General features: G+C 51.4%; 35 protein-coding genes and 1 tRNA gene. 7 read left to right on the top strand and 29 right to left on the bottom strand.

What is annotated here, in order from left to right:
• Nucleotides 1-477: 477 nt before the first annotated feature.
• The 6 genes from BMW41_RS15125 to BMW41_RS07885 all read right to left on the bottom strand — a co-directional run bounded on the left by BMW41_RS15125 (nucleotide 478) and on the right by BMW41_RS07885 (nucleotide 5,590).
• Entirely contained in the window at nucleotides 478-603 is a 126-nt protein-coding gene (locus tag BMW41_RS15125; protein ID WP_278280331.1) for a hypothetical protein, read from the bottom strand.
• Between the two features lie 109 nt (nucleotides 604-712).
• Complete coding sequence (locus BMW41_RS07865) at nucleotides 713-1,477, bottom strand: nucleoside phosphorylase (RefSeq protein ID WP_074649617.1); 765 nt, start codon at nucleotides 1,475-1,477, stop codon at nucleotides 713-715.
• A 212-nt stretch (nucleotides 1,478-1,689) separates the two neighbouring features.
• The gene (locus BMW41_RS15310; RefSeq protein ID WP_074649618.1) at nucleotides 1,690-1,878 is read right to left on the bottom strand and encodes a DUF3791 domain-containing protein; all 189 of its coding nucleotides are present in this window, start codon (nucleotides 1,876-1,878) and stop codon (nucleotides 1,690-1,692) included.
• 14 nt (nucleotides 1,879-1,892) lie between these two features.
• Complete coding sequence (locus BMW41_RS07875; protein WP_074649619.1) at nucleotides 1,893-3,026, bottom strand: restriction endonuclease subunit S; 1,134 nt, start codon at nucleotides 3,024-3,026, stop codon at nucleotides 1,893-1,895.
• Between the two features lie 533 nt (nucleotides 3,027-3,559).
• A complete protein-coding gene (locus BMW41_RS07880) occupies nucleotides 3,560-4,006 on the bottom strand; it encodes a GNAT family N-acetyltransferase (RefSeq protein ID WP_074649620.1) in 447 nt (148 codons plus the stop codon).
• 81 nt (nucleotides 4,007-4,087) lie between these two features.
• The gene (locus BMW41_RS07885; RefSeq protein ID WP_074649621.1) at nucleotides 4,088-5,590 is read right to left on the bottom strand and encodes a type I restriction-modification system subunit M; all 1,503 of its coding nucleotides are present in this window, start codon (nucleotides 5,588-5,590) and stop codon (nucleotides 4,088-4,090) included.
• A gap of 459 nt (nucleotides 5,591-6,049) precedes the next feature.
• Here BMW41_RS07885 and BMW41_RS07890 point away from each other — a divergent pair, with 459 nt between their 5' ends.
• Entirely contained in the window at nucleotides 6,050-7,873 is a 1,824-nt protein-coding gene (locus BMW41_RS07890) for a CE1 family esterase (protein ID WP_074649622.1), read from the top strand.
• A 66-nt stretch (nucleotides 7,874-7,939) separates the two neighbouring features.
• On the opposite strand, the gene BMW41_RS07895 is transcribed toward BMW41_RS07890, so the two are convergent.
• Nucleotides 7,940-8,311: a VOC family protein gene (locus BMW41_RS07895; protein WP_074649623.1), complete on the bottom strand. Its 372-nt coding sequence runs from the start codon at nucleotides 8,309-8,311 to the stop codon at nucleotides 7,940-7,942.
• Nucleotides 8,312-8,510: 199 nt separating this feature from the next.
• Between BMW41_RS07895 and BMW41_RS07900 the strand changes: the two genes are divergently transcribed.
• Nucleotides 8,511-10,886 (top strand): STT3 domain-containing protein, encoded by a 2,376-nt coding sequence (locus BMW41_RS07900; RefSeq protein WP_074649624.1) that lies wholly within the window; start codon nucleotides 8,511-8,513, stop codon nucleotides 10,884-10,886.
• A 125-nt stretch (nucleotides 10,887-11,011) separates the two neighbouring features.
• Here the strand turns inward: BMW41_RS07900 and BMW41_RS07905 are convergent, their stop codons facing one another.
• Entirely contained in the window at nucleotides 11,012-11,983 is a 972-nt protein-coding gene (locus BMW41_RS07905) for a LysR family transcriptional regulator (protein WP_074649625.1), read from the bottom strand.
• A gap of 310 nt (nucleotides 11,984-12,293) precedes the next feature.
• Between BMW41_RS07905 and BMW41_RS07910 the strand changes: the two genes are divergently transcribed.
• Both BMW41_RS07910 and BMW41_RS07915 read left to right on the top strand, forming a co-directional pair.
• Nucleotides 12,294-13,556: an SLC13 family permease gene (locus BMW41_RS07910; protein WP_242870313.1), complete on the top strand. Its 1,263-nt coding sequence runs from the start codon at nucleotides 12,294-12,296 to the stop codon at nucleotides 13,554-13,556.
• A gap of 126 nt (nucleotides 13,557-13,682) precedes the next feature.
• The gene (locus BMW41_RS07915; RefSeq protein WP_074649627.1) at nucleotides 13,683-14,873 is read left to right on the top strand and encodes an amidohydrolase family protein; all 1,191 of its coding nucleotides are present in this window, start codon (nucleotides 13,683-13,685) and stop codon (nucleotides 14,871-14,873) included.
• 220 nt (nucleotides 14,874-15,093) lie between these two features.
• Here the strand turns inward: BMW41_RS07915 and BMW41_RS07920 are convergent, their stop codons facing one another.
• Entirely contained in the window at nucleotides 15,094-15,729 is a 636-nt protein-coding gene (locus tag BMW41_RS07920; RefSeq protein WP_074649628.1) for a GntR family transcriptional regulator, read from the bottom strand.
• 204 nt (nucleotides 15,730-15,933) lie between these two features.
• On the opposite strand from BMW41_RS07920, the gene BMW41_RS07925 reads away from it, so the two are divergent.
• Nucleotides 15,934-16,497 (top strand): manganese efflux pump MntP, encoded by a 564-nt coding sequence (locus BMW41_RS07925; protein WP_074649629.1) that lies wholly within the window; start codon nucleotides 15,934-15,936, stop codon nucleotides 16,495-16,497.
• Here the strand turns inward: BMW41_RS07925 and BMW41_RS07930 are convergent.
• The 7 genes from BMW41_RS07930 to pth all read right to left on the bottom strand — a co-directional run bounded on the left by BMW41_RS07930 (nucleotide 16,459) and on the right by pth (nucleotide 26,829).
• Nucleotides 16,459-17,826 carry an MATE family efflux transporter gene (locus BMW41_RS07930; RefSeq protein ID WP_074649630.1) on the bottom strand — a complete coding sequence of 456 codons (1,368 nt, stop codon included), beginning with the start codon at nucleotides 17,824-17,826 and terminating at the stop codon, nucleotides 16,459-16,461. The two genes, BMW41_RS07925 and BMW41_RS07930, sit on opposite strands and share 39 nt — an antisense overlap.
• 198 nt (nucleotides 17,827-18,024) lie before the next feature.
• Nucleotides 18,025-19,245, bottom strand: coding sequence for a tyrosine--tRNA ligase (gene tyrS / locus BMW41_RS07935; protein ID WP_031473238.1), 1,221 nt, complete (start codon nucleotides 19,243-19,245; stop codon nucleotides 18,025-18,027).
• 706 nt (nucleotides 19,246-19,951) lie between these two features.
• Nucleotides 19,952-20,617 carry a phosphoribosylanthranilate isomerase gene (locus BMW41_RS07940; protein WP_074649631.1) on the bottom strand — a complete coding sequence of 222 codons (666 nt, stop codon included), beginning with the start codon at nucleotides 20,615-20,617 and terminating at the stop codon, nucleotides 19,952-19,954.
• 151 nt (nucleotides 20,618-20,768) lie between these two features.
• Complete coding sequence (locus tag BMW41_RS07945; RefSeq protein WP_074649632.1) at nucleotides 20,769-21,365, bottom strand: histidine phosphatase family protein; 597 nt, start codon at nucleotides 21,363-21,365, stop codon at nucleotides 20,769-20,771.
• Between the two features lie 164 nt (nucleotides 21,366-21,529).
• Complete coding sequence (locus BMW41_RS07950; RefSeq protein ID WP_074649633.1) at nucleotides 21,530-22,429, bottom strand: tRNA modification radical SAM protein MnmL/YtqA; 900 nt, start codon at nucleotides 22,427-22,429, stop codon at nucleotides 21,530-21,532.
• Nucleotides 22,430-22,637: 208 nt separating this feature from the next.
• Entirely contained in the window at nucleotides 22,638-26,216 is a 3,579-nt protein-coding gene (gene mfd / locus BMW41_RS07955) for a transcription-repair coupling factor (RefSeq protein WP_074649634.1), read from the bottom strand.
• A 1-nt stretch (nucleotide 26,217) separates the two neighbouring features.
• Nucleotides 26,218-26,829: an aminoacyl-tRNA hydrolase gene (gene pth, locus BMW41_RS07960; RefSeq protein WP_074649635.1), complete on the bottom strand. Its 612-nt coding sequence runs from the start codon at nucleotides 26,827-26,829 to the stop codon at nucleotides 26,218-26,220.
• A gap of 576 nt (nucleotides 26,830-27,405) precedes the next feature.
• Between pth and BMW41_RS07965 the strand changes: the two genes are divergently transcribed.
• On the top strand, nucleotides 27,406-28,827 hold the full coding sequence (locus tag BMW41_RS07965) for an NAD(P)/FAD-dependent oxidoreductase (RefSeq protein ID WP_074649636.1): 1,422 nt from the start codon (nucleotides 27,406-27,408) through the stop codon (nucleotides 28,825-28,827).
• A gap of 87 nt (nucleotides 28,828-28,914) precedes the next feature.
• Here the strand turns inward: BMW41_RS07965 and BMW41_RS07970 are convergent, their stop codons facing one another.
• The 7 genes from BMW41_RS07970 to BMW41_RS08005 form a co-directional block, all read right to left on the bottom strand.
• Entirely contained in the window at nucleotides 28,915-30,573 is a 1,659-nt protein-coding gene (locus BMW41_RS07970; protein WP_177171196.1) for a S41 family peptidase, read from the bottom strand.
• A 202-nt stretch (nucleotides 30,574-30,775) separates the two neighbouring features.
• Nucleotides 30,776-32,179: a murein hydrolase activator EnvC family protein gene (locus BMW41_RS07980; protein WP_143050834.1), complete on the bottom strand. Its 1,404-nt coding sequence runs from the start codon at nucleotides 32,177-32,179 to the stop codon at nucleotides 30,776-30,778.
• Between the two features lie 12 nt (nucleotides 32,180-32,191).
• Nucleotides 32,192-33,100, bottom strand: a complete 909-nt coding sequence (ftsX, locus tag BMW41_RS07985; RefSeq protein WP_074649639.1) for a permease-like cell division protein FtsX — start codon at nucleotides 33,098-33,100, stop codon at nucleotides 32,192-32,194.
• Entirely contained in the window at nucleotides 33,097-33,777 is a 681-nt protein-coding gene (gene ftsE, locus BMW41_RS07990) for a cell division ATP-binding protein FtsE (RefSeq protein ID WP_074649640.1), read from the bottom strand. The genes ftsX and ftsE overlap by 4 nt, the downstream gene beginning before the upstream one ends.
• Nucleotides 33,777-34,865 (bottom strand): PucR family transcriptional regulator, encoded by a 1,089-nt coding sequence (locus BMW41_RS07995; RefSeq protein WP_031473218.1) that lies wholly within the window; start codon nucleotides 34,863-34,865, stop codon nucleotides 33,777-33,779. Before BMW41_RS07995 ends, ftsE begins: the two co-directional genes overlap by 1 nt.
• Entirely contained in the window at nucleotides 34,862-35,722 is an 861-nt protein-coding gene (locus BMW41_RS08000; RefSeq protein ID WP_074649641.1) for a CvfB family protein, read from the bottom strand. Before BMW41_RS08000 ends, BMW41_RS07995 begins: the two co-directional genes overlap by 4 nt.
• A 167-nt stretch (nucleotides 35,723-35,889) precedes the next feature.
• Nucleotides 35,890-36,606: an acyl-[acyl-carrier-protein] thioesterase gene (locus tag BMW41_RS08005; protein ID WP_074649642.1), complete on the bottom strand. Its 717-nt coding sequence runs from the start codon at nucleotides 36,604-36,606 to the stop codon at nucleotides 35,890-35,892.
• Nucleotides 36,607-36,770: 164 nt separating this feature from the next.
• Between BMW41_RS08005 and BMW41_RS08010 the strand changes: the two genes are divergently transcribed.
• Nucleotides 36,771-36,843 (top strand) — tRNA-Gln (locus BMW41_RS08010).
• 423 nt (nucleotides 36,844-37,266) lie between these two features.
• On the opposite strand, the gene BMW41_RS08015 is transcribed toward BMW41_RS08010, so the two are convergent.
• The 6 genes from BMW41_RS08015 to leuB all read right to left on the bottom strand — a co-directional run bounded on the left by BMW41_RS08015 (nucleotide 37,267) and on the right by leuB (nucleotide 45,014).
• Complete coding sequence (locus BMW41_RS08015; RefSeq protein WP_074649643.1) at nucleotides 37,267-37,812, bottom strand: HAAS signaling domain-containing protein; 546 nt, start codon at nucleotides 37,810-37,812, stop codon at nucleotides 37,267-37,269.
• A 100-nt stretch (nucleotides 37,813-37,912) separates the two neighbouring features.
• Nucleotides 37,913-39,190 (bottom strand): DUF1015 domain-containing protein, encoded by a 1,278-nt coding sequence (locus BMW41_RS08020; protein ID WP_074649644.1) that lies wholly within the window; start codon nucleotides 39,188-39,190, stop codon nucleotides 37,913-37,915.
• Nucleotides 39,191-39,390: 200 nt separating this feature from the next.
• A complete protein-coding gene (locus BMW41_RS08025) occupies nucleotides 39,391-40,563 on the bottom strand; it encodes a phosphoglycerate dehydrogenase (RefSeq protein ID WP_074649645.1) in 1,173 nt (390 codons plus the stop codon).
• A gap of 76 nt (nucleotides 40,564-40,639) precedes the next feature.
• Nucleotides 40,640-41,722 (bottom strand): 3-phosphoserine/phosphohydroxythreonine transaminase, encoded by a 1,083-nt coding sequence (serC, locus tag BMW41_RS08030; protein WP_074649646.1) that lies wholly within the window; start codon nucleotides 41,720-41,722, stop codon nucleotides 40,640-40,642.
• A gap of 413 nt (nucleotides 41,723-42,135) precedes the next feature.
• Entirely contained in the window at nucleotides 42,136-43,803 is a 1,668-nt protein-coding gene (gene ilvD, locus BMW41_RS08035) for a dihydroxy-acid dehydratase (protein ID WP_074649647.1), read from the bottom strand.
• A gap of 122 nt (nucleotides 43,804-43,925) precedes the next feature.
• A complete protein-coding gene (leuB, locus tag BMW41_RS08040) occupies nucleotides 43,926-45,014 on the bottom strand; it encodes a 3-isopropylmalate dehydrogenase (protein WP_074649648.1) in 1,089 nt (362 codons plus the stop codon).
• Nucleotides 45,015-45,796: the final 782 nt, after the last annotated feature.

A 45,796-nucleotide genomic window follows, 5' to 3' on the forward strand; every position in this document is an offset into this window, starting at 1 on the left:
TCCCCGGGTACCGACACGTTTCTTTCCCTCCATCTACCTGCCTCATCTATCCCGCATGATTCCGTGTAGTTATTGGGCTTTGGCTTGTACGGCAGTCTTACCCTCATGCGTGACCTCATATGTGGTTTCTGTTCGTCAGGCCAGAGGTTTGCCCGTGGTTAGTCTGTTCCCACATCCGGCTTCCTTCAGATCCCGCCTCGCGGCGGACACCCTTGCCTTCGGCTGTATCCTTCCCACTACCGGGCGGATTCGGGACTTTCACCCGTTAGAAACGTGCGCCGCCGGGCGCACCACTATGAAAAGCCCCAAGAGCGGCAACTCTTGGGGCTTTTTGCTAGTTTGAAAGAAATACTTGCAACATTTCTTTGCCTAACCCAATTATAACAATAATTGTAAAATAGTCAAACCTCATTTTCGTAGAAGAACTCTCGGAATTTCTTCCACAACGTTTGCACATATCTTACAGCCATAATCGGCTTATTTCAAACGTTCAGTGTTTTCCTGTTGCAGATATTCCGCCAAAACCTTGTAGTCAAGATACTGGATGTCATTGGCACCGTCGTAGATCAGATTGGACAGTCTTCTGGTATAATAGATTTCCATCGTCTTTTCGAGTGAAATACTATTTTTCTCTGCGAAGTATGAAATCAATCTGTCAAATAGTGTTTGTGTTTCTTCCAAGGACTTCTGGACGGCAACTTTGAAGTTGCTGCTATAGATCAACCACATATTCGGCGAGCGCAAGTGCTATGTCAAAATGTCCCGGATCATGTTGCGTGTGTTCGATTTGCCCTTTCTTTTTTCTGTCAGTCCATTCTGGTGCATCCAGCAGATCTCCGCTTGTAAAGAACATGTACACTTCCAGCCCGCGGAAATCACAGACTGCCTGAACAGCAGAACCTTCCATTTCAACCGAAATGCAGCCGTCCGCCTTGTGCTTTTCAAAGTTATTGACGGTTTCCCGATAGAAAGCGTCTGTAGTCCAGGTTTTACCCAAAACATATGGGATCCGGTTTTCTTCCATAAAAGCTTTTACGATATCATGGTTTTTGATCCGGATATAGTCAGATGCAAGCGCATAATGATAGGAGGTTCCTTCATCTCTGTAGGCTTCTGTCGGAATCATGACCTTGCCTCTGGCAATTTCCTTGTCAAGGCATCCTGCTCCGCCATAGTGGATGATCTTTTTCGTATTCAGGACAGTTGACAATTCTTCAATCGGGCAGATACAGGCAGGCGCTCCTACCCAGGTTCTGAAAAACCCGATTTTCTTCCCGTGGTGCCTGAGCAGATATACCGAAGTTGCTCCGCACGCCAATGCGTATTCTCCGACTTTCTCGCAGTCATAGTGAGCGATCACATATTTTTCAATTTCCTCAGAAAATGTGTAAATGACCGCATCAACCTGAACGGCGTTCTCGTTTTTCTTTATATTGATCTTGGCAGGGGATTTATCATCAAACGAATCTGTAATCATCGGCTTCTCCTTTCTCCGTTATCTGCTGTATTTCAGGAAAATGTCACTTGCCATATACTGCTATACCATCTCGCCAAATCCCGAGTTGCTTAGCTATTTAACTTCCAATATAAGATGTATTCTAACATAATTCTTTACAAAAGCAACGGGATTACGTAGAGTCAAAACAAGCTGAACAATGGATTTTGCCATTATCCAGCTTGTTAATTATCTTAGGATATCTCATCCTGGACAATAAAGTCCGTCCCCTGTGTATGGAGAATATCATAATGTTTCACCAAAAGGCTGTTTATACAATCCACACTGCTCAAAAGACTATATACTTCCGACGGTTTCTTTCCCCATTTATTTGCACAGGCATGAAGCATGTATACCACAAAAGAAAAGGATTCCTTGTTCATACGAAGCCTCCCTCTTATCCGAAATACTCCTGCATCAAGCTGTCAAATAGTGTTTGTGTTTCTTCCAGCGACTTCTGGACGGCAACTTTTGATTTGTCGACTTGTTTTACAAACTCTGCAAACTGTAACTGCACGCCCGAATCAGGAAGCATAATATCCAATTTCTTTAACATTGTTATAGATAAATATGCGACCGTAGATCCTGCCTGCATTCCATTTATTTGCCTGATAAGCCCGGACGTCATAAATAGATGCTTTATGTATAGTGGTGTTATTCCATGCTTATATTTGCTAAGCCAGCTGATCATACCATCTTGGAAATAGAATTTATCCGTTTCGGAAATAATATAGCATCTACCAAGTGTTCCGCGTGATGTTACTAATATGTCTCCCGCAACCGGGACTTGCTCTTTTTCTTTTAACTCATCATATTTCTCTTGGGAAATAAATAATCCGCTATTTGCGTATCCAACATCCATCTTATTTACAAGATCTGATATTCTCCAAAAAGGGATCCCCTCCGAAGTCTGCTCCTCTTGGTAAATCCTCTTACTTGATCCTACATCACACAGCTCATCCAATTTGTACACTGGCCAATGTTTACTATTATTCTCAGAATCACCAAAGAGCTCGACAAATCGGGCTTTGATGAGCTCATCTAATGATGCAAGTTCATTCTGACGAATATCAATAACCTTTTCTAATCTATGAAGTATTTCAGATATCTTTTTCTGTTCTTCGTAAGGCGGAACTGGTATTTCAAGCTTATTAAGTTCCTTTGCTGAAAGGTGTTTTACTGTAGCAAATGATGTTCTATCCTCTATTGCCTTTAATGCCTTTGACAATGCAAATCTTAGAAACTCTTCATCAGCATTATCCTTTGCAATAATCTTACAAACTCGCTGATTCAGTAACGCTCCATCCACTTTCCATCTGGCAATATTGAATTCGCCGTCCATGCCAATAAGTAAATCTCCTGCGGACAACACATATTCCTCAGGATACTCACCGTTATAATACGTCTCTGAATATCCTCGTTTTACATCTCTGATTCTAACAAGTTGTGGATATGATTCATCATCTGAAAATGCTCCAGAATCAAATGCATATCCATACTGGATGTCACATAAATCTGTTAATTTCGTCATTTTATCATCCCTACAAATCTTTCTTTTGATTCAAGAACATTTGTTTGGTATAATATTTTCAGTGCTACCAGTAATCACGGTAGGCGGTTAGTCCTTTTCCAGAGGACTGTGGCCTCTGTTCATCATAGAAATCTCAATTGAGAAATCTTTGTCGGAGGTATTTGCTTATGCTCACCATCAGTGACCTTATTGCAGTGCTTGCACTGTGTGGAACTTTCTTTAGTCTTGGTTACATGTTTGGCAAGCATGATTCCAAGACACAAAAATAACCGCCCATTGTCCTGCCAGACTGAGCGGTTATTTTATAATTGCTTAATATGATCCAGGGCTAACCGTCTACCGGTAGCACCTTTAATTAATACAATTTTATCATCACCGCTTATTATCGTCAAACAAATATTCAGTTGTAATATAGAATTACTTTGAGTGCCCCATGCGCACTCCTCGTTTCCTCTACAAATCTCAATTTAACTGTTCCAAAATCTCTTGTTTATTATACTATCTCCACTTCTACCGGTCATCACCGCAAGCAGTTAATCCTTGAGTTCAAGCCCCATCAGAATAACCTCGTTTTCTTTTTTGAAACCGTATCTTTCATAAAACGCAGGCAGAATTCCTTCACCTGCCGTGATAAGATGCACCCCAACCATGCCCTGCTCTTTCACATCCGCAAGACAGCGATCCATGAGCATCTTCGCAATACCACGCCGCTGATAAACCGGATCGACTGCAAGATCATTGATTTCAAATGTCCGTCCATAATGGAAAAGCATTGAGGTTCCAAGAATAAATCCAACAACTTTACGGTCCAGCAGACACTCAAGCCCATATGACTGCCCTGATTCGAGCAGTTCCCTTACATGAACCACAGCATCTTCCACCTTCCACGGATCGTTCCACGGTTCTCCGGAAAATGCTCTCGCATAAATATCTCCATATTCTGTAATATGTGCCTTGTTTATAGCTTTAATCTCAAACATGCTTTCTCTCCGCAAAGGCCGATTGATTCGAATCGCCATTCATATCATTTTCCTGCTGTATTCCCATTCTCCAGCTCAAAGTCACAGCTTCAGCAGCTTCTCCAGCTCATCCATCTCTTTCCCGATCTGATTTTCCAGTTCACGGATATTTGCCATGATCTCGGATGTCGGCGGATACTCAACTTTCTGATATTCAACTTCTTTATACTTGTTGATGGACAGGTCGTAATCATTTCCCTGAATCTCTTCTTTCGAAACCATGAAAGACTTTTCTGTGCGTTTCCGGTCTTTTTCCTGATCCAGATGTTTAAACCGTTCGATGATATCCGGAATATCCGTTTCATCCACCGGCGTGCGCTTATCATCCAGACTGAAACCGTCTGCTGTCATATCATAGAACCATACCTGATCCGTTCCGCCGTGTCCGGTCTTGGTAAAGATCAGAATGGCAGTGGAAACGCCGGCATAGGGTTTGAACACGCCGGACGGCATGGAAATGACCGCTTCCAGGCGGTTATCCTCCACAATCTTTTTCCGGATGTCCTTGTGCGCTTTCGAAGAGCCGAAGAGAACGCCGTCCGGAACGATGCAGGCGCAGCGTCCGCCAACTTTCAGCATACGGAGGAACAGTGCAAGGAACAAAAGCTCCGTCTTCTTGGTCTTGCAGACCCGAAGAAGATCTGTCGATACCGCATCGGCGTCCAGACTCCCCTTAAACGGCGGATTCGCCAGAATCATGGAATACATCTCCCGATCCGGATTCTGGTCAGAAAGGCTGTCGCGGTACTCAATAACCGGGTTCTCGATGCCATGAGTCATCATGTTCATGGCGCCGATGCGAAGCATTGTTCTATCCATATCAAACCCGGTGAACATAGAATTCATAAAATGTGCTTTTTTGTTTTTATCAAAGAAGATCTCCTCTTTTCTCACTTCTTTCAGATACTCTGCCGCCGTCACAAGGAATCCCGATGTACCGCAGGCCGGATCACAGATCGTATCCTCTGCAGTCGGATTGAGCAATTCAACCATCATCCGGATGATGTGTCTCGGTGTACGGAACTGTCCGATTCGACCTGAAGAAGAAATTTTATTCAAAAGATACTCATATACATCACCGCGAACATCAGCAGACTGTGCTTCATTCATATATGTATACACATCATCCAACGCATCTACAATCTTGGACAGAATCAGCGGTGTAGGAAGCTTAAAGATTGCATCCCCCATATACTTGGAATAGGCGCTGTTCTTATCGTCATGAAGATTCTTAATGAACGGAAAAACCCATTCCTGCATGACTGTGAACATTCTTCCTGCGGGAAAGTCACGGAAGACGGACCATTTGAGCTGTTTTCCGGCGATGGTCTGCGCTCCGATGGTCACTTCATCGGAAAAGATGCTCTGATACGGAAGACCAAGCATTGCGCACTCTTTCTCCCGCTTGTTGTCGGAATCGTCCAGATCCCGGATAAACATGAGATAGGTAATCTGCTCAATGACTTCCAGCGGATTTGTCAGACCGCCTGCTGCAAAGATATCCCATATTCCGTCAATTTTATTTTTTAATTCACCGGTGATCATTTGTTACTCCCCCGTATTCCAAGTATATTTCGTATCCCGGCCACCGCCGATCTTCCGAATTTCACCCTGTTTCAGCAAATTGTGATCATACTCTCGCCTGCCATTACCTCATCACAGAATCAATCAAACCCGATTGGATTGACAAAATGAGATAAAACCTCTTTGATTCTACTCTATTTAATTTTTCTCGTCAAAAGAATCCATTTTTTCAAACCGGATCAACTGACATGCGGCATCCAAAAGCGAATACCGCAGTGCTATGACAGGATCATAGTAAGAAAACAATGGAATATCCCAACCATCCAATACGGAAAGGAGAGATGAACAATTCTTTCACTCGTTTAACATTTTTTCGATTTTTTCAAAAAAAACGCTAAGTGCAAAAAATCTTTGTCTGTAAGATACCTCCGGGATTGATTACGATAATGTTATACGACTGACACGAAAAGGAGGCAAAACATGAAAAAGTCAATCACTCTGGCTGCCGTCACGCTGTTAACGGCATCTGCCCTCGCCTGCAGCTCACCGGCCGGCACATCGGGAACCGTACCTGTCACCGGTGCTGCGGAAACCAATGCTCCGTCCAATGAAACGGAACCCGGGACGCCGAAAGAAGATTCAAAAGCCATAGCACTTACGGAGGAAAATATCCCTCAGGTGGATAAGACCCGCGGAATGATCCTTCCGCTGAACGGCTATCTGTCCCAGGAGATCAAGGTCGGGAATACCACGCGAACCGTGAAGCTCTACATTGGAAAGGACGCACCGGTTCGCTGCTACATGACATGGGTCAACGTTCCGGACAATACCGATCCCTATGAATTCCTGAAAGAGACCGGTTGGGCGGATTATGCGGATGAAAAGAAAGAAGGCATCTTCCTGTTAGAGCCAGGAGAAGGCGGCTGGGGATCCCCTGATGAGGAAGCAGAATATCTGAACGCCGCGTTTGAAGCCTACAACACTCGCAAGTGGTACTCCAACTACTCCGAATCGTATATCGTCGGATACGGCAAGGGCGGCGCTGCCCTGCAGCAATTCGCGATGCTTCATCCGACGGCATTTATCGCCGGTGGCTTTGTCGACGCTGCGGACGGCATTTCGTCCGAGTTTATGTCTGCAAACGCAAAAGAGGTCAATGATGAACAGACGGAAATCCGACGCGGTTCGATCCCGATGCCCGTATGGGAGGTCGGCGGAAATGATGACGTCGTGAATTACTGGCTGGCGGCAAACCACTGCGCCGGCAAAAGTGAAGAAAAGAACGGGGACAGCGTTTACACGCAGACCGAGGAATGCCAGCAGACTTCTTATACCAGGGGAGTAACGTCAAAAGTGATTGTTTCTGACAAAAAAGAGGGCGCTGTACCGGCTGACTATACCGATTCGTTCATTGATTTTATGACTCAATACACCAAGTATGAGAATAAGTGGGCGGAAGGAAATGCCCTGATGCTTCGCCCCGATTACGAGAAAATGGGAGTAAAGTTCGTTCCCTTCGATCAGGACGGATATGCCCGCGAATATCTGGTGTATGTTCCGAAATCGGCTCCGGCCAAGGACATCCCGGTTGTGTACGTCATGGCCGGAAACACTCAGACTCCGCGCGTATTCTTTGACTGCACCGATTGGTGGCAGGTTGCGGATGATTATGGATTCATGGTTGTCATGCCGTCCGAGCAGTTCAACACAGCAGTTGACCTGACGTGGAACATCACCGGTTATCAGCAGGGTTCTGACACCGCCACCGCAGACGATGTAGCCTTCCTGAAATCCATCATGAAAGAAGTTTCGGAAAATTATCCGATCGACGCAAGCCGTCAGTACATGACCGGACAGTCCTTCGGTTCCATGTGGACCAACTGGTGCGCTCTTTACAATGACGAACCGTTTGCCGCATTTGGCTCCACTTCCGGTCTGATCAGTTTTGAGATTGATGACTCCGCAGGAAAGACCCCGGTTCCGGTATGGCAGTACTGCGGTGAACATGACATCTACAAATCCGATTATACGGTGGATGCGACGGAAGGATTTAACCTGAAAGCGACTGTGGAATACTTCCTCAAGCGCAACGGTCTTGGCGGGATCGGTGAGGAGACGATCACAAAAGAAGGCCGTTACACCACCAGCACCTGGAAGGACGCAAACGGCGTTCCGATGTATGTATTTACCGTTACCGGCGGCCGCAACCATAACTGCATTCCGTCAGAACCGCGTATGATCTGGGAAAAATGGTTCAGCAAGTGGTCCAAGGATGCGAACGGAAAACGGGTCTTCCGCGAATAGAAGCTTTTGCTTTTTGAAAAATATTGAAAAAAAACCGCCCAGCCACACAATGCTGAGCGGTTTCATTCAATCCTTGATATGATGAACCAGACTAAACGAAAAACCGGACGGAGAATACATACCGATAGACTTTGAAGAAGAATCCGTGACAATTCCGGCCGGCGAAGGTTTGAAGCCACGGCTCTCCAGCATTTCCCTTGCCTCATCAAAATCATCAACATTCATGCGGATTGTCATCATATCCTGTTTTGTTTTTCCGCTTTTAACGATGTCCACACAAAAGCCGTTTGCGTCCTTCATACGCACTCCGACGACGTCTTCACGTCCATCAAGCTCATCTTTTTTATGACGCTTCTCAAAGCCAAGTTCTTCAAACAATTTTATGGTATTCTCAGGATCAGTTGTTACAATTAGCGGACTGAATGATGTGATTTTCATAAGTGTTCCTCCTAATCTGCACAAATTCGAAAATTTCATAAAAATAATGTTCTTTATATTAAAGATACACCAACTCCCGTGACAGATTCAAGTCAGAAACAAAAAGGACAGCAAATGCCGCCGTGTTATAATAGGATCATAGTAAGAAAACACCGGAATACCCCGGTCCGTAAACACAGAAAGGTGGGATTGACCCGTCATGAAAAGCAGCATCGGACGCGCCTTAATGATATCAGCCGTGATCCTTTGTCTCATGCTTCTTTCCGTTTTGCCCCGTCTGGCTTTCTACCGCGAGATCGCGTCCCAGAGTGATGTTCTCCTGGACAGAGAGACCGGCCTGCCGTATCTCGAAGACATGGACTGCTATTACCACCTGCGGATGACAAGAGATCTTGCGTTATACGGGCATCCGGGAGATACGGTAAAAGACGGCGTGCCATGGGACAGTTTCAGCTATGCTCCCGAAGGAAGAGACGCTTCCGACTACAAGCCCCTGATGGGATACCTTGCGATTGCCGCCAACCGCCTGATCTCCGTTTTTGCTTCCCAGAGTCTGGAGCAGACGGCTTACTGGCTGAGTCCCTTCCTTTCTGTACTGGTGGTGATCCCGGTCTTCCTCCTCACCTTTGAGATGAGCGGGATGTTCGGAGCCATCGCGGCGTCCGTATTGTCCGCCCTGAATTTGAGTTATCTGTATAATACAGTACCCGGATTCTATGATACGGACTGCGTAATCATCTGGTTGTCCTGTTTCTTCTTTTATTTCGGGGTGAAGCTTGTAAACGGCTGGCAGACAGAGAACCGTAAGACCGTGATCGTATACGGTCTCGCATTCTTTGCGAGCTTTATCGCTCTTTCGCAAAGCTGGTATGTCTATTATATGTTCCCGGTGATCTTTGCCGGAGCACTTCTCCTTTTCACGCTTCTCACATGGAAAAGTGACTGCGGAAAGCGGCCGTTCTCTTTTGCCCCGCTCCTGCTCTCCGCAGGAATTTTGGGCATACTCCTGATACAGGAAAGAGATCTTTTCACAAATGTCCGATCGATCGTTGGCCGGATCTTTTCCGGAGAAGAAAGCAGCGGCCTGTTCCCGAACGTCTTTTCCTCCATCAACGAGCTACAGCCCCCACTCCTCTGGGACGGAACGGTTTCCGATCTGTTCTGCCTGAACACGTTCTCGGAAACCGCCGGCATCATCAGCCTCTCGGGCGGAATCCTCTCCTTTTGTTCCGCTTTCGCTTGTAGCACAATCCTCATCCGGCGGATCATCCGGAAAGACGTCCGGTTCGAGTACCTTCTGCTTCTCCTCTGGTATGGAATCACGCTGGTACTCTCTTTTAAGGGAAAACGTTTTATCATGCTCTATTCCGTTCCCGCGGCGATTCTGGCAGGAAACCTGACCGTAACCGTCTGCGGCCGGACAGACCGACAGAAGCGGAAGTTCCGGTCATTTTGTCCGGGGGTGATCCCGGTGCTTCTGCTGATTCCGGCACTTGGCGGCGTGTGCGGCGTATACCGGTATATCTGCTCTGTCCCCGCCGAAGATGTCTGGTCACACAGGACGGTGGAGGACTGCCTTCTGAAAATCAGAGAGAATACGCCGGAGGATACCGTTCTGGCAACCTGGTGGGATTACGGATACTTTCTGGAAGACAAGGGCAAAAGAAGAACCCTTTTTGACGGAGGAAGCCAGACCGGCCAGCGCACCTTCTTCATTTCCAGAGCTTTTTCCACGGAAAAAGAGGTCCTGTCGTCAAACATCTTCCGCATGCTTTCCGGCAGCGGAGACGCGGGCTGCAGCCGGATGTTCTCCGCCTTCGGCGAAACGGAGGAAACGCTTCTCTTCATGGATGATCTGCTCTCCGGCAGCAAGCCGGATGCCCGGAAAAAACTCCTGAGCCGAGACGTTTCTGAGGCTCAGGCCGACGAGATCACAGCTCTTCTTTTTCCGGAGAATCCGCCGCTTACGGAATGCGTCATCACCGGCGATATGCCGTGGATCTCCCGCTGGTTCCCCATTTTCGGAAGGACCATGTCGGAAAAGGCCAAAGAATCCGTAAGTTTTGCCTGGGAAGTAAATCGGATGCCGATTCACCTTTCAGAAAGCGGGCGCACCGTCATTGACAGCGGGAACGGATATTATGTGATCCTTGAAAAGAGCGAACGCGGCTGGTCTGCCCGCACTTCTCTTTCGGAAGAACCTTCCGGGGAACAGCCGAAGCGTGTGGAACGGGTGATCTGCGCGGGAAGTGACGGATGCAGAGAATATGCGCAGGAGCAGGATCTTTTGGAGAAACCTCCTGTTCCGGCAGAAACTCCCGCTCTGGCCCAAACTCCTGATCAGGCCGAAAAATCCGCGCTGACAGAAACTCCCAATCGGGATAAAGAAGCGGAACCTCGCTGGACGGTCATCCTTTCTGACAACGGGAAGGATACCCTGTTTTCCATGGTGGCCTCCGACCTTGCCGACTCGGTCTTCGGAAAGCTGGTTTATCTCGGCGGAGAAGGCCTCTCCCGCTATAAGGCCGAGCCGGATCTCTCAAATGAGGTTCTGGTATACCGGATACTCGGATAGAGTCTTCACCGACCAGAGTTTGCCGCCGGTCACCGTCCGGTGACATCTTCCTGTCCCCCGAAAAAAGAGCCAGTACAGACGCTTTGTATCCCAAATGCGACTGTGCCGGCTCATTTTCATTGGATTCATCTTACCCTCTTCGCCACTCTCTCCGCATGCTGTCTTGCCACTTCCCGGTAATGATCCTTCAGAAGTTCCGCAAAATAACGGGTAAATGCCGGAAGATAGCGCTTGTCCCGCCGGATCATGTAGATCCGGTGGTAGAGCGGTTTTCCATGCTGATATAAAGGAAAAATGTTGAGGTCCGCGGGAATGTCGTTTCCACGACTTCCGATGGCAACCTGAGTGGTGAAAAAGGCCGCAATTCCGGAAAAACCCACGGAGGCGGCGATCTGCATGAAGGATGACGTCATACAGACCTCCGGCGCATATCCGGCCTCGTCAAAACACTTCTGAATCTCCGTGCCGAGACGGTTTTCCAAAAGGCAGAACGGAAGCTTTTCCAGATCCCGGAGATCCGTTCCGTGTGCGCACCGGCAGCGGATCCGGTCCGCATCCTTTTCTCCGTAAACCTCACGCAAAAGCCGGTCCGGCACACAGACATACACCTGGTCGTCGAGCATTGGTTCTACAATCAGATCCTTTTCGTCCGTGACTTCCACGATAATTCCAAGATCTGCCTCTCCCGCCCGGACAAGCGCTTCCAGTTCCCGTTCCATCCGGTCTTTCAGTTTCATTTCCACCTTCGGATACCTCGCGTGAAAGGCCGGCATGACCGCCGGAAGGCAGCTCCCGAGCCGCAGCATGCTTGCGCCGAAACAAATGCTTCCTTTCTCTTCGTTGTTGATATCCGCCAGCGTATTCTTCAGATTGTCCTGCTGAAGCGTCATCTCATCAACAAATCCGAGAACTTCCCTGCCCGCATCGGTCAGCGTCAGCCCCGGCTTTCTCTCGTACAGTCTGCAGCCCAGTTCTTCCTCAAGTTTCAGGATATGGTTGGAAATGGTCTGCTGCGAGACAAAAATCCGTTCCGCGGTCCGATGCATATTCAGATCTTTGCTGAGTTCCCGGAAGTAATAAAGACTTGTAGAATCCATGGTCTGACCTCTTTTTGTAGAAAATGCACAATAATTACAGCTTTGACAAATACTTGTTGTCGATATTTTAAATATTCGCTGTTTGTTTTGTCAATGGTCTTTCTATATCATGAATATAGTTCACATTGCCGAGACATTTCGAGAAAAGAAACCGTAAACCCGGTCTCTTCCTCATCCTGCGCAGGACCCGGATGTAGAAAGCAAAAACATGTGTGAAATCCATTGGGGAGCGTGACATGTGCACGCCATCCGGACAAGATGTTTTGTAACAAAGTTTTTCAAAAAAAGAGAGGTTGCTTTTATGTCACCGATGGTCCTTACCATTATCATTTTAATTCTGGCAGTGACTTCCTTCCTGCTGGAAAAGATTCCTGTCAACATGACGGTTATGCTGTCTATGATTGCCTTGGTGGTTCTTCGACTGGTTGATCCGAAGACCGCCGTATCCGGTTTTGCCAGCACGACGATCCTGATGCTGATCGGTGTCGTCATCGTCGGAAGCGCTTTATTTGAAACCGGTGTCTGTGATATGATCGCGGCGCAGGTCACGCGTTTTGCCAAAACCGAACGTCAGATGATCGTCGCGATCCTGATTCTTGCCAGCATCCTTTCCGCAGGGCTTTCCAACTCCGGAACGGTTGCGGTTTTCATCCCGATCATCATGGGAATCTGTGCCAAAACCGGATTTTCCCATTCCAAGCTCCTGATGTCCGCCTTTCTCGGCGCGATGTCCGGCGGCCGTCTTACCCTGGTCGGCGACGCAGCGATCAACGTACTCATCGGTGATCAGATTAAAAATCTCGGTTATCCCTTCGGTTTCTTTGAGATCAGCAAGATCGGTGTCCCGCTGACCATCGTCATGATCATCTATATGTATTTCATCGGTTACCGGTTCCTTCCGGATATCCCGATGGCCGGAGGCGACGACGCGCTGTTCACATCTTCCGAGCCGAAGACAGCTCCGCGCTGGAAGCAGATCACGTCCGTTGCGGTCCTTCTCATCGTCTTCCTCGGCATGATCTTCGAGAAACAGACCGGCATCCCGTCCTATTTCGTCGCCATCATGGGTGCGGTCGTCGATGTTCTTCTCGGCATTTTCACCGAGAAGCAGGCTTATCAGATGGTTTCCATCAAAACCATCATTCTCCTGGGCGGAATGACTCCGCTGGCGACCGCGCTGAAAGAAACCGGCGCCGCGCAGGCCATCGCGGATCTTCTCATAAAGCTGATCGGCGGTTCCACCAATGTTTACTTCATCACCGTCATCATTTTCATGCTGACCACGGTCATGACCCAGTTCATGTCTAATGTTGTAACCGTAACGCTTCTGATGCCGATTGTCATCGCGGTTGCCGACACCATCGGTGTAGTTCCGAATGCGCTGATCATGGTACTCGGAATTGCCTCCACGATGTCCATCCTGTCCCCGATCGCATGCCCGCCGGCAAACCTGATTTATTCCTACGGCGGATATAAGTTCTCGGATTACCTGAAGAGCAACATCCTTCTGGCTGCGATCTTCATGATCTTCTGCGTACTGGTCATCCCGTTCTTCTGGCCGTTCTACGCATAACGGTTCCGGTATCCCGCAGCACACCGTTTGGTCCCATGGCCGGGACAGGACCGGTCTCCAGGGGCTCCGCCAGCTGCCGGAAATACCGGTTCAACGACTCAATATGATACAAGAAAGGACCGTACCATGTTAGATCTCCTGATCATCAACGCAAAACTTCTGTGGTCGGTTTCCGGCAAAAAATCGTTATCCTGCGTCGGAATCGCAAAAGGGAAAATTCAATGTGTTCTGCCCTGCTCGGTCAAAGCGCGGAAGAACCTTCCGACTGCGCGAAAAATTCTGGACGCAGGTGGAAATTATCTGTTCCCGGGTTTTATCGATTTTCACACGCATCTGTTCTGTCACGGAAGCCAGTTCGGCCTGGACGCCGACAAACTCCCTTCCAGCGGCGTCACCGCGGCGATCGATATGGGAAGCGCCGGCTGGGTGAACTTTCCGGCGATGTACCGCTGTGATCTCCTCGGAAAAAAGATCCGCACCGGCGCATTTCTGAACATTTCCCCGGTGGGACAGCCGGGACGCGGCATCACAGAGCCGCTGGATGACGCGGCCGTCTCCGCGGACGGCATCGCACAGATCCTTCAGGAATATCCCGGTGCGATCAGCGGCTTAAAAGTACGCCTCAGCCGGAACATCGTAAAGGATCTCGGCGCCAAACCGCTTGCCCGTGCCATCGAGCTGGGCGACCGGTTCGGTCTTCCGGTCTGTGTCCACACCACCGATCCGCCGGTTCCGGCAGATGAGATTGCGGCCGCGCTCCGCCCCGGCGACATTTACAGCCACACCTATCAGGGTGCCGGCCATACCGCCGCAGATTCGGAGGAGGTCATCCGCAGAATGCTGGACGCGCAAAAGCGCGGCGTTCTCATCGAGGTCGGCAACGGAACCAAAAACTTCAGTTTCCGGGTTGCGGAAATATGCACCAAAAAGGGACTATACCCGGATATCATCTCCAGTGATGCCACGCCGATGACCTATCAAAAGGGCCCGTCCATGTGGGATCTCGCGCGGGTCGTATCCAAGTTCCTGCTTCTCGGAATGCCGCTTGCCGATGCGATCCGTGCCGTTACGGTGACGCCTGCCAGGCTCCTCGGCCTCGATCACGAGATCGGTTCCATCGCTCCGGGATATGAAGCGGACCTCGCCATCTTCCGCATGGACAGTTCCGAGATCCTGTTCTGCGATTCGGAGGGCTGCGAGCGCACCGGAAAAGCGGGACTTATTCCGCTGATGACGCTCCGCAGCGGTCAGGTGATCTGGCATTCCGAAGATTCCGGGCTGAAAGTCACCGAACAGACACCGGACTCCGCAGAATAACGCAAGGAGTTCATCCCAATGCATTTGCATTGTGAAAAATGCTCCGGATGAGAAGCCGTTTTATATTTAGAAACAGTATATATGACACAGAAAACTCCCGTGCATTGGATCACTTACCGATGCACGGGAGTTTTTTTGACTTATTCCGTCTGTCTGCCGTTTTGTCACACCTTTGACAGGGCATTTACATGTCCGCTTTCCGGTTCAACCCTAACTTGTTTTATCTCGTCAGGAAATTCTCCCCTCCGAAATCATAGAGATCGTCCACCAGAAGTTTTCTCGCCTCTTCCGCGTCATTTTTCCGGATTGCCGCGATGATCTGGGCATGATGTCTTGTATCAAAGGCCAGCTCCGGATCGGTCTTATCCCAGTATGCCTGCGCATAGGCACGCTTCATCCGGGACATACACCGCTCCAGTTCTTCGGATGCATACGTATTTCCCGCATATCCCAGAAGCGACATATGGAACTCCGTGTTGTATTCCCAGTGCTCCCAAACATCCCGGTTCGCCGCCCGGCATTTTTCATCCAGTTTTTCCAGATGCTGGATCTGCTGCTCGGTGATCCGGCCGCAGATCTCATGGAGAAAGCCACCTTCCAGAATACAGCGGAAATGAATCATCTCGTAAATATCATCTTTGGTGAGACGAATTACCTCATATCCGTACCGCGGTATGCTGCGGAGCACACCCTCGGCACAGAGCGCCATCAGCGCCTCACGGACCGGTGATTTACTGCAGTCATATTTTTCAATCAGCTGTTTTTCATTCAGGATCTGTCCCGGACGATACTCCAGGGAAATGATATCTTCAAGAATTGAGCTGTATACCTGCTCTTTCAGACTCTTCTGTTCCATGTTTTCTTCCTCATCGTCGTTTGTTCCATGTGCTTATCCGCTATTTTAGCATTCTGCCCCGGTTCTATCCACTGTTTTTTGTCTGACAAAACCTCTGGTGACAGATTGGCGAAGAACGCTCAAACCGCCTTGACGAACCGCCTCTTTGGCGATAAATTATATGGGCTGTTCCAATCATCCTTCTTTACTTTCGGAGGTTATACCATGTCATGGTTTGAAATATTTCTGACCGGTGTCGGTCTTTCCATGGACGCCTTTGCCGTCTCCATCGGCAAGGGTCTGTCAATGAAAACATTTAACAAAGCAACCGCGCTGACCTGCGGACTGTGGTTCGGCATCTTTCAGGCGTTAATGCCGCTGGCCGGTTTCATGCTCGGCTTTCGCTTTCAGGGTGTGATCCGGAGCATCGATCACTGGATCGCCTTTGTCCTTCTCGCCCTGATCGGCGGAAACATGATCCGGGAGGCTCTTTCCGGTGAAGACGAGGAGGCCAGCGATGCGGTGGACGTAAAGACCATGTTTATCCTTGCCGTTGCCACCTCCATCGATGCGCTGGCCGTCGGCATCACTTATGCGTTTCTGAATGTCCGCATTGCTCCCGCAGTCTGTCTCATCGGTGTCACGACCTTTGTCATCGCCACCGGCGGCGTTGCGGTGGGCCACCTCTTCGGTAAGAAATATGAACAGCGCGCCGAAATCTTCGGCGGCGTGATCCTTGTCGCCATCGGTTTAAAGATTCTTCTGGAGCACCTGTTCTTCGGCGGCTGATGTTTTGTTTTTCCGGATTTTCTGATAAAAATAAATACACAAAACCACCGACAGCGCAGATCCCAGCGGCGCCGCTCCGCCCAGTGCATAGAGCGTTTCCGGCCACAGAACGGATGCCAGCCATGCTCCCGGAATTCGGACCGTCACGATGGAGATCACGTTATGAGCAAAGGAATAAACAGATTTCCCGTATGCGCTGAAATACCCGCTGAAGCAGAAATGAATTCCCGCGATCATGCAGTCAATGGCATAAGTGCGGAAGTACTGTCCCCCGAGGAGAACAACCTCCGGCTCACCGGATACAAACATCCCCACAATCGGTTCCGCGGCAAGCTGTGCGATGACAAAAACTGCAAGGCCATAGATCACGCAGACACGGATGCCGCCGGCAAGGGTCCTGTTTGCCCGGTCGTGGAATCCCGCACCTGCGTTCTGGGCCGCCATCGCCGATACCGTCGAGAGCATGGCTCCCGGAACCAGAAACAGAAAACTGATAATCTTCTCCACGATTCCCACCGCGGCCGCCACATGAACGCCGCGGCTGTTGGCGATGGCGGTGATCACGAGAAACGATATCTGAATAAACCCTTCCTGACAGGAAATCGGAAGGCCGATTCCGAGAATTCTGCGGATCACATTGCGATCCGGCCGGAAATATTTCCCCGACATCCGGATTCCGATTCCTCTGCGCGCCATAGCCGCCAGCGCAAACAGAACAGAAAATGCCTGCGCGCCCACCGTCGCCGCAGCAGCGCCGGCCGCGCCCATTCCCACCAGACCGATCAAAATGTAATCCGCACCGATATTGATGATTCCCGCCAGCGCGACAAAAAACATCGGACTTTTTGTATCGCCGACGCCGCGGAAAATGCCGCTGATCACATTATAGGCTGTGATAAACGGAACGCCGAAAATGCAGATCCGAAGATAAGCCCGAGCCGGCCGGAATGCCTCCGGCGGCGTCTTTAACATCGCCAGTGCACCGTCGGTCGTCAGAATCAGCACTGCGGTGAGAAGCACCGCAATCACCGAGAAGACCAGAACCGACCCGCCGATTACCTTTGCGGCGCCCTCTTTGTCCTTTCCACCGACGGCACGGCTGATCATGATCGTGGTTCCCATCGCAGCGCCCACAATCACCACCGTCAGAAAATGCATCACCTGACTGCCGATGGAGACAGCGGAAACCACTGCTGCCCCATTAAACCTTCCGGCGATAAACAGATCCGCCATCCCGTAAAATGACTGCAGAAAACAGGCGGTCAGGTACGGAACAGCAAACCGGAACATCTTTTGATATATGTTTCCACTGGTCAAATCAAGCTGCATATCTGTCCTCTTTCGTAAGAATAACGTGCAGATGCCGCAGGAATAATTGCGGAATAATTCCATTTGACATTGACAGAATCCGGATTCAGAACTGGGAGCAGTCCGCATCCGCGTTCTGCTCCCAGTCCAGATGGTAATATCCTGTTTCCTTCCGCGATCCCTTCCAAATCACTTCAGAGTCGCCTCATCATCCTGAACTTATTTCAGAATCACTTTGCGGAAGTTCTTCTTACCTCTCTTGAATACCTTGCCCTCTGCCAGATCTGCCTTGGTGAAGGTGGCCTTAAAGTCGGTTACCTGTGTTCCTTCTACCGATACACCGCCCTGAGTTACATTTCTTCTCGCCTCGGAACGGGTTGCGCAGAGACCTGCCTTTACGAGAACGCCCAGGATATCGATGGTGTCTCCCTCAAAATCCGCCTCGGTCAGCTCTGTGGTCGGAATCTCCGCATCGGCGCCGCCGCCAAAGAGGGCTTTTGCCGCTGCTTCTGCCTTTTCGGTCTCTTCCTCGCCGTGAACCATGGTGGTCAGCTCATGGGCAAGGATTCTCTTTGCCTCATTCAGCTGGCTTCCCTCCCACTTGTCCATTTCTTCAATCTGCTCCAGCGGAAGGAAGGTCATCTTGCGCAGGAAGTTCAGAACATCGGCATCGTCCACATTGCGCCAGTACTGATAGAACTCGTACGGAGTGGTCTTGTTGGCATCCAGCCATACCGCGCCGCCGGCAGTCTTGCCCATCTTGGTGCCGTCGTGTTTGAGAAGAAGCGCGATGGTCATGGCAAATGCGTCTTTTCCGAGTTTTCTGCGGATCAGATCGGTTCCGCCCAGCATATTGGACCACTGGTCATCGCCGCCGAACTCCATGTTGCAGCCGTAATCCTCATAGAGACGAAGGAAATCGTAGCTCTGCATCAGCATGTAGCTGAACTCCAGGAAGGAAAGCCCCTTCTCCAGACGGTTTACATAGCATCTTGCGCGGAGCATCTCGTTGACGGAGAAACACGGTCCGATCTCTCTCATGAAATCGAGGAAATTCAGATTTCTCAGCCAGTCCGCGTTATTGACGATTCTTGCCTTTCCCTCACCGAACTCGATGAAGCGGCTCATCTGCTTCTTGAAGCACTCAACGTTATGGTCAATGGTCTCGATGGTCATCATGGAACGCATGTCGGTTCTTCCGGACGGATCACCGATCATTGCGGTACCGCCGCCCACCAGCGCAATCGGCTTATTGCCGGCAAGCTGAAGTCTCTTCATCAGGGTCAGTGCCATGAAGTGTCCGACATGAAGGCTGTCTGCAGTCGGATCGAAGCCGATGTAGAATGTTGCCTTTCCGTTGTTGACGAGATCGCGGATCTTGTCCTCGTCGGTTACCTGTGCCAGAAGTCCTCTTGCCTGAAGTTCCTCGTAGATCTGCATGTTGATTCTCCTTTTTGAATATGTATATAGAGTTTCACCTGCGAAACTCTGCGCGCCGGGCGCGCGCTGCCTTCGGCAGCGTATTTCCTTACGCGCAGGTGCGCATCCTCACGGAGCGCTTTTGTGTTAACAGGATTTCAAAGAAATTCCGCAACACAAAAACTCCGTCCTCTATGCCGTTCGGCATAAAGGACGGAGCATATCACTTCGTGTTACCACCTTTATTCACGATCCGCTCACACGGACCGCCTCAGCGGGTTCTTTGCATTCCTGACCATCCACGGGTTCATATATGGTTTCATCCTTAATCATTCATGACTGAGGATCCGGCCGGCAATGCCTCAAACCTCTACGCTCTAACGCGCGCTCACGCTGCAGCCTATGTTCTGGGCTCACCGGACCCGGTTATCATCCCTTCAGGAAATCGAATCCCTTTCGATCTCTCGAATGCCCGATTCCCGGTTCTTCCGCCGTCCTTGCCGCATCCCCTTCGGTGCAGAGCTCCGGAATGTATTCCTTCCTGCAGTTTCACGCGCCTCTCACCATCCGGCAGCTCTCTTTGTGTCTTTCAGAAAGTACTTGTTTCCTTCAACGCCTTTCCCTGCCGATTATAGGGGATGAAAAGGGCAAAGTCAAGAAACCGCGTTTTTTCTTTTCCGAATCAGCCCTGATCCGGCTTTGTCTGAACAGCCCGCGCTGCCATCCGTCAGGTTTCTTTCCGGTATTCTTCCTCTGCCCGGACCGCATTGTCTATATAAGCCTTAATCTTGTCATAGGATTTGAATCCTTCCGCCTCTACCCCGGAATTTGCATCAATCGCATACGGATGAACCTGTTTTACCGCCTCATAGGTATTGGTATCATTCAACCCGCCGGCCAGAATAACAGGGCAATTTGCCTTCTCAACGATCTCTCTGCTGATGGCCCAATCATGCGTAAGTCCTGTGCCACCGATGCGGTCCTTTGTTCTGGAATCGAGCAAAACCGCATCACAGTGCCCGTCGAACTCTTCCAGCATCTTGAGTGCCTCTCCTCTGTCCATCACATGGATCGCTTTGATCACCCTGCAGTACGGCAGTTCTTTTTTGACGAAATCAACGTCCTGCGGCGAAATATAATCGTGGATCTGTATGGTGTCAACGCCCATATATTTTGCCGTCTCCACGATTTCCGTTCTGTCCGTCAGATGTGTCACCAGCACTTTTGACACAAAAGGCGGCAGCTTCTCAATGATTGTCTTTGCCTCTTCTTTCGAAATCTTATCTTCCGCAAGATGTGTGATCCCCACCAAAAAACCGACCGCATCTGCACCGGCCGAAATCGCGGTCATGGCATCTTCGTAGTTCCTGATTCCGCATACTTTCGCTCTCATCGTTCAACCTTCTTCCCGTTCAATTCTTCCCTGCGGAAGAATCCTGTCAGGTTACCATTCCCTTCCCCTATCCGGTTACAGCATTCCATGTACCTCTATCCTTTGGATGAACAGAATTGATTTTCTCCGTTCTCCCGGTTCATGCTGTCCGTCAGTTCTCCGCTCTTCCGTAGATATCTCTCTTTTCCGGGAATTCAAACCGGAGAAGCTGACAGTTTTTGATACCGAAACTGCTGAACTCCTCGTTTGTCATATCTTCAAAGTACGACCGCACAACGCGGGAAATGCCGTTGTGCGCAACGATCAGCGTCGTCCGCCCCGTCTCCTTCGTGTCCTGTTCGATCTCGTCGATGACACTGTAGATCCGGTGAGAGAGATGCAGCATGGTCTCACCGCCGTCGAAGGAATGAATGAAATTCTGCTTTGCTGCCCGGAACTCCGCCCCGTTTCGCGGGGAGGTGGATTCAAACCGGCCGAAATTCTGTTCCGTCAGCCGTTCCTCCTTCGCCCACGGGATGCCGGTCTGTCCCGAGATGATCTCCGCGGTATCGCTTGCCCGGGAGAGCGGGGACGCGAGGATCCGGTCGATCCGGATCTCTCCCTTTTCCATCATGGCGCGGATCGTCTTCCCCAGTTCCGCCGCCTGCTTTCTCCCCAGCTCTGTCAGCGCGATATCCGTTGCGCCGCAGATTTTATCCTCCGCGTTCCAGATGGTCTGGCCGTGTCTTGTGAAATAGAGATATCCCATATATGCGTTCCTTTCTTTATCCGATGCGCGTCATCCGTCACCCGATGCATGTCCTGCGGATCCGGTCATTCTGCGGATCCGCCTTCCTTCGTTTCGCATTGGTGCCGTTTCACTTCCATGCGTTTTTACCGTTCTTCGGGGCGGCCATCCTTCGCTTCCGACCTTCAGGCTTCCTCAATCGCTTTCCGGAGCGTATTCATGACTCGCTTCTTGTCTCCGCTCCAGAGCGGCGCAATCAACAGTTTCTTCGGTCCGTCCCCGGTGATCCGGTGGACAATGGTGCTCTCCGGGAGAAGTTTCAGACACCGCACCACGACGTCACAGTATTCTTCCAGTGTAAAGACCGGAAAAGGCTTCGTCCGGTACTCTTCGGCGAGCCGCGTTCCGGAAAGCACATGGAGAAGCTGAAGTTTGATCCCGTCCAGCAACGGAGAAAGCGACGCCAGATACCGAACTGTTTCCAGCATCTCATCTACCGTTTCCCCCGGAAGCCCCAGAATCACATGAACAATCACCGTGAGGCCCGCCGCTTTCAGGCGGCGGTAAGCGTCTTCAAATACATCCAGAGAATATCCTCTGTGTACCCTTTTTGCGGTCTTCTCGTGGATTGTCTGGAGTCCAAGTTCCACCCACACCGGTTTTTCCCGATTGAAGCAGGCAAGCCCCTCCACCATGTCGGGACTCAGACAGTCCGGTCTCGTCCCGACCGACAGGGCGCAGACCTGAGGCTGTTCCATCGCCTCCCGGAATTTTCCAAGAAGCGTATCCGTGTCGCCGTAGGTCGACGTAAAGGATTGAAAGTAGGCGATGTACTTTCTCTCTTCCGGCGGGATTTTTGCGGAAATCTTACCGTCCACCCGCTCTCTCGCTTTCCGGATCTGCTCCGCGACCGAATCACCTTCCGCCGCGAAGTCTCCGGAGCCGCCTTCCGAACAGAAGGTACAGCCCCCGTAGCCGAGGGTTCCGTCCCGGTTCGGACAGGTAACCCCTGCCGAGAGGGAGAGCTTATAAACTTTTGTGCCGAACTGCTCCTTCATGGCATCCGACAGTGTCCTGTATTTCATGCTGCTCTTACCGGTCCTTTCCTCTTCTGTCCCGTTTTATTCTCCGCCCCGTTTCTCCGGTCACGAGTTACTCTGTCCTGTTTCCCCCGTCACGCGTTACTCCGTCATCGTTTCCGGTCACGAGTTACTCTGTTCTGTTTCCCCGTCACGCGTTACTCCGTCATCGTTTCCGGTCACGAGTTACTCCGTCATGTTCCCCGGTCACACGTTACTCCGTCACATTTTCCTTCTCTTCCTCATCGGTCTTCACTGCCGTCAGCCGGTAGAATTCATCCACCAGCTCTTTGGTCTTCTCAAACATCTCCGTGCAGTCCGGATACCGCTTGCCTTTTTCCTCATAGATAAACTGGGGCACACCCGCGCCGACCATGTGAAGCTTTTTCGCGTATTTTGTGACAAATTCCGGGATGCCCGCCGGGTCGAGGTCCGCTTTCGGATACATGGTGATGACGATCTCCTGATTCCGGATCTCGATCAGGGACATTCCCGCCCGGTGCGCGTGGGCCCGGAGAAGCGAAACCTTCAGAAGGTTGTCCACCGGTGCCGGGATCTCGCCGTACCGGTCAATCAGCTCATCCTGCATGTCCGAGCAGTCCTCATCGTCCGTAAATGCCGAGATCCGCTTGTAGATATCCAGTTTCTGGAACTCGTTCGGAATGTACTTCGGCGGAATAAATGCGCTGATGTCACATTTGATCTCCGTGATAAACTCGTCGTCTTCGACCTTTTCTCCCTTCAGAAGAAGAACCGCTTCATTCAGGAGCTTGCAGTACAGATCATAGCCGACCTCCTGCATATGGCCGGACTGTTTCGCGCCGAGGACATTTCCCGCTCCGCGAATCTCCAGATCGCGCATCGCGACACGGATTCCCGAGCCGAGCTCCGTAAAATCGCGGATGGCGGCAAGTCGTTTTTCCGCCACCTCTTTCAGGATCATGTTTCTCCGGTACATCAGGAAGGCAAAGGAAGTCCGGTTCGTTCTTCCGACTCTTCCCCGAAGCTGATACAGCTGGGAGAGTCCCATCTTATCGGCATCGTGAATAATGATGGTGTTGGCGTTGGGGATATCCAGTCCGGTCTCAATGATGGTCGTGCAGACCAAAACGTCAATCTCGCCGTTCACGAAATCCATCATGATGTTTTCCAGCTCATGTTCCTTCATCTGACCATGCGCATAGACTACCCGTGCTTCCGGCACCAGCGCCTGAATCTTTGTCGTGATCTCATCGATGTCGCCGACCCGGTTGTGGACATAGTAGACCTGACCGTGCCGCGCCATCTCCCGTCGGATCGCCTCCCGGATGATCTCGTCGCTGTACTCCATGACATAGGTCTGGATCGGCAGACGATCCACCGGAGCCTCCTCCAGAACGCTCATGTCCCGGATTCCCGCCAGCGACATGTGGAGAGTGCGGGGGATGGGCGTTGCGGACAATGTCAGAACGTCGACATTTTCCCGAAGTTTCTTGATGCTCTCTTTATGCTTTACGCCGAACCGCTGCTCCTCATCGACGACGAGAAGGCCGAGATTCTTAAACTTCACATCTTTTGAGAGAATGCGGTGCGTTCCGATCACGATATCCACCGTGCCCTTTTTCAGCCCCTCCACCGTCTTCTTCATCTCGGACGGTGTGCGGAACCGGCTCATCAGCTCGATGTTCACCGGAAAATCCTTCATTCTCTGGATAAACGTATTGTAATGCTGCTGGGCAAGGATCGTCGTCGGCACAAGGACCGCCACCTGCCGCTCTTCCTGAACGGCTTTAAAAGCCGCACGGATCGCAATCTCCGTCTTTCCGAAGCCCACGTCGCCGCAGATCAGGCGGTCCATGATTTTCGTGCTCTCCATATCCCGCTTGGTGTCCTCGATGGCAGCGAGCTGATCGTCGGTCTCCTCAAACGGGAAGGAATCCTCAAACTCATGCTGCCATACGGTGTCCGGGCCGAAGGCATATCCGGACCCGTTCTGACGCTTGGCGTAGAGTGCCACAAGGTCCTTGGCGACCTCCTCGACTTCCTTTTTGACCTTTGTCTTGGTCTTCTTCCACTCCGTGCCGCCAAGTTTGGACAGCTTCGGCACTTTCTCCGCGTCGCCGCCCGCGTATTTCTGAATCTTGTCGAGCATCGTTGCCGGAACATAGAGAACGTCCGTGTCGCGGTAATCAATCTTGATATAGTCCTTTTCCGTGCCGTTTGAGCGGATCTTCTCGATTCCGCGGTAGATTCCGAGCCCATAGGTCTCATGAACGACATAGTCTCCCACCGAGAGCTCGGTGAAACTCTGGATGGACCGGCCGTTGTATTTCTTCTGCGGCTTTTTCCGCTTGGGCCGGTTCGCCCCGAAGATATCATTTTCCGTGATGACCACAAAACGGATCATGGGATATTCAAAGCCGCGGTGGAGATTGCCTGCCACCACCATGATCTCGCCGGGATTTACGCGGTGCTCCGCGCTCTCCGGACTGAACGCCCGGAATTCATAATCCCGGAGATCTGCGGCCAGACGCTGCGCTCTCGCCGTCGAGCCGGCCACCAGAACCATGCGGTAGTTCCGGCTCTGCCATTTCTTCAGATCCTCGATGAGGAGAGGAAAATTATTCTGATAGGACTGGACGCTCCGGGTGGTCAGCGAGACCTTTGTCTTCGGCGTCATCCCCGTGACTTTCTGCTCGATGGACATCATCATCACGGTGCGGGCTCCGCTCATCATCGCCATGGTCTTTTTCGCGCTGAAAAGGAAATCCGCCTGCCCCGGCAGAATTGCCCCCATCAGGATCCGCTGCTGCATACTGTCGGCGAACTCCCGCTCCACGACTTCCGCCCGCTCCTTCAGATGCTGCGGCTCATCGAGAAAAACTTCGGTATTCTCCGGGAAATAATCCAGAAACGACACGGTATCCCGGGTAAAGTACCGGATGAAGCTGGCCAGACCGTGAACCGACATTTTCTCCCGAAGACTCTCTACTACCTCGCCCACACTCTGGGTGAGGCGGAAGGCTTCTTCATTTTTCATCTGATCCCGGAAGGCCTTCACATTCTGATCGCGCTCTTTTTCGATTTTCCCCAGTCCCTTTTCGAGCATCTCATCGCCGAGGACAATCTCGGTCGCCGGGAAAATGTAGGCTTCGGACACGGTCTCCACCGACCGCTGCGTCTCCGGATCAAAGGTACGGATGGAGTCGATCTCGTCGCCCCAAAGCTCAATCCGGTACGGCACCTCCGCCGTCAGCGGGAAAACATCCAGAATGCCGCCGCGCACGGAAAACTGTCCGGTTCCGTCCACCTCCGCCGTTCTCTCATATCCGAGGGCCGCGAGCTTCTTTGCCATATCCGTAAGATCCAGTTTCACCGCGCCCTTGATGGTGATCGCGCGTGATGCCAGCATCTCCAACGGAAGAAGATGCTCCATCAGCGCATCGACGGTCGTCACCACGATGCCGCTCTTTTGGGAAGACAGTGCCTCCAGCACGCGGATTCTCTGTCTGGTCAGAAGGTTTCCGTGGATATCCGAGTTATAGAACAGAAGATCACGGGCCGGATAGATCATCAAATCCCGGCGGAAACAGCGGAAATCTTCCGCGATGGATTTCGCCTTCAGCTCGTCCTCCGCGATAACCAGCGTCCAGCCCTCATCTTTCCGCTCTGTTGCCAGTTCCGCCGCCAGATGAACCTTCTGTGACTCGACGGTTCCGGAGACCAGAACCGGTCCTTTTCCTTTCCCCAACGCCTCCTGCAGGGCTTCGTATTCCGCCAGCTCATGCAGCGGATTCTCAAAGATCGCTCCCATATCACTCCTTCGGAATGTGTTTTCCGTTCTTTTCGCTGTTGTCCTTTCTCGCTGCACCGTTGAAGCCGCTCATCGCTTTCTGGACGCCGTCCTGAATCACAGCACAGGCCGCCTCCGCGCCGTCCCGGTATGCTTCTTCCATCACTTTCCGGGTCACCTGATCAAAATGTCCCAGAACGTAATCGACCAGATCCATCTGGCTGGGTTTCGCGCCGATTCCGATCCGGACTCTCGGAAAATCCTGTGTCCCGAGATGCTGGATCAGACTCTTGATTCCGTTGTGACCGCCGGCGCTGCCTTTTCCGCGGACGCGGATCACCCCCGGATCCAGGGAGATATCGTCATAGATGACGATAAAATGATCCGGTTCAACCTTGTAGTAGTCCATCAGTGGCCGGATGCACTCTCCGCTGTTGTTCATATAAGTCAGGGGTTTGACCAGAATCACCTTTTCTCCCCCGATCATCCCCTTTCCGAAGATTCCCTTGAACTTGCTCTCATTCAGCGTGATCCCCAGACGGTCCGCCAACTGGTCAAGGGTGTCGAATCCCACATTGTGTCTGGTATGTTCGTAATCTCTTCCCGGGTTTCCGAGTCCTGCGATAATATACATATTTCCATTTCTCCAATCTGTGTCTTCTGAACGTTCCTTTTCATCGGTCAACCCGAACAGCTTTCGCAATATATTCACAGCACAATCCTCTTCCTGCACCTTGTCCAAGGCACGACTTTATGCGCCGAATTCCCCTGTACGGGAAATCCGCCGCCTGCCATTCCAATATTTACATTTCGGGAAACGCTGTCTAACGCGTTTTCTTGGACGGGTTCCCGATGCAAAGCATCCATCTCCTTTGAAAACCCGTGCCATCTGCCGAAGGCTCTGAGAAATTACTGATCTAATCAGTATTTCCTTAGGTATTCTACTGCATGACCGGAAAACTTGCAAATTGATTCCACTTTGCTTTTGTGTTACTCGCGCTCTGCCAAAGCGTTTGCCGGAAATCCGCAAAGCATGTTTTGGCGCATTTTTCTGTTGACATTTTCCGGCGTGCATGGTATATTATGGAAGTTTGTGTGCCACACAATAATTCATCAAATTGACTTATTTTAAGGGTAATACTATACTTTTTTTAGGGATTATCCCGATACTTTCGTATACATTTTACCCTTTCCGAAAGAGGTACATAATATGAACAATTCCGAAAATGCATCCCGCCGTGCCGACGTCATCATTATCGGTGCCGGTCCTTCCGGTATCTTCTGCGCTTACGAGCTCAAGAAGCAGCGCCCGGACCTCTCCATCGTCATGATTGAAAAAGGACGTTCCATTGAAAAGAGAATCTGTCCGAAGAGAAAAACCGGTGTCTGCGCACACTGTCAGCCGTGCTCCATTACCACGGGATTTTCCGGCGCAGGAGCATTTTCCGACGGAAAGCTTTCCCTCTCTCCGGATGTCGGCGGAAATCTGCCGGAAATCCTCGGCTATGAGGAAGCTGCCAAGCTCATTCACGAGTCTGACGAGATCTATCTCGAGTTCGGCGCCGATCCGGGCATCTACGGCATTGACAAGCAGGAAGAGATCGATGAGATCCGCCGCCGCGCCATCATTGCCGACTTAAAGCTCATCGAATGTCCGATCCGCCACCTCGGAACCGAAGAAGGATACAAAATCTACTCCCGCATGCAGGATCACCTCGCCGAAATCGGCGTGGAGATGATCTTCCAGACCAGCGTCAAAAACATCATCGTGGAGAACGGACAGGCCATCGGCGTCGTCACCGACAAAGGTGAGACCTTTTACGGAAAAGAGATCGTCTCCGCCATCGGGCGCGACGGCTCCGACTGGTTCTCCCACATCTGTGAGGAACACCACATCGAGACGAAGGTCGGCACCGTGGATATCGGCGTCCGCGTCGAAGTCCGCGATGAGGTCATGAAATTCCTGAACGAAAACCTCTACGAGGCAAAGCTCGTATACTACACTCCGACCTTCGACGACAAGGTCCGCACCTTCTGCACAAACCCGTCCGGCGAGGTCGCGACCGAGTATTACGATGACAATCTGGCAGTGGTCAACGGCCATGCGTACAAATCCAAGGAATTCAAGACCCGCAACACCAATTTTGCACTTCTGGTCTCCAAGAATTTCACCAAGCCGTTCCACACACCGATTGAATACGGCAAATACGTCGCCCAGCTGAGCAACATGCTGTGTGACGGCCGCATTCTGGTCCAGCGCTACGGCGATCTCCGCCGCGGACGCCGCACCACCGAGGAGAGACTTTACCGAAACAACCTCATGCCGACGCTGAAGGATGCCGTTCCGGGCGATCTCTCCCTTGTCCTTCCGCACCGCATTCTGGTGGACATTGAGGAAATGCTCAAAGCCCTCGATAAGGTAACGCCGGGAATCGCCAGCGATGAGACACTCCTCTACGGCGTGGAAGTTAAATTTTATTCCAACAAAGTCATGGTTGACCGGGATTTTGAGACCAGCATCAAGGCGCTGCGCGCCATCGGCGACGGTGCTTCCGTTACCCGCGGTCTTCAGCAGGCCAGCGCAAACGGTCTGTCTGTCGCAAGAAGCATTCTGAAGGCCGGAAGGGTCTGAGCCATGATCGGATTCGTCCCATAGAGAAAAAATCGAGCAGGTGATCCCTGCCCGATTTTTTTTGCCTTGTTTATCTTTCGCAGCGCGTCAATTCGCGGCGGTCGTCTCCTTTGCTCCGGCCTCGGATACCGGTTCCGCTTCCGCTTCCGTCTGCGCGCCGGCCGTCTCCTGTGCTTCGGACTCGGCTGACGGTTCCGCCTCTGTCTGCGTTCCCGCTGTCTTCGCAGTGGAGTTCTCCGCTGCACGTTCCGTCAAAGCATCTTCGGCTGCCTTCTGATTGACAACCTCCACCGCTTTCTGAAGCTGATTGTCCTGCGCTTCCGGAATCTGTGTTCCGGCAATCAGCCCCTCCGCCAGCTCGCACTCCACATCCGGCGTCAGGCCTTTTCCGTGAATATCCTGATCCTTCGGTGTGTAATACCGCTGAGTGGTAAGGTTCACCGCACTGCCGTCCCCCAGCGGGAACGTAGTCTGGACAATACCCTTTCCGAAGGTCTTGGTTCCGACCAGAACCGCTTTTCCGTAATCCTGCAGAGCACCGCTGAACGCCTCCGCCGCACTGGCGGAATTCCCATTGACTAGAACAGCCATGGGAACGGAAACCTCATGACCGTCCTCGCACCGGAATTCTTCGTGAGTATCGCCCAGTCCCTTGAATTTCAGCATCAGTCCGCCGTCCGGAAGAATATAATCCATACACGGAAGAACCGCCGACAGATTTCCCCCCGGATTATTCCGGAGATCGAAAATCAGCTTGTTCGCCCCCTGTGCGAGAAGGGTATCTACCGCATTTTTAAACTGTCCCGTTGTCACCTCATCAAATTCGGTGAGGCGGATCAGTCCGATATCGTCCTTCATGGACGCCTTGATGGTCTCCGTAACGATCTTCTCTCTTGTCATGGCGATCGGGATATATTTCTTCTCCGACGGACGGTAAACCGTGACTGTGAGGGGCGTCCCCTCTTTTCCTCGAATGTTCTCAATAATCAGAAGATCCAGGTCCTTTCCGGTGACATATTCCTCATCCACTTTGTAGAAAATATCCCCCGGAAGGATCCCGCCCTTTTCGGCCGGTCCGCCCGGCGTCAGTGAGATCACTTCCACATTTCCGGTATTCGGATTGGTCGTAACCGTCGCGCCGATGCCGACATATTCTCCGTTCTGCGATTCCTGCATTTTCCGGAAATCCGCTTTCGAATAATATCGGGAGTACGGATCCCCCAGAGACGCAACATAGCCGTAATACAGATAGTCTTCCTGGAGCTGAGCGTCGAGATTTTCCTGAAAAAGGAACTTATTGTTCACAAGATAATCAAGAACCGAGAGCTTATCCCTTACATTGTCCAGATTGATGCCTTCTTTGCCGCCCTCCGCACTCTGTCCGGCCAGACTCAGCTGCGCCTTCATCCGGCGATAGCCGTTATAGACAAATACTCCGACCGCCGCTGTCAGCACACACAGTGTGCCGCAAACGCCGATCACAATTCCCCGGATCACCGGGTGCTTTTTCTTCTGCTTTTTTCCGGAAGGTTCCGTCTGTCCTTCCGTTTCTGTATTTTTCCGGCCCGGAATGTCTGTCTCTTCCTGCCCTGCCGTTTCCGCGTTCTCCCGGCCCGGCATGTCTGTTTCTTCCTGCCCTGCCGTTTCCGCGTTCTCCCGGCCCGGCATTTCCGCACACTCCTGTACCGGCGCAGTATTCTGCGCCTCCTGTTCCCCGGTTACCGGATCTGTATTTCTGTCTTCCAAATGCTCCAATGATGTGTCCTCTTTTCCAAAACCGGGCTGATTTCCGGCTCATCTGTTCCGTATTATACCGCGCAAGCCGTTCCCTGTCCTGTATTATTTTAAAAAACAAAGTCCGCAAGCAGTTTTCCGATTCCCTCATTCCTGAGGGCGAAGCGCCTGGCGGACTTTGTCTGAAAAATGCATCTCTTTTTTTAAAGGAATTTTACTGGCTGACGTAATTCAGCGGATCCACATACTGTCCGTTCTTGAGCACGCCGAAGTGGAGATGTGCACCCGTGGAATAACCGGTGGAACCAACCTTCGCAATGGTTTCTCCCTTGGAAACGGTATCTCCTGCCGAAACATCCAGCGACTGGCAGTGCATATAAACCGTCGACACTCCGTTTCCGTGGCTGATCACCACGTAATTTCCCGCCGAGCTGCTGTAGGTTGCGGTCACAACCGTTCCGCCGTCGGCTGCCTTAATCGGCGTACCGCTGGAGACTGCGATGTCCACTCCCTTGTGGTTTGTGGATGCTCCCGCCGTCGGTGACTCTCGCTGTCCGAAGGTGGACGTGATCCTTCCGGAGGTTGAAAGCGGCCAGGAGAGGCTTCCGCTTCCCTTGGTCATCGTTCCTTTGGAAGAAGTATTGCCGTTTTTCGTCTCCACCTTGGTCTCGGTCTTTTTGCCGTCCGCCTCGGTGGGGGCGTCAACCGTTTTTGCGCTGTTCTTTGCCTGCTGCTCCTGCTTTTTCCGTGCAGCTTCCTCTGCCTCCGCCTGACGTCTTGCCGCCTCCTGCGCAGCCTTCTCCGCTGCGATGGCGGCCTGACGGATCTCCTCCTGAATCTTGTCGATCTCCGCCTGCTGTGCGGCGATATCGGACGCCATGCCGCTGGAAGCATCTCTCTGCTGACCGATCTGCGCAGCCAGATTCGTCAGTTCATTCTTCTTGGTCTCCATCAGCGTCTTGATCGAGGTCTGCTTTGCCGCAGTCTCATTGCGCATATCCACGATCTCTGTCAGATCCCGTTCGAGTTTTTCCTTATCCTCGGCAATCTGCCTGGTTGTCGCCTCGTACTCCTCCATCTGATCCCGGTCATATTTTGAGATCTGTTCAATATACTCGGCCTTGTTCAGCAGATCCGAGAGTGAATCGGAGGAGAGAAGAATCTCCAGAAAGCTGGAATCCCCTTTCTCATACATATAACGGATTCGAAGCTTCATCGCCGCGTACTGCTCTTTCTCCGCTGCCTCCGCGGCCGCCAGCTCCACGCTGGTCTCATCGATCTCCGACTGTTTTTCCTGCACTTCGCGGTCCAGCTTGTCCATCTCGTCTGCGATTTGCGATGTCTGGGCATCCAGTTCTTTCACATACTGCTCGGTATTGCCCCGAAGACCTTCCAGCTGTTTGATCTTCTGATCCGTCTTCTTTTTCTCCGCCTCCATGGCGCGCTTTCTTGCTTCCGCATCCGCCAGCGCATTCTCTTTCGCCGCATTGACCCGGAGCGTTCCGCTCACATGGCTGAAGGTCATCGCCCAGGAAGCCGCCGTAACCGCGAAAATTACCCCCGCACGCCGCTTCCATTTGCCGCTGCCGCCGTTCGGCACATGATTCCACAAGAACATCCTGTACCTCCCTCAGACGCGGAGTGTCTTCCGAATCGTGAAGAAACTTCCGACAAAACCGATGCCGACGCCGAGCGCGAGCGCAATCAGGGACATCACCGGCAGAATCTCCCACAGCGGCAGAAAGTTAATCACCGAAGACAGGATCGCCGCCTTCGCCATCACGATCTTTACGCCATGACGGTAAAGAAGCGTCACAACTCCGAGCGGAATCAGCGCTCCGGCAAGTCCGATCAGGATTCCCTCAAACACAAACGGCGCCCGGATCATGAAGTTGGTTGCTCCGATCAGCCGCATGATCCGGTACTCTTCCCGGTGAAATGCCGCCGCCGTGGAGATCGTGTTGCTGATCAGGAAGACCGAGACCGTCAGAAGAATCGCAATGATCACGGAGGAGACCAGACCGACCAGCCGGTTCAGCCGGACGAGTCCCGACGCCGCATCGACGGAATAGTTGACTTTCCGGACGCCCGGAACCTCCTTCAGCCAGGTCACAAAGCTGTCCTGCTGTTCAATGCTGTTCAGATGAATTTCGTAGGACGCCGATTCCGCAAGGGGATTGTCATTGGCAAATCCCTCCGCAAGATGTTCATTGTCCCGGAAATAGTCCTCCTGAAAACTCTCCCATGCCTCTTCCGCCGAGATGTAGGTGACATCCTTGACTTCCGGACGGCCCGTGATCTCATCGCCGATCCCCCGGATCTCCTTTTCCGAGATTCCGCTGTCGAAAAATGCCGTCACACCGACAGCCTCCTCCGCATTGCGGACCATGTGCCGAATATTGCAGATCATAACAAAAAAGGTGCAGAAAAGAAAAATACAAGCGGAAATGCTGGCGACCGATACGAGCGCCACCCAGATATTTCTGCCTATATTTTTCAATCCCTGCGCCAAACAGTAAAAAAAGGTTCTGATTCTCATAAGTTATAGCTTCCCTCTTCGATATCCCGCACGACAAATCCCTTTTCCAGCATAATCACGCGTTTCTGCATCGAGCGGACAATCTCCCGGCTGTGCGTCACGACGATCACGGTAGTGCCGCGGCGGTTGATGTCCTCAAGAAGCTTCATGATTCCCATGGAATTGTCTGCATCCAGATTGCCGGTCGGCTCATCGGCGAGCAGAACTTTCGGTGAATTGATGAGCGCTCTCGCTATGGCCACTCTCTGCTGTTCTCCGCCGGAGAGTTCGGATGGGAATGCTTTATATTTTGCGGAAAGCCCGACCATCTGAAGCATGCGTGGAACATTTTCCCGGATCTCTTTCGTCGGCACACCGATCACGCGCTGCGCGAAGGCAACATTTTCATAGACATTGCGCTCTTTCAGCAGGCGGAAATCCTGAAAAACGACGCCCAGCTCCCGGCGGTACTGCGGAATGTGACGGCGGTGAAGCCCCGTCACCTCCACATCTCCAACCCGGATGGTTCCCTCAGTGGGCTCCGTCTCATGAAGCAGAAGACGGATCAGCGTGGATTTGCCGGATCCGCTCGGCCCCATGATAAATACAAATTCACCGTCCTCGATGCGGATGTCCACACCGCGGAGGGCTTTTGCCCCGTTACGATATATCTTGCTGACATTATCCAGAAGTATCATTAGTAATCCTGATTCTCCATATATTTCATGTACTTGACAACCATCAGTGCGATCTTGAAGGTAATGGCATCCTCAAAAACGCGGAGATCCAGGCCGGTCTGCTTCTGAAGCTTGTCCAGACGGTAAACCAGTGTATTTCTGTGAATGTACAGCTGACGGGACGTCTCCGAAACATTCAGATTGTTCTCAAAGAACTTGTTGATGGTGGTCAGTGTCTCCTCATCAAACTCATCCGGGGACTTTCCTTCGAAGATCTCGCGGATGAACATACGACAGAGCGGCATCGGAAGCTGGAAAATCAGACGGCCGATTCCAAGTCTGGAATATCCGACCACATTCTTCTCCCGGAAGAAGATCTTGCCGACATCCAGTGCCATCTTCGCTTCCTTATAAGAGCGGGATACGTCGCGGATCTCACCGACAACCGTACCGAAAGCAACATTGACCCGTTCTCCCTCTTCCGGACTGAGCATGTCAACGATGGTTTCCGCCACTTTCTCGAGATCATCATAGGTCTCTTCCGGCTTCAGCTCACGGACAAGAATAATGTTCTTCTCATCGACTGCGGTGATGAAGTCATGACTCTTCGCATTGAAGAAGTTGCGGACGGTCTCCAGCGCATTGAGATCCTTGTCCTGATGGGTTTCAATGATGAAGGTACAGCGTCTGACATTGGTGTCAATGTGAAGCTTCTTCGCGCGGTTGTAGATATCCACAAGAAGAAGATTGTCCAGAAGGAGGTTCTTGATGAAGTTATCGCGATCGAATCTCTCCTTGTATGCAATCAGAAGATTCTGAATCTGGAACACCGCCATCTTGCCAACCATATACGCGTCATCCTTCTCGCCTCTTGCCAGAAGAATATACTCCAGCTGATGATCGTCAAAGACTTTAAAGAACTGATATCCCTGAACGATCTGGCTGTCCGCCTCGGATTCCACAAAAGCCAAAATGCTCTTTTCGTATTCCTCTGTTCCCGCAAATGTGGAGGCAAGCGTCTTGCCCTCGGTATCGCAGATGCAGAAATCGACTCTGGTGATCTCTTTCAGTCCATCCAGATTCGTCTGAAGTATCTGATTCGAAATCATGCTTTACTCTCTCCTTTTTTCTCAAATGTTCTTCGGATACTGTTTTCCGTAATCTCGATCGCGCCCTCTTTCAGAAGGAGTCCGACCGCACGCTTAAATGCGTTCTTGCTGAGTCCGAATGTCCGCTGAATGGTCTCCGGACGGGCCTTGTCGTTAAACGGCAGTACCCCCGCAAACTCATCGATCACCTTCAAAACCATATCCGCATCCTGATTCATCTGAAGATATGCCTTTTCCCGGGTGCTCAGATCCAGCTTTCCGTCTTCACGGACACGCATGACTCTCGCCACGATGCGCTCACCGAGCCGGAATTCTCTGTAAACTTCTGATTTCGGTATCATGCCGAAATATTTATCATCAACCGCAGCAAAGACTCCGATGCGGTCATTGATCTCATAGACCGTACACTCCACGCGGTCCTCCTTCTTGTACGGAGACTCCGCGGACAGATACGGATACACTTTCATGGTCGCCGCGAGACGGCCGCTCTTGTCCACATAGAGCGCAACCAGAACCTCCTCGCCCTTTCGGACCGGATGATTCTGTTCATGGAACGGCAGAAGAACTTCCTTCTCCAGCCCCATATCCACAAAGGCGCCGATCTTCGTGACATCCGTCACCTGAAGGGTCTTTGTCTCCCCCAAAAGGATTTTCGGCTCGTTGGTCGTCGCAATAAGACGGTCCTTGGAATCCTTATAGAGAAAGACCAAAATCCGGCTTCCGATCCCGGTTCCCTCCGGAACCTGCTTGATCGGAAGAAGAACCGACTCCTCCGCACCTTCACTCTCTGCGAGAAAAACACCAAAATCCTTCTGTCTGACTACCGTCAGCTCCTGTTTCTCTCCAATTCTTATCATAGGTTATCCTTTCCGTTATTTCCTTCCGGAAATATATCATGGAAACACTGATGAAAGCGTTCCCCGCCCGTTTTTTCGATGCGAAGCATCCGCTGCCTCTGAAAATCCGTGCCATCCGCCGGAGGCTCTAAGGGCACACGGACAGAATCCGTGTTTTCTATAAAATCTTACTCATCCAGATACAGGTAAACGCTCGCATATACCTGACCTTCGGGATCGCGGAGCGAAATGATCTCTGCGTCCCCAGCTTCCGAAGAAACCCGGTACGGAACCATCACATCACCGAGAACCGCCGCCTTCCGGTATTCCGCCCAGATCCGTCGTATTTTCGTCTTCTCCGGAAGACATTCCCGCGCAATCTCAATGTACTGCGCATTGTTCACATGATGGTTGGTGTCCAGATGGTGTCTGGTGACGGTCACCGCAGAGAGCTCTGTTCCGCCCTCCGGAATGCTCATCCGCCGTGGAACCTGCGACATTTCCAGCCGCTCTTCGGATCCGTAGGCATCGATGTCCTCCTTGGGCGGTCTGGACGGCATCATGCTCTCCAGATCGTAATAAAACCAGGCGGAATCGGCCTGAACCAGAATCTCTCCCTTTGCATCGCGGATCACAAAATTGCGGTATCCGAAGATTCCGCGGAATCCGTGAGGCCATGTCTCGATCCGGATCATATCCCCGAGTTTCGGCATGCGGATGATCTCAATATTCCAGTTGTAGACCCACCACGCCGCTTTCTTTCCTCTCATATAGGACAGACCGACGCCGATGTCCTCCGACTGAAAAGTGGAACAGTCCTGAAGATAATTCATCATTCCCTCGATGGAAAGAATGCCCTCTTCATCTGTCTCACTGTATCGTACTCTGCTGTCAAAACCGTACATGAATCAACCGTCCTCTTCTGTGCAAAAAGCTACAAACACACAGCTTATTATAATGGATTATTTTTGCGATGTCTATCTATCTTTCGGCAAAATTCACAAAAAGTTAAATTGATTATTTTTCATCTTGACGAATGAAGCTGTCAATGCTATAGTATACGAGTCGTTGGGCTATAGCCAAATGGTAAGGCAGCGGACTCTGACTCCGTCATTGTGAAGGTTCGAATCCTTCTAGCCCAGTTTTCCGGAGATCCTGTGAAGGGTCTCTTTTTTGTTTTTGCATCAGACAGCCCGGCAGGCGGCTGCCGGTGATGCAGCGAGCGCATCCCCGCGGAGCATTTTCGCGTCATAGAAAATTCAGGGAACTGTCCTGTGACAGAATAAAGTCCGCAAGCGGACTTCGGCTCCCTCAGTCCTGAGGGGAGCGCCGCGGACTTTGCGCGCCGCCGCTGGTCACCGTTAGGTGACAGCTTCCTTACAGCGGCGTGCGCATCCTCGCGGAGCGTTTTTTTCATAGGGAATTTCGGAGAAATTTCCTATGAAAAAAAAGAGAGCGGACCCCGTCTCCGGATTCCGCTCATTTTCATCTTTTCTCTTTTTTATTCCTTATTTCTTTATCGTCTCTTTTTTGCCTTATCTCTTTTTATCTTTCCTTATCTCCCGTTATCGTCCGATATGCCGGATAATATACCAGATGCAGTAGATTCCGACAAGCGGCCAGAAATAATAGAATACAAAGCTGGTCACTCCCGCAAAAAGAGCGATGATCAGGAACAGAATCAGCACCAGAACGGCGATGAAGATCGCCTTCACATACCACTTGCTGAAATCAACATAGTGCATATCCGGATTCCGGCGGGCATACGGATTCTCCGAACCGTATCCGGTTTCCTGACGGTAACCGGCTTCGTCTTCCGCCGTCCGGTCCTGCGATTTGTCTTTTCCGAATCCGGTATATCCGATATCTCCCGGCGTGGAGTCATATCCGTTCGGCGAGGAATCCGCGCCGGACGCCGCGCTCTCCACGATGGTGCGGGCGATCAGCCGGGCATCTCCGAGCTCGTCCAGAATCTCGTCCGAGCTTCTCCCCTTCGCCTTTTCTCCGTTGATGTAATCCCGGTAGTACCGGAGGTTATCCGAAATCGCGGAATCAATGATCTCTCCGCGAAGTGCCTCTTCCAAATCTCTGAAAAACTGTTCTTCTCTCATAGGTTTCTGTTATCTTTCTCTCACTGGAATTGTCTTACGACTCTGCTCTGATGATACCCTTTCCGGCTGAAGACGTCAACGGTTCACCGGAGAATCCGACTCAGCCCAGATCGTGAAGGAAGATTCCGCTGCGCAGTTTCGGCTCAAACCAGGTGGATTTCGGCGGCATGAGTCTTCCCGCGTCCGCCACGGCCAAAAGTTCATCCATGGAAGTCGGATAGCAGGAAAATGCAACCGCATCTCCTCCCATCACACATTTCTCCAGTTCCTTTACGCCGCGGATTCCTCCGACGAACCGGATTCTGTCATTCGTGCGCGGATCGTCAATGCCGAGAACCGGGCCAAGAAGATGATTCTGCAGGATGGAGACATCCAGTCCGTCCACCGGATCACTGCTTCGGATCTCACTCTTTGCGCGTACCGTATACCAGCGGCCGCCCAGAAGCATTCCGAACTCCGCTTTTTTCTGCGGCACTCTTCCGTCTCCCGGAAATTCCTTTCTGCCGTCATATTCTTTGATCAAGCGGCCCGGAATCACCTCAAACTTCTGACCGACTTCTTCCAGGAATTCCTCCGGAGTCTTTCCGTTCAGGTCTTTCACCACACGGTCATAGCGAAGAATCTTCAGTTCATCCGCCGGGAAGAACACCGACAGGAAGTAGTTGAACTCTTCGTCTCCGGTATATCCCGGATGCTGTTCCCTTCTCTTTAACGCCACTTTTACCGCGGATGCGCAGCGGTGATGGCCGTCTGCGATGTATGCGGGACCGACTCTGCGGATTCCGTCGGTAATCTGATCGATTCTCTCCCGGTCCGCAATGCGGAAGATCCGATGACGCACACCGTCATCTTCGGTGAAATCATACAGCGCTCTGTCCTGTTCCTTGATCCGCTTTATCATCAGCTTGAGATTAATCTGATCGCGGAACGCAAGAAAGATCGGCCCGGTCTGCATATTGGTCACATCGATATGGTTAATCCGGTCCTGCTCTTTTGCCACCGTGGTGTTCTCATGTTTGCGGATCGCTCCGTTCAGATAGTCGTCGACCGATGCGCAGGCAACAATACCCGTCTGTACGTGTCCGTCCAGCGTCAGCTCATAGAGGTAATAGCACGGATTCTCTTCCGTAAGCATAATCCCCTTTTCCCGCATATCCGCAATGGTTTCTTTCGCTTTTACATACACTCTCGGATCATCAAAAGCAACGCTGTGATCAAACCAGGTTTCCGGGCGGTCGACGTGAAGAAAGGACAGCGGTTTCTTTCTCACAAGCTCCTCTGCCTCTTCCCGGCTCACCACATCATACGGGCGGGCCGCAACCCTGGAAACATACTCCCTGACCGGGCGGATCGCCCGGAACGCTCTAATTTCAGCCATATTTTGTCCTCCAGGCTCAAGCAGACAAACTTGTTTGTCTATTTGAGCCGTCAATCAAAGTTTGAAAGTTTACTTTCAAACTTTTTCCTCCGAGCCCCGACAGTCTTTTTCTGTCTGAGCCGCATACAAATTTTTTTGGATACGCAAATTTCCCCGGACCGCAAAATCCGGGGAAATTATATGCAATTGTACTTTCTATTTTACTGGATATGGCGTAATCTTGCTACCCCTGAAATATTTCTCAGCTGATCCAATGTCGCCTCATCTGCTGCCTCTTCCAGGTCAACCAGCGTGTATGCGTACTTTCCGCGGCTCTTATTCAGCATGTTGGCGATATTCAGCCCCTTTCCGGAAAGAATCGCCGTGATCTGTCCGATCATGTTCGGCACATTCTGATGGAGAAGTGCAATTCTCTGTGCATTCTCACATTTTCCCATGTCAACCATCGGGAAGTTGACGGAATTACGGATGTTTCCGTTCTCCAAGTAGTCCATCATCTCCTGAACGGCAGCCTCTGCACAGTTGTCTTCCGCCTCCTCGGTGGAAGCGCCCAGATGCGGCGTCGCGATGACATTGACCATCTTGTTGACTTTCGCATTCGGGAAATCGGTTACATATTTCGCAACCTTGCCGGATGCGAGCGCCTCAGCCATATCGTCGTCATTGACCAGAAGATCTCTCGCAAAGTTGAGGATCACCACGCCGTCCTTCATCATCGCGATGGCATCCCTGTTGATCATTCCGATGGTATTGTCAAGCGCCGGAACGTGAACGGTAATGTAATCACACTCTTTATAGATCTCTTCCACATTATCGATGTGGCGGATGTTGCGGCGAAGTCCCCATGCACTCTTGACAGAGATGAACGGATCATATCCGAAAACATCCATGCCGAGTGCCTCGGCTGCGTTTGCGACTTCCGCTCCGACCGCACCGAGTCCGATGACGCCGAGCTTTTTGCCGAAGATCTCATGGCCGGCAAAATTCTTCTTTGCCTTCTCCATGTCTTTGCCGACGTTGTCATTGTCCTTCTGGGAATCGCACCACTCCATGCCGCCCTTGATATCGCGGGCCGCGAGAAGAAGTCCCGCAAGAACATTTTCTTTTACGGCATTTGCGTTTGCGCCCGGAGTGTTGAATACAACAATTCCCTCCTCCGCGCAGCGGTCTAACGGAATGTTGTTGACACCGGCGCCGGCTCTGGCGATGCAGCGGAGTCCCTTTCCGAACTGCAGGTCGTGCATCTTTGCGCTGCGGACCAGAATTCCATGTGCCTCGTCGGCATTGTCTGTAATGCTGTAATTATCGGTAAGAAGGTCCAGACCCTTCTGGGAGATCGCGTTCAGGCACGCGATCTTTCTCTGCTTTTTCATGATATATCCTTTCCTCGGTGATTCCCGTTCACTCTGTTTCCGGCTCCGAAAGACCCTTGCCGGTCCCTCGCGGGAATCAGGCGTTCTTCTCCTCAAACTCTTTCATAAACGCAACCAGCTTTTCTACGCCCTCCTTCGGCATCGCATTGTAGATGCTGGCTCTCATACCGCCCACGGTGCGGTGTCCCTTCAGGTTGACGAAGCCTGCAGCCTTCGCTTCCGCGACAAACTTGGCATCCATATCCTTGTCGCCGGTGACAAACGGAACGTTCATCAGAGAGCGGTCCTTCTTCTCGACCGTCCCCTTGAAGAGCTTGCTGCTGTCGAGGAAATCATACAGAATCTTTGCCTTCTCGGCATTTCTCTTATGCATTGCTTCCAGTCCGCCGATCTTCTTGATCCACTTGAATACCTTTCCGCACATGTAAATGTTGTAGCACGGCGGTGTATTGTAAAGGGAATCCTTATCCGCGTAAGTCTTGTAGCGGAGCATGGTCGGTGTGAACGGAAGATAATCCTCTGTGATAAGATCTTCTCTTACGATGGCAATCGCCATTCCGGCCGGTCCGACATTCTTCTGAACGCCGCCCCAGATGATGCCGAACTTGGAGACATCAATCGGTCTGGAGAGGAAATCGGAAGAAACATCCGCAACCAGAATCTTGCCCTTGGTGTTCGGAAGCTCATTGAACTCGGTGCCGTAGATGGTGTTGTTCATGCAGATGTACACATAATCCGCATCCTCATCCACCGGAAGATCGGAGCAATCCGGAATGTAGGTGTAATTCTTATCCTCACTGGAAGCGATGATGTTGACCTCGCCGTAGAGCTTTGCCTCCTGCGCTGCCTTCTTCGCCCAGTTTCCGGTAATGATGTAATCCGCTTTCTTATTCTTCATCAGGTTCATCGGAACCATCGCGAACTGAACGTGACCGCCGCCCTGAATGAAGAGGACTTTGTAGTTGTCCGGAATATTCATCAGATCACGGAGATCTGCTTCAGCTTCGTGGAGAATACTTTCGAAGTCTGATGATCGATGACTCATCTCCATTACGGACATGCCACAGCCCTTGTAATCAAGCATCTCGTCAGCAGCTTCTCTCAATACCTCCTCCGGAAGGACCGCCGGTCCCGCGGAAAAATTGTACACTCTGCTCATAACACAATCTCCTTTTCTGTCTTTCTGCAATATGCTATAAATTTGTCAATCTCTTTCGAAATTGATTTTCCTATTATATATCCAGTTATATGGAATTAACAATACAAATTTTTAATTTACTGTGCACTTTTTTTCATCCCATTTCGTGAATAAATGGAATAACAGTGATAATCTCACTGGTATTCCCAGTAATATTACCAGTATTTTCCGCGTGCGAACGGCCGGGAACGGTGTTCTCTGCTCTCCGGTCTGGCCCCGGGGAGCGTTCACCGCCCGGCCGTAATTTTCTGGATATTTTTCCTGTTATCTGTCTTTTTCTTCTCCCGGAAATCTGTCTTACCGCACACAGTCCTCAATCCCGGATTCCGGAACCCTTCGCCCAAAAACGGTTCCGCTTATCCGTTATTCCGATCTCAGTCTTTCGGAACCTCAAGGACCGCGCCGCGGTTGCCGCTGGTCACAAGCTTCGCATATCTGGCATGATACCCCTCCAGATGCTGCTCTTTCGGTTTCCAGTTCTTTCTTCTCTCTGCCAGTTCCTCATCCGAGACTTTGACATTCAGCTGGCGGTTCGGAATATCGATGGAGATGATATCCCCCTCGTGAATCAGCGCGATCGGTCCGCCGACGGCCGCCTCCGGGGAAATGTGTCCGATGGACGCGCCTCGGGACGCGCCGGAGAATCTTCCGTCCGTCAGAAGCGCCACGGTGGATCCAAGACCCATTCCCATGATCGCCGATGTCGGGCTGAGCATCTCACGCATGCCCGGACCGCCCTTCGGCCCCTCATAGCGGATGACAACCACATCGCCCGGATGAATCTTTCCGCCGGAGATCGCCGCAATCGCATCCTCTTCCGAATCAAATACCCTCGCCGGTCCCTCGTGCTTCATCATTTCCGGCGCCACGGCAGACTGTTTTACGATACCGGTATCCGGGGCAATATTGCCCTTCAGCACCGCGATACCGCCCTCCTGCATAAAGGGATTGTCAATCGGACGGATAACCTCCGGATCTTTGTTGACGCAGTTCCTGATATTCTCACCCACGGTCCTGCCGGTTACCGTCATGCAGTCAAGATGGAGAAGATTCTTCTTCGTCAGCTCATTCATGACCGCATAGATGCCGCCGGCCTCATTCAGGTCTTCCATGTAGGTCGGACCGGCCGGTGCCAGATGACAGAGGTTCGGGGTTCTCGCCGAGATCCTGTCCGCATACTCCATGTCAATCTCCACGCCGGCCTCATGAGCGATCGCCGGAAGATGCAGCATGGTGTTGGTGGAACATCCGAGCGCCATATCCATGGTCATGGCATTCTCAAACGCCTCTTTTGTCATGATGTCTCTCGGGCGGATGTTCTTTCTCAGCATATTCATAACCGCATATCCGGCCTTCTTCGCCAGGGCCAGTCTTGCAGAATAAACCGCCGGGATCGTGCCGTTGCCCTGAAGTCCCATACCGATGACCTCTGTCAGACAGTTCATGCTGTTCGCGGTATACATACCGGAACAGGAACCGCAGGTCGGACATACGTTTCGCTCAAAATTCCGGACTTCCTCCTCCGTCATCTTTCCGGCGTCGTAGGAACCCACCGCCTCAAACATGGAGGAAAGGCTTCTCTTCTTTCCGTTGACGTGCCCCGCCAGCATCGGTCCTCCGGACACAAATACAGTCGGAACATTCACCCGGGCTGCCGCCATCAGAAGACCGGGAACATTTTTATCGCAGTTCGGAACCATGACCAGTGCGTCAAATCCATGGGCCTTCGCCATGCACTCAGTGGAATCCGCAATCAGATCTCTGGTGACCAGAGAGTATTTCATGCCGACGTGGCCCATCGCGATACCGTCACAGACCGCAATTGCCGGGAATACCACCGGCATACCGCCCGCTTCCGCAACGCCGAGCTTGACCGCGTTGACGATCTTATCCAGATTCATATGGCCCGGAACGATCTCATTGTAGGAGCTGACAATGCCGACCAGCGGCTTATGCATCTCTTCTTCCGTGAAGCCGAGCGCGTTAAACAGAGAACGGTGCGGAGCACGTTCCATACCGGATTTTACAGAATCACTATTCATGGTTATGATACCTCCTTGATATATTGAAAGTGATTATACATCATCTTGAATGATTTTGCACTCAGTTTTTTCTTCGCCATTCTGCACGCAACCTCGCACCTTCAAGATCGCACGATATCATCTCACTTCACGATCCGGTCGCGGATCAGCTCACCCATCTTCCCGCAGCCGACTTTTGTGAAACCTTCCTGATAAATATCCGCGGTGCGGTAACCCTCGGTCAGCACCTTCTGAACCGCATCCCGAATCGCCTGGGCTTCGCGGTCAAGATCGAAGGAGTAACTGAGCATCATCGCCGCCGAGAGGATCGTGGCGATCGGGTTGGCGATGTCCTGTCCCGCAATATCCGGTGCCGATCCGTGGCTCGGCTCATAGAGACCGAATTTTGTTTCATTCAGGGACGCGGAGCTCAGCATTCCGATGGATCCGGTGATCATGCTGGCTTCATCGGAGAGAATGTCGCCGAACATATTCTCGGTCAGAATGACATCGAACTGACGCGGATTCATGACAAGCTGCATTGCGCAGTTGTCAACCAGCATATGTTCGAGTTCAACCTCCGGATAATCCTTTGCCACCTCCTCGGTCACTTTTCTCCAGAGTCTGGACGAATCGAGGACGTTAGCCTTGTCGACGCTGGTCACTTTCTTTCTGCGCTTCATGGCGATCTCAAAGGCCTTGACCGCGATGCGGCGGATTTCTTTCTCGTTGTAGGTCAGAGTATCGACTGCCGTCTCCACACCGTCCACCACATCCGTATGGCGTTCTCCGAAATACAGACCGCCTGTCAGCTCGCGGACGATGATCATGTCAAATCCGTCGCCGATCAGTTCCGGCTTCAGCGGGCAGGCCTTTGCGAGTTCCTGATAGAGATAGGCCGGGCGAAGGTTGGCAAAAAGGCCGAGTCCCTTGCGGATAGCCAGAAGTCCCGCCTCCGGGCGAAGATTCGGTGCGACATCATACCATTTGGAATTGCCGACTTTTCCGCCGACTGCCCCGAGAAGGACCGCATCCGCCTTCTTTGCCGTCTCCAGCGCCTCGTCCGTCAGCGGAACCCCGTACCGGTCAATGGAGCAGCCCCCCATCAGGATCGGCTGAAAATGGAATTCATGTCCGAATACTTCTCCGGTCTTCTCCAAAACAAGACACGCCTCGCGGACGATCTCCGGTCCGATTCCGTCTCCCGGGATGGTTACGATATTGCACTTCATGATCCTTCCTCCTTATATGCACAATTCTTATGGATTATTCTTTTGTTCATTTCATCTGGTTATATCTCATTGATCTCACTATATAGAATCTACTCTGTTTTTTCAACCGGAGATCCATCATCGTGCAATTTCGAATAACTGGCATGAATTCTCTTTATGCCCGGCAGATCTGCCGCAGCGGCGCGCGCATCCCCGCGGAGCGGTTTTGTGCCATAGGAATTTTGAAGAAAATCCTATGCCGGAACAAAGTCCGCAAGCGGACTTCGGCTCCCCCATCCCCTCATTCCTGAGGGGAGCTTGACGGACTTTGCGCGTCGCCGCTGGTCACCGTAAGGTGACATTTTCCTTACAGCGGCGTGCGCATCCTCGCGGAGCGTTTTTATTTCATAGGGAATTTCGGAGAAATTTCCTATGAAATAAAAACGACCGGTCCCGCTGCCGCAATGTCATTAAGTTAAGGTGACAAAATCAAAGATCTCAGTATTAGAAATAATACTGGGGTCTTTTTTTTATATAAACACTTGACACAAAAATCAAAATGTGCGGCCGCTTTCGCTATTGAATGATAATGATGTAGCGAAAGCGGCCCTTGTAATTAAGGGAATCTTGATTGCAAGGAGGTCGCATATGAAACCTAAACATCTTAAAAAACTTCTATTATCTGAGATAAAAGCTGTTTCTGAAAAATTAAATGAGTATTGTGTTTCGTCTGGCAAAGATTTCACTAGGAAACGAAAAATCACATTTGAAACAGTTATTAAAACACTGATAGGCATGGAAAG

The sequence above is a fragment of the [Clostridium] aminophilum genome (assembly GCF_900101295.1).
GTDB classification, from domain to species: Bacteria; Bacillota; Clostridia; order Lachnospirales; family Lachnospiraceae; genus Clostridium_R; species Clostridium_R aminophilum_A.

What these genes read in the sequence shown, in the direction of transcription:
- BMW41_RS15125 (WP_278280331.1), bottom strand. Translation starts at nt 603, where the DNA reads ATGGAAATCTATTATACCAGAAGACTGTCCAATCTGATCTACGACGGT.
- BMW41_RS07865 (WP_074649617.1), bottom strand. Translation starts at nt 1,477, where the DNA reads ATGATTACAGATTCGTTTGATGATAAATCCCCTGCCAAGATCAATATA.
- BMW41_RS15310 (WP_074649618.1), bottom strand. Translation starts at nt 1,878, where the DNA reads ATGAACAAGGAATCCTTTTCTTTTGTGGTATACATGCTTCATGCCTGT.
- BMW41_RS07875 (WP_074649619.1), bottom strand. Translation starts at nt 3,026, where the DNA reads ATGACGAAATTAACAGATTTATGTGACATCCAGTATGGATATGCATTT.
- BMW41_RS07880 (WP_074649620.1), bottom strand. Translation starts at nt 4,006, where the DNA reads ATGTTTGAGATTAAAGCTATAAACAAGGCACATATTACAGAATATGGA.
- BMW41_RS07885 (WP_074649621.1), bottom strand. Translation starts at nt 5,590, where the DNA reads ATGATCACCGGTGAATTAAAAAATAAAATTGACGGAATATGGGATATC.
- BMW41_RS07890 (WP_074649622.1), top strand. Translation starts at nt 6,050, where the DNA reads ATGAAAAAGTCAATCACTCTGGCTGCCGTCACGCTGTTAACGGCATCT.
- BMW41_RS07895 (WP_074649623.1), bottom strand. Translation starts at nt 8,311, where the DNA reads ATGAAAATCACATCATTCAGTCCGCTAATTGTAACAACTGATCCTGAG.
- BMW41_RS07900 (WP_074649624.1), top strand. Translation starts at nt 8,511, where the DNA reads ATGAAAAGCAGCATCGGACGCGCCTTAATGATATCAGCCGTGATCCTT.
- BMW41_RS07905 (WP_074649625.1), bottom strand. Translation starts at nt 11,983, where the DNA reads ATGGATTCTACAAGTCTTTATTACTTCCGGGAACTCAGCAAAGATCTG.
- BMW41_RS07910 (WP_242870313.1), top strand. Translation starts at nt 12,294, where the DNA reads ATGGTCCTTACCATTATCATTTTAATTCTGGCAGTGACTTCCTTCCTG.
- BMW41_RS07915 (WP_074649627.1), top strand. Translation starts at nt 13,683, where the DNA reads ATGTTAGATCTCCTGATCATCAACGCAAAACTTCTGTGGTCGGTTTCC.
- BMW41_RS07920 (WP_074649628.1), bottom strand. Translation starts at nt 15,729, where the DNA reads ATGGAACAGAAGAGTCTGAAAGAGCAGGTATACAGCTCAATTCTTGAA.
- BMW41_RS07925 (WP_074649629.1), top strand. Translation starts at nt 15,934, where the DNA reads ATGTCATGGTTTGAAATATTTCTGACCGGTGTCGGTCTTTCCATGGAC.
- BMW41_RS07930 (WP_074649630.1), bottom strand. Translation starts at nt 17,826, where the DNA reads ATGCAGCTTGATTTGACCAGTGGAAACATATATCAAAAGATGTTCCGG.
- tyrS (WP_031473238.1), bottom strand. Translation starts at nt 19,245, where the DNA reads ATGCAGATCTACGAGGAACTTCAGGCAAGAGGACTTCTGGCACAGGTA.
- BMW41_RS07940 (WP_074649631.1), bottom strand. Translation starts at nt 20,617, where the DNA reads ATGAGAGCGAAAGTATGCGGAATCAGGAACTACGAAGATGCCATGACC.
- BMW41_RS07945 (WP_074649632.1), bottom strand. Translation starts at nt 21,365, where the DNA reads ATGGGATATCTCTATTTCACAAGACACGGCCAGACCATCTGGAACGCG.
- BMW41_RS07950 (WP_074649633.1), bottom strand. Translation starts at nt 22,429, where the DNA reads ATGAAATACAGGACACTGTCGGATGCCATGAAGGAGCAGTTCGGCACA.
- mfd (WP_074649634.1), bottom strand. Translation starts at nt 26,216, where the DNA reads ATGGGAGCGATCTTTGAGAATCCGCTGCATGAGCTGGCGGAATACGAA.
- pth (WP_074649635.1), bottom strand. Translation starts at nt 26,829, where the DNA reads ATGTATATTATCGCAGGACTCGGAAACCCGGGAAGAGATTACGAACAT.
- BMW41_RS07965 (WP_074649636.1), top strand. Translation starts at nt 27,406, where the DNA reads ATGAACAATTCCGAAAATGCATCCCGCCGTGCCGACGTCATCATTATC.
- BMW41_RS07980 (WP_143050834.1), bottom strand. Translation starts at nt 32,179, where the DNA reads ATGTTCTTGTGGAATCATGTGCCGAACGGCGGCAGCGGCAAATGGAAG.
- ftsX (WP_074649639.1), bottom strand. Translation starts at nt 33,100, where the DNA reads ATGAGAATCAGAACCTTTTTTTACTGTTTGGCGCAGGGATTGAAAAAT.
- ftsE (WP_074649640.1), bottom strand. Translation starts at nt 33,777, where the DNA reads ATGATACTTCTGGATAATGTCAGCAAGATATATCGTAACGGGGCAAAA.
- BMW41_RS07995 (WP_031473218.1), bottom strand. Translation starts at nt 34,865, where the DNA reads ATGATTTCGAATCAGATACTTCAGACGAATCTGGATGGACTGAAAGAG.
- BMW41_RS08000 (WP_074649641.1), bottom strand. Translation starts at nt 35,722, where the DNA reads ATGATAAGAATTGGAGAGAAACAGGAGCTGACGGTAGTCAGACAGAAG.
- BMW41_RS08005 (WP_074649642.1), bottom strand. Translation starts at nt 36,606, where the DNA reads ATGTACGGTTTTGACAGCAGAGTACGATACAGTGAGACAGATGAAGAG.
- BMW41_RS08015 (WP_074649643.1), bottom strand. Translation starts at nt 37,812, where the DNA reads ATGAGAGAAGAACAGTTTTTCAGAGATTTGGAAGAGGCACTTCGCGGA.
- BMW41_RS08020 (WP_074649644.1), bottom strand. Translation starts at nt 39,190, where the DNA reads ATGGCTGAAATTAGAGCGTTCCGGGCGATCCGCCCGGTCAGGGAGTAT.
- BMW41_RS08025 (WP_074649645.1), bottom strand. Translation starts at nt 40,563, where the DNA reads ATGAAAAAGCAGAGAAAGATCGCGTGCCTGAACGCGATCTCCCAGAAG.
- serC (WP_074649646.1), bottom strand. Translation starts at nt 41,722, where the DNA reads ATGAGCAGAGTGTACAATTTTTCCGCGGGACCGGCGGTCCTTCCGGAG.
- ilvD (WP_074649647.1), bottom strand. Translation starts at nt 43,803, where the DNA reads ATGAATAGTGATTCTGTAAAATCCGGTATGGAACGTGCTCCGCACCGT.
- leuB (WP_074649648.1), bottom strand. Translation starts at nt 45,014, where the DNA reads ATGAAGTGCAATATCGTAACCATCCCGGGAGACGGAATCGGACCGGAG.